Below are 53,915 nucleotides of genomic sequence, written 5' to 3' on the forward strand. Positions count from 1 at the left end.
TTTCATTATTAATGTCAAGAGGGGGGAGCGTCGTCATCCTCATATATTTCATTTGATGCTGCAGTTTCATCCAGCGTCAAGTCGTCGGTTAAATTAAGTTCTTCATATTCTGCTCTTTGTTTGTTTAGTAATTGTTTATACAGAATAAAAAATTGATTTTGAAAATCGAAAGTAATACTGTTTTGCAAATCTTTATTGAGAACTTTTTTATTCTCAATTAAACCATCTTTTGATTCTTCATATTCACCTGAATTTAATATTTTTGCTTCAAATCTTACGGGTCTTGATTTGAATTCTATAGAGAAATCAATATATTCTGATGTTTTTTTATTATCAAATCGCATACTTGCCATGGTAAAATGAAAATCTTTTTTAGTAATTGTTTTAATAAATTCGTTTTCGATTAAATTTTCGCCATCTAATAAAGCTGAATTTATACCTTGAAGTAAATCATCTAACTTTTTCTTCTGATCTTTAGAATGTCTATTTACTTTCAACTTGTTTATCTTTTTGAGTTCCCAATCAGAGTGTAGCATTTCGAAGAAATTTTTAAATAAGGAAATTTTATTATTCTCGTCGAGTTTTTCTAAGTCTATATCTGATAGGGCGAATGATACTTCTGGATTTTCTTTTTGTATATGAGTCAAAATTTCCGTAACTTTTTTATGATCACTTGCGCTTTCCAGATTAAAATCGAGACTTGTGAAAGATTTATGAGTGTTAACTTTAACAGGTATTCTTCTTTCAGTTGAATCTAATAAATCTATCATCCCTGGCTTTGATTCTGTATAGGTAATTTCAAATTCCCATGTATCGTCATTATTATCAAATAAAACCACTGATGTGTCATCATTTCCTAAATTTTTTCCTACGATTGCTGATATACTATTTTTCAAATCATCTACCTTTTCACTATCAATATAATATCTGCTAGATTTAATGAAATTAATTTCACCATCTAATCTCTGTTTCAAGTCTAAATATGTTTCTTTTGAAAAATAGAAATTCACCCCTACACGTGCATAGTCATCTTTAGAAAAGCCACTTACTAAAACACCTCTATTTCTTAAGTATTCAAATATATCTTTCCAATGCATATAGTTTTTCATTGCTTTGAATAGATTGGTTTTTTCCGGATATCTATTTAATTGCATGGATTTTACTCCTTATAAATTAGATTTTCAGGTGGTTTCTTTAAATCAATCATATAGTCGAATTCAATTTTTATTTTAGAATTGCTATTTTGCTCTTTTTCATTTTTAAATTGCTGTAATTGTGTACGATATTCTCTCTGCTCACCATAAATATGAATAACAAGCCGTTGAGTATCGTCTTCAATTTGATAAGGCGTTATACATTTATCCATAAATCTCAGTTCTTCAATAGTAGGTTCAGCAAAGAAAAATACATGACTCGAATTAACCGTGAATTGATGATCTAAAAGTGTTATCGAACTTTTCCCTTTGGCAAAAATATAATCCGAGAACATGTGGGTAATGTTTAGTTGTTGTTGCCTCTTAACTGTTGTGAGACCGTTACTAAAATAATCCCCTGGGAAAAAGAATTCTATTTTCTCACCTTTAGTACGAATATCTTTAATTTTTAATAATATAGAGCACCATCTCAGTATTTCTTTATTAGAAGCAACGTATATGGTCAGTGGTCTCCTTCTTTTTGCTATCTTTAATTCGCTTAAGTATTTTTGAAATTCATTTTCGTCAAACTTTTCAGGTTCATTACACCATATCATCAGTAATCCCTCATTGAGGTTTTTACATCCAAAATCATTAATTATGGATGGGGCTGTTCTTGCACATTCTAATGTGTTTGATAATTGTGTAACAAAACTTTGCAATGTAGTTTTAGAGATGCCATCCCATTTTCTTTCTTTCGATTCTACTAATACATCACTAGTACTGCTTTTATAGGGATCAAAATAAGAAAGCAGCAAATCTATGCCATGTGGATTTTTTCTGTTTTTGTCGTTAGTTCCATGTTTAGGTTTATTGGAGCAGGCAATATCAAAATTAGCATCAGCTTTTTGCTCCCAACCAAATTGTTTTAAAATATTTAGAGTTTGTGTAGTCCAACGATCTCCTTGAACTTGTTGTTCTTCTGACATTTTATTCACCTTCAATTAGATTCAATATTTTTTCCTCTAAATTTTCTAAAGCAACTCTTGAAAAACTTTCGTATTTCAATTCTATCTGCCCCGAAATAAAATTAATTCCTAGTTCGCACATTTCTTTCTGATAAAAAACTTTGAAATTCATACTTATAGGATTTTTTTTAAATTTATTAATAATTTTAAGAGCATCAAAGTTATTGTGAAATTCTAGAGTTATAGCATTTAGAGAAGTATCAAGTAAATTGATATTTGAAAATGTTACTTCACTAATAGTCATCTCCAGTTCTGAAAAGTGGTTGTATATTTGATTAAAAGTGAACTCCCAATTAATTAAAGTATTAGATGAAATTTCAAAGATATGCTTTTCAGCACTTAAACAAACTTTTTTTTCGCCAAAAATAATAATGCAATTAAACTTTATTAAAATTAATATTTGTGCAGAATACATTCTTGAGAATTTCTTTGTTTCAAGATTTTGAGTATTTTCGTCATAGAATAGTTCATATGAGTCAAAAAATTTAACAAAGGTGTATCTGATAAAATCCGAAAAATGTTCTACATCCTTTACTTCATATTTATTTTTTGGCATAGAGTTGAAATCCTCAAAAAAACTTTGAATTTTTTTTATTGAGGTATTATCTATTTTTTTAAATATATAAAGCATTATCCCCATTTCCTTCCTCAGAAAACTGTTAATGGGTTAAATTCTCTAAATGCACAAGTATATAATAACCCAAAAATCCATATTATGTTTATTTTCGACAAAAGTAGACAAATTTATGATTTATTAGATGCGGTAAAAGTCACAAAACGTTCGGTAGCGAATTTATATGTAACATTGAAAAGAGATGCTATTTCATTTGTGAAATGATTATACGGTTGAATAGCTTTTATTTTTCTAAGCATAAATGTCGGAATACAAAACTTATATGCAAAACGCTTCGCCTGCATTTCCTGCAGCTCTCTAAACAGTGGGGGCATAATCAGTTGATTCCCTTCATGTCTTAGCGCATGACAAAGTTCATGACCAAAATCTTGCCACTGTTCCTGAGGGCTGAGGCGATTATCAATGATAATAGTTCCAGCATAGTACCGGCTGCTGATGTTTAAGAATTCGACTTTTAAATTGGAGCGGTAGGCGATGTCTAATAGATCAAGTTCTGATGGATTTTTAATGTTGATTTGATGATAGAATGCTTCGATCCAGTCATCTAAGTGTGTTGTGTTTTTTGGCAAAATACGTTCCAACTTAAGCAACTCCTTATAAAATCATTAGAACAAATGTTCTGTTTTGAGTTAATAAAAAAAGCCTTTTTGTAGGCTTCTATAAAAGTGTTTAATGTATTATTTTTTGTTTTTAATGAACTCCCAAAACTGAATTAATTCCTCAATCTTATCATCGGGTGCATCTTTAAGATCTTTAAAGAAAAGTTGTGTTTTCGGATTTAAGAGCTCTTTCCACATCTCCTCATCTGATGCCTCAAATTCTCTCCCTGTTATTAAGAAATCTATACTCACATTGTAGAACTGAGCTATTTTTTCTAATGTATCATAATCAGGCTCATTATCTCCCGTTTCATATCTTGCATAAGTTGCTCTATTGATACCTAATCTTTCCGAAAGAGCTTGTTGAGAGAGCTTAGGTCTATGATTATTTCTTAGTTTTTTTAACCGCTCACTTAATCCAGTCATATTAAAACCCCTGACATAAAAATCTTAGTTTATATGTAATTTGTTGTTTAGTTCATTATAAGTGATAATAGGTCACAATTAAATTTTTGTGATAAAAAAACACAAAAAGGGTTGATTGTGATGATATAACACATTATAATTGTGATGAAAGATCACAATGCGGAGGTGATTTAGTGAAGTCCAATCAATGGTTAAAAGATTTCAGAGCGAGTAAAAGTCTCAAACAGTATGAAGTGGCAAGGGAAGCAGGTATTGATAGGTCTTATTATACCAAGATTGAGAATGGTCAAACCCCAAGTGTTAGAGTTGCCAAGGTTTTAGGCAATATTCTAGATTTTGAATGGACAAAATTTTTTAATCATAATTGTGATGATACATCACAAAATGAATAGGAGATGTAGCCAATTGAAAATAACCGTCACAAAAGGCCCTCTATTTCATCAAGCAGAAGCCAGGGCTTATAAGTACCTAAGCGGCATCTTAATTAAACGAATGAAAGAGCATCAAGAAAAAGTTGAAAGAGAAAAGAAAGAATTAGTTGCTTCTTCATCATGATACCCATTTAAAAATTTTCTAGCTGTTCTAACTTGGAAAAAGTTCTTAACCAGAACAAAGGGGGTGAGGAAGTTGAGGTTGGGGGTAGTGCTCCGACAAGCAAGGAAAAGAGCTGGGATGTCCCAAGAGAAGTTGGCTGAATTGTTAAGTCGCTCAAGGAGCTGCATATCAAAATTTGAGAACGATCAAAAGATGCTTGATGTTCCTACATATGTGCGGTGGATGGAGGCGACAAATGCAAAAGAAGCCATGATCGCAACCTTATGTGGTGTCGATCCACTTGCGGTCACGCAGCAAATTACAGCAATTATGGCTTTGTTTGGAGGATGAAGATGCGAAAAGCGATTTTCAAGAGTATTGATCATGAAGGGATAACAGCTGAAATGATCTGTATTGAACAACTACAAAAAAGATTAATGAAAGCATTAGAGAGTGCTGATATCGATACGGCATTAGCAAGTCACAAAGATATTGCTAAATCTTTAAACCAAATTCAGCGTTACGAAAGCCAAGCTAAGGTTCATTTATTAAAACAGGCTACGAGGATTACAAAAATCAAATATCCAAAATCACTAAAAAATAGATTGAGAGGATTGATCTAGGTGAAGTATTTGTTCACAGCAAGTCGCTTAATGAAGGCGAAAGATATCGTGAAACAATGTCAAATGCGTCATACAGAGGAAGGGCTCATTTTATTAGCAGCTCTGGAATTACAGATCAGAACGGAAATAGAAAACAGAAAAAAGCAGCAAGCTCCGACACTTACTGCTTAAATCATTTCAAACCATGAATAACAAAATGATCGATCTCATTATAGCGTTATTTAGAGATCACGACAAGGCTTATTCTTGTCGTCCGGCTTGCGGGTGAGACAGTGCACACCTACCCCCTCAAATCATGCTCCATCCGCGGTCGGACGATGCGAATAAGCATCAAATAATGTGTTAGGGAGGAAAGAAGTCTTGAGAACTAAACCAATTATTAAACCTTTCAGTGAGAGACAGTCTGATCAGTTCTATTTATCACAAGTGAATGGATCAATTGTGATGACTAACAAGGGTAAGCCAATGTTCCAATTTCCTGATAAACAAGCCTTTGAGAAATTTCAACAACTAAAGGCAGATGCGATCCGCTCAAAATTAGAGATTTCTTGATGCTCACACCAAACAGAAAAGGAGGGAAGAAGATGAATATTGAGCATCCGATCATCACAGAGATTAATAGATACGGCTATCCAAAAGATGTGGTGAGGCAAGAAGAGCACTTTGGAATTGATTTTTATGGTTCAAAAATTTTGCTAGAAGATGACTATGTTGAGGATAAAAATTCGGGTGAATTGATCTTGCGAGAAAATCTAGAACGATATCTTGCAGAGGAACTTGATTTTGAATTTAAAACAGCAAAATAAAAGAGTTCACTCCCAACAAGTGAACTCATCTAAATAACCAGACACAGAATATGGTGTCAACCACTATTATAAGCAGGTTGGCACCTAAATTCAATGGGGGTTTCTTATATGAATGGATTGTCAAATGTTGATTACTCAAACTATATGGCAGCTTCACAGCCATCAGCAGGAACTTCAGTAACAACTGAAGCTATGGTTAGTCGGCAGGCACAGGAAGTACAAGCAGCTATGGTCATAGCAAAGAGGTTTCCGCGAGACGTTTATGCTGCCTTTGAACGAATTAAGAAAGCATGTGAGCGTAGGCTATTAGCTGAGAATGCTGTCTATGAATATCCGCGAGGTGGCACAAAGGTATCAGGTCCTTCAATTCGACTCGCTGAAGCTTTGGCACAGAATTGGGGGAACATTGATTACGGAATCATGGAACTTGAACAAAAAGCAGGAGAATCTTCTGTTATGGCTTATGCATGGGATCTTGAAACCAATACTCGTCAGACCAAAATATTTACGGTGAAGCATGAACGAAAAGCAAAAGGAGCCATTACAAAGCTCAACGATCCAAGAGATATTTATGAACTGGTTGCAAACCAAGGTGCACGTCGCGTTCGTGCGTGCATTCTCGGAGTGATACCAGGAGACATTGTTGATGCAGCAGTTGATATGTGTCAAAGAACGCTGATTAGTGGTCATAAAGAGCCTTTAGAAGACCGTTTAAGAAAAGCATTAACAACATTTAAATCTGATTTTGGTGTTACGAAGGAAATGGTCGAGGAATATGTGGGTAGCAAATTAGATGCCTTTACTGAGCAAGATTATCTCAAAATAGGACGCATCTACACTTCTCTTCGTGATGGTATGGCAAAGAAAGAGGATTATTTCAACGTCAAAGTTTCAGGTGCTACAAAATCCAAAATCGAAGAAGAGTTTCTAAAGCAGCAGGAACAAAAAGAGAGTGATGTAAAGGCTGGTGAGCCAGCAAATGATGATTCCGACAATCAACAATGATAATTATTATTCTAACGAGATAGACCGAGTTTATATGTCAAATTCTCAATATAAGAGTTTCTTAGAGTGTGAGGCGGCTACAATGGCAAAACTCAACAGGGAATGGCAGCCGCCGTCCTCTGAGGCTCTGCTATTTGGTCAATATGTTCATGCTTGGCTTGAAGGAGAACAGGCCTTTGATGAATTTAAGATGAACACACCTGCTCTATTTACACAAAAGGGCCAATTGTATAAACAGTATCAATTGGCTGATCTCATGATTGAAGCTATACAAAATGATGATTTGTGCATGTTTGTTCTTCAAGGAGATAAAGAAGTGATTATCACAGGTGAACTGTTCGGAGTGCCTTGGAAAGGAAAACTAGATGTGTACAACCCTGCAGGTGGCCGCTTTGCTGATCTTAAAACGACTCGTTCTCTCAGGGAAAGAATTTGGGACCAAGAGCTTGGCTATTGTTCATTTGTAGAAGCCTATGGATATATTGCTCAAATGGCACTCTATGCGGAAATAGAAAGACAGGAAGCGGGACGTAGTGAATGGTTAGAGCCTTTGATTGTGGCCATATCAAAAGAAGATCCACCAGATAAAGCTGTTATCAATATTGATGAGTCAAGGATGGAAATTGAGTTAGAAGATATAGAAAAAAACATGGAGCGGATCGTTCAGGTTAAGCATGGCGGAGAAAGACCGAGAAGATGTGAAAAGTGTAAGTATTGTCGATCTACAAATCGTCTTAACCGCATCATCCATTTTTCCGAACTGGTGAACAGCTAGTGAGGGAGAAGCTAATCATTAAAGTTCCTATTCCGTTTGTGTACCTGTCTTTATCTAAATCAAGTCGTAATCAAGCTGCGTTATTTAGAGCGTATGTGAAGGGTTATATACAAAGAAATGAGCCAGGCCTTACTTTTATTAGGATCAGTGGAATGTACGCTCTATGTGAGGTTAAAAGACCTTAATAGACGATGTTGGAGAGGAGGAAGTTATTTGTCTACTGGATGGATAAAACTGCACCGAAAAATATTAGAACACGAATTATGGAATGACGTGACTACTTTTAGACTGTTCACTTTATTAGTTATGAGAGCAAGTCATCAAGATGGCTTCAAAATGAATGGAGTTGTATTAAATAAGGGCCAGTACATAAGATCGTACTCAAAACTATGTGAGGACCTCGCTTATAAAGAAGGAAGAGGGTTAAAAAAGCTGTCTAAAAGTACAATTATGCGTTCAATTAAGAAACTCGTTACGAACAACATCATCACTGTTAGCGAAACGGAACTAGGAACACTATTCACCATTGTGAAATACGAGTCATATCAAGAGTTTTCGAGTAATCATGAAACAGAAGCCAGAACGGAAGAAGGACCTATCGCAGAACGAAGACGGAACGAAAGCGGTACGAAGTCGGAACTATATCAAGAATTAAAGAATTTAAGAATTAAAGAAGAAGAGGAAGAAGAAAAGAGAGCCTCAGTAGAAAATGAACTAACTCCTTTCCAGCAGATCGAAGAAAAGTACTTATCACGAAAAGGTGGGTTGATGTTAACACCAAAAGATTCAGCTGCCATTGAAAGGATTCTCAAGGAGCGAATCCCACTTGAAGACATATTGGTGTGGATCGACGAGGTATTTGATCAATATCAACCAAAGCATAGAGCAGACAGTATTAAATCATTTGCATACATGGAATCAGCGATTCTTGATCGTTGGCATACACAGCAACACCAACATCAGCCTCTTAAAAACAATGTTTCTGAATTTAAACCAAAGCAGCATAGACAAAGTAATTTAGACGCTCTAGCTCAATACGCAAAAGAAAATGGGATTAAATTTGGAGGAGGTTGATGAACATGAATCAAGAGCAAGCAATGTCTATTCTAACAAGAATTGCAGCTGCCTATCCAAGGTTTGAACTCACTACAGACGCGATCGGAAAAGAAAGAATTAAACTTTGGCTTGATCACCTAAAGGATCAACCCTATGAACAGGTTTTGAAAAAGATTGACCAGCACATTGCTGAAAAAAGATTCCCACCTGCTATCGCAGAAATCAAAATCAAACAACCAGAGCAAAATGAATTCTTAGCGAAACAGAAAGTGTGGGAACAAAATGCAAAATTTGCGAAACGTAGAAGCTGAACAGTTTTTATTAGGTTGTATCATCCTTGAAGGTGATCTGATTAAAGAAACAGCACTAGAGCCCAGACATTTTGCTGAAGAACGGCATAAACGCATTTTCGAAGCGATGAGGGAAGTGGACAAGCTAGGTAAGCCTGTTGAATTGGCCAATATCGCTGCATCTATGGGAGACCTTTTAAATTCAATTGGAGGCTTTGAATACTTAACCAATCTTGCAAGTACTGTTCCCTCAAAACATGCTTTCGAGACCTATGAAACATTAATTTACGAGGCTTTTAGACTCAGAGATTTACAAAGTGCCGCTTTAGCTTTTGCTAATGCCCCATGCGATGAGGGGATCACTGAGCTTTATCAAAAGACCATTGAAGTGCAAGAAGTTGGAGTTAAAGCTAATCGGACGAAAATGGATGTTCTGACGGAGATATTCATGAGCATGGAAGAAGATCAAGGGGATCTTACAGGAGTCGACACTGGTCTTGCGGATCTGAACGCCATGACAGGTGGTTGGCAAAAAAGTGATTTGATTATCGTGGCTGCTCGTCCATCTATGGGAAAGACTGCTTTCGCTCTTAATCTAGGTTGTAATAACGCGCTAAAGGGTGGAGTAACAGATATTTTTTCGCTAGAAATGTCAGATACACAGTTAACTCATCGAATGTTAAGCAGCCTTGGGAGAATTGAAGGCACGAAGTGGAGGAATCCAAAAAAGTACTTTAGCGATCAAGATTATGACAGAGCCAACAAAGCTATGGGTGAATACGAAAAATTAGATATCTATATCCATGATCAGCCAACTCAAACAGTCGCAGACATCAGGTCCCAGATCCGTAAAACGAAAAAGGACCATCCTGATCAAGATCATTTAATCATCATTGACTATTTGCAGCTTATTACCCCAATCGGTAAGTTTGAGAGCAAAAACTATGAGGTTGGAGCTATCACAAAAGAGCTGAAGAATATGGCGAGAAGCTTCAATGTCCCAATCATTTTGCTATCACAGCTCTCACGTGGAGTTGAACAGAGGCAAGATAAACGTCCAATGATGTCTGATTTGCGTGATTCAGGAAGCATTGAACAAGACGCTGATATTGTTACGTTCCTCTATCGTGATGATTATTACAACAAAGATAGTGAACAGAAAAATATAGTCGAAATCATTTTTGCTAAACAGCGAAATGGTGAGGTTGGGACAATAAATACTGCTTTTATGAAAGAGTACGGAAGGTTTGTAAACTTATCGCGGCAAATGGAAGCCGCTTTATGATACGGAGGATGAACATGTCAAATATTAATAGCAAACAGCGTCGTGAGAACCTTTTAAGCGAATTAACTCGTATTGGATATTTAGCTAGTTTGGACAAGAACCCTGAAAATTTATCACTCTATGAACTTGAAATGCTTGTCATCTCTTTCAAGAGTCAACGTGGCAATAGGGTGATAACATATAACGCCAGGATGGAGGCATCTGAATGAAGATAGCATTCACCGTCTACGGAGAGCCAGTTGCACAGGGGCGTCCAAGAGCTACTCACATGAATGGAATGACGAGATTATACGATCCCAAGAAATCACGAGACTTTAAGCAATACGTGAAGTTGGCAGCAAGTGATCACCGTCCTGATCAACTTCTTACAGGCCCTCTGGAATTGAGGGTTAAAGTTTACAAATCCACATTAAAAAGCTTCAGCAAGAAAAAGGCCGCAGAAGCTGAAAGAGGCGAGCTGAGACCAGCTAAGAAGCCGGATGTTGATAACTACATCAAAGGGATAAAAGATGGCCTGAATAAAGTCATTTGGCAGGATGATAGCCAGATAGTCGATCTACATGTAAGCAAATTCTATAGCAGTTCACCGAGAATTGAAGTCGAAGTCTCAACTCTCAAACCAACCCATGAGGAGGAACAAATATGTCTTTTGTAAATTTTGATGGATCAGTCAAGAAAGTAAATCACAAGCCTAAGGGTGTTACAGAATTGGTCCTTGAAATCTCAACGAAGGATCTAGGAAACAGCATTCAAAACCTTGCTGAAATGATTGATAACGATGTGCGTGTTGAAATTGAGAGCGATGTTGTCAGCTATAACGTGCAGATCAACGCTCACACTGAGCGACCTATAGTAAATTATCAAGTAGATCAGAGCGGTGTTGTCCACATTGCTGAGCCAGAACCAGAACAGTTAGAGGCTGAATTGGGCTTACCTGCAGAAAAACCACAAATTGAAGAAAAGCCTATGGAGATTAAACGTGAAGTGGTGGATCAATTCATCCAAGAAGGTCTGGCACCAGAACATGAGGATTTCCCTGAGAATATGGCTGGCGTCGTTAAACGTCGCATTGAAGGTGAATCATACCGCAAGTTGGCTACTGAGCTTGAGATGTCATCCGGCGCCATCGTCGATCTGATCAATGACTACCGAGCTGCAGTGGCTCCGCTTGCTGAAAAATGGTGGGATTGGAAAGAGGATCAAGCCAACGAAGCTGAACCGATGCAAAAAGATGATGATTTAGAATCCTCTCAAAGTGTGAAAGACGATTCTGGCGGGAATGATCAAAAAGAAGAGGAAGACGGTGCTGCCTAAGATGGCACGCAAACGCTCAAAACGGTGGTTCTTGCTTTATCGCAAAGAGGATGGACAGCGCGTCCACCTCTATGAACCACTTAAACAATATGAACTAGTCAGTAGGATTAAGAAAGGATGGAGGATTATCAGATGAAAAACAAATTCTTAGAAGGAGACTGGATAAAAGCATCAAGGAAAGGCAAAAGAGAAACACTTAACAAAGAAGGTTATGTACTTAAAGTATCTGAAGATGACATTTTAGTAAGGTTCCTTAGTGGTAATACCTTGGTTGTTCCAAAGTCTTGGGCAGAAAATTTGGATAAGGCACTTACTGAAGCTGATTTAAAGGTGCTGATTGACCTGTCTTTAGATTTAAGGGACGAACACTTCTTTAGAATGTGTGTACGTGATTTGCAAGCTCTTCAGGGCAAATAAAAAGAACCGAGGCACAAGGCCCCAGTTCTATTGAATCTGCACAATTCATTATAACATGGGAGGCCTTGTGCATGAATAATCCTTACAAAATTACGCACTCAAATATCTCCATTGATAGCTTTATGACCAAAGGAGAAGTGAAAGTCATTATCCTAGATGGTTATTCCAACAATGTGGTGTTGGCTGAAACACCAATGTACGGTAAAACCGAGATCACTACACGAGATGGCCAGTTCACAAATTTAAATTATACAAGTTCTCACAGAATAGATATTTAGCAGATAGAGTTCCCAAATTACTTGAAAAAATCTAAAAAATGCCGATTCAATAAAGAAGAATATTGAAAAGGTGTGTAGTTATGGAATTTTATGAATTGCTTAAACCATTTGGGATACCAAGTTATATAGCTGCTTTAGCTGGTTTGTCATATTTGGTTTTTAAAAAAATTAGACCTATCTCCTTACTATCTTCTAATATCTTTGAGAAAAAATTATTTTCTAAGGATCAGTTATTTTCATTATTTATTTTAAGATATTTTGGAGAGACTGTTATGTGGATGTTCATTAATTTAGTAATTATTTATATTTTTGGTGCTCCAGATTGGACAGGGAATCCCAGTCAATCTCAATTCGTAGCGTCTATAGCTAGTTTAATAGGCTCTATAATTTTTGTAGTGATACTCATTGTTAATGAAGGAAAGGAAAAGTATCCACAATTTCTTGATTTAAATTGGGTAAGAGGAATTACATTTTGTTTATTTTTCTGTTGTGTACTAATATTTTACTTCTCCTTTAATGGCACTTTAATTCATGATATAGGAAGTGAAATTTCTATTGGCGCATTAGTTTTTATCTTGATTTTGGTGTTTGTTTTTTATTTGCCGATACCAATTATTATGAGAAGTTCGTTGAAATTTGTATATGATAGAAAAGAGCAAAATATTTATATATATGCAAATGAACTTAGAGAAACAGATAATCCTATTAACGGAAACGATGAAATTAATCAACAGAAGTGGTATATCCTTCATGCTGTTAATAAAGAGCTTATTTTACTAGGGAACCATCCTAAGGAAAAGTTATGTACAGTTACAAAAATTATCAAGTTAGAAGACTTGTGCAATATAAAAATGTCGATTGAAGAGATCGCTCAAGATTCTACAAACGATAACTCTACGAACGATAGTACTTCAAACAATAATTCAATTATATAATTAAATAGTCTGCTTATAAGGTTTTTTAGAGAGAGGGTATAAATTTGTTAACCAACCAATTATGCCTTATTCCTGAGGTCAATGAAAAGCAGGTACGTAAGACATTAATAAATGAATTGAAGCTTTATAAAGCATTAAAAGTTAAACAAGAGAACTTGGATGAGCAAAAAGCAAATGGCATCTTAACTTTGTTTCCAAGATTAAAAGATCAAAATGTTTGTTCAGAGCTGAAGGTGCGGCAAATAGAAAGAGCACTAGAGTACAGTTTGGATGAAATTGAACAAGACATTATTCGCATGAAGTACCTTACTTCACGAATGGTTAAAGACCTTGAGGTATGTGAAGAACTTGGATTAAAGAAAGATCGATATTACAAATTAAAAAAGCAAGCAACGTTTAAACTTTCGACAGCACTTGGAATCATCTGAGTGCTGGTAAGTAAAAAAATCTTCCCCTATTTTAAATTAATATCCATTTTTCAAGAAAGCATATATAATAGATTTAACAATTATGAGGGGAGTTGGCGAAAATTAGAGAGGGTGACTTGATTAAGCAGACTCTTGAAGGATTAAAAAAAATTCTTGACAGTCATGGGGCATTTCCATTGATACAGCCTGGTGGTTTTGTTTTAGAAGACCCCTATTTTCATTTTAATGATCCCGCAACTGAGAAGGAAATTGCAGATTTAGAAAATTTCTTTAAGGTTAAATTCCCTAATGATTACAAGGAATTTCTTAGATTACATAATGGAATCGACATAATTGACGGTATTGAAATACTTAGTACAAATGATGTCATTAAATATAATGAGGCTCAAGATCTTCCTGAAGAGTGTATATTAATTGGGTATCATTTTGATGGACGATATGTAATTGATACAAACAGATATAGTAATGGATTAGATTATATGTTCTTTTTAGATTCAATAGATTCATTTGAAGAAGCTGAGAATTTAGAATCGAATTTTGAAATATGGTTTGACCGTCTGCTAAGCTCAAATGGTGTTAAGTATTGGGAAATAAATCGAGATGTCAAAGGTTATTACGAAAATATTTAAAAAAGACTCCAAACGGAGTCTTTTTTAATATGAAGCCCACCAAGGATTAATTTCTTGTCGATGGAATGATTTTTCAACTGGAATTAAATTCTTTGTCATATTTCCTCCACCATATTCTCTAGGAAGTTGATGGTGAATTTCAAATTTTACCCATGTTTTTCCGCCATACTTCTTTTCATACCAATTTCTATAAGCTGTGCGCTCTTTATTCCCCCATTTAACTCTTTTCTCTTTTGGAACTTTTTTTATAAAAGCGTTCGGAGGAGCTTGCAAATTCAAACCAGACTGTTTGTCAGTATAGTTTGGAAAAAACATACCCTTCTTGTTTGTTAGATATAGGCCTTCATCCCACTTTAATGTTTTTATTGAAGGTGGCTTACCAGCCCATGTTGCAATTCCCCACCCTGAATATTTCCAAAACTTAGTTTTATCTACTTTAATAAACTGATGGACTTCTGCGCCTTTTTTAATTTGCAGCCCCAAAAAAGTTTTTTTAATTACATGCGGACAGGTGAATTGTTTGTTGTAGTATCCACTTTGACACAATGTTTGTTGTACTTCAAGTGTAGCTGGAGGAGTACCTACCACTTTTGTTACTTCAACACCATGCAAGACCTTATTCACTTTTCCCCCAAGAAAAGTATAGGCGAGATACACAATGTTTGCTGCTTTTTTCTCTAATGAATTTTTCTGACTTTTAGAAGTAATTATACCGGAAGAAGTTTGTTTACCATCTTCATCATAGGTTATGTAACTCTCGTAAGAAGCTTCAACCTCTAATCCGTTTTCCTTTGCGATTTTCTGCAATTTAGTTGGCCCGTCCGTACTAGAATCTTTTGCTTTTTGATTCTCTACTTTTTTACCATTAACAATAGAATTCTTGGTGGTTAAATCAATCCAATTAGAATCTTCATTGGTAGTGGCCAAAGACAAAGAAGGGGCGAACAGTAAAGAAAATAAAACGACTGATGAAACAAAAATAGTTAAACTTAATTTTCTAATCATGTAATCACTCCTATATTTTCCTTATATTCACAATAGTAATAGATTCTTAAATCTAAATCAAGATTTTTTCCAATTTTTCTAAAGTAAGGGTTCTTGCACTCATATAAAGCAGGCAATCAGTCTACTATCTTTCATTTTCCATCATAAAATATCTCTTTTCTCCAAAGCGTCTGATTCAGTAGTATATAACTCTTTCAACATCACTCTGAATCTTCTGAGTGATGTTTTGTATCTTTATTCCTATTTAATGACAAGTTGTGTGTTGGTAAAATTGACCTTGTCAATGAATAGGAGGGAGTGACTTCTTCTGGGGAAGATACTTGATGCAAAAGCACTTACAAGTGCTATCGACGCAAGGGCAAAACACTATCAGGAACTCCGAGAACAAATGGTTGATTTAAAAAAGGCTCTACAAGGCGTGGCAAACCTTGGTGATGATTTTACCGGAAAAGGTGCCGATAACATTAAAAGTTTCTACAAAGAGCTCGCCGGAAATGTGGACATGTTTATTAGCTTCATTGATAAACAAAAAGCGTTCCATGAAGGTGTTTCTGGGACACTTGATGATACCAATTTTGGTGGCGACACTTTTGTAGAAGAACACTTTTTAGACAACGCTGTACATATGGGAATCAAAAATTCCAAAAGCATTGTAAAGGATCAAAAAAAGGCACTCAAAACGATTTTCGAAGATATTGATGACCTCATATCTCTAGAGGTATTTGATAGTAAAACCTTTGATGAAAAGATTGCAGATGCGGAAGACGAACGAAAAAAGACGGTTAAAGATTTAATAGAGCTTGATCAAAATCTAAAAGATGAATATGCTTTGTCAGAGACTGAGGAGAAGGCTACAATGGCATTGTATGCAGAAATGATCAATGCTACGAATGACGGGAAATCCATTTCACCTATGAATTTTGACAAAAAAGCATTTCAAGATAGTGAAATCTACAAGGCAAAAAGCGATATTGAGAAGCAAACTGCTGAATATCTCAAAATCAAAAAAGAACAAGAAGAAGCCCGTGAGATCGCAAAGGAACAAGAGACCCTCGCCAACCGTTCTTGGTATGAAAAAGCGCTCGATTATGGTGGAAACATCGTGAATGAACTGACTGGCGTGAACGATGCAAAACGTGCTGCTACAGGCGTCGATCCAATTACAGGCGAAGAGCTTACCGCAGGACAGCGAGTTGCTGCAGGAGGCATGGCTGCAGCCGGCTACATTCCTATCGTTGGCTGGGCAGGCCGCATTTTCAAAGGCGGAAAGGCTGTCTATAAAACCACCCAAGCCACGTCAGCCGCAGTCAGAGCGGTCGACATTTATAAGACGTCACAAAAATCTTTTGATGCCCTAAAGACATCCCAAAAAGGTTTATACGGGCTCACCGCGACCAACGGCTTCAGCGAAGCGATTACAGGTCGAGACATGTTTGGAAACAAGGTCTCGAAAGAACAGCAGCAAGCGAGTATGAATGCGGCGCTAGGAATGCTTTTGCCGATTGGGGCGAAGGGGTTTCATGGGAAGATGGGGATTAAGGGTATAGATGATGCTTCTTTAACCAACAAAAGTAATTTATATAGAGGGGATAGTTTACTACACTCTCCAACTAGGCCAAATGGAATTGGTAAACCTCATATATCAAGTTCAGGTGATTTAGTACCAGCTAGTAAAGAAGGTTTATATAAAGGACGAGAAGTGACTGTTACAGAGCATATACTTGGAGGTTATAGAAAAGGAGCTAAATCTAATAGCCCTTATACTAGTTTTACAAATAACAAAAATGTTATTGGAGATTATGGAGAAAATGCAATTGAACTAAATATATCAGCTTTAAGGAAAGATATACAGTCTGGAAAGCTAAAAGATGTTGTTATACTTTCTCCAAAACAAATTCAAAAGTTGATTGAAAGAGATGTTATTTCTTCTGATTTTTGGAAGAAAAGAGCGATTAATTGGACTAAAAGGGATAATGAGTATTTGATTAAAGGGGAAGTTCCAAGCCAATATATTAAGGTTTCGCCTAAGGAGTGAGAATTGTGAAATTATACTTTCTAAACGAGTTTTTAGGAGATATACACGATATTAATGTTGATGGTATGTGGGTTAATGGTGAGATTACCCCTTCAAATAATATAGACAAATTTAATGATTTTTTCGCAGCACTTGTTGATGAGGAAAATGATTTTGTAGAAACAAATTATAACGAAGAATGGTTAGATGATAACAATTGGTACATTATTGATGATGAAAATAAAAGAAGGGGGATATATATACCTGCAGTTTATCCTGATAGGGAAATTAGCTGGCGGTGGAGATGATTTACAGAATTTATAGATTATAAAAAAACCTTGATGGGCCAATGCCTTTCAAGGTTTTTGGTGTTTATTGGACTCCTATCCGAGAAAAAACCGAGAAAAAGCCGACAAAAAGGGGACCTTTTTTCTTGTGCGGATCATCGTATGATAGAGACAAGCAAAACGAACGTGAATACTTTGTCCAGAAGGAAGAACCTGCGGACGCTGATCATTGAGCACTTTAAGTGCCTTGATTGGTGTCCGCTTTTTTTATTGGGAGACGCGTCTTTCCCTTATCAATGGCGTATCTGGATACGGAACAAAGGTGTTGAGGAATGTGGCCATACGAGAGGGACATTCTGAGCCTGGATAGCAGCTAGTCTGCGGCAGCCGTATCGAGGACAGTTTTTCATTTTTACTTGATGATTGACTGTACTTGGCATCCTCTCGGAGTGTAGTCATCATTTCAAAATCTATTTAAGCGAATAGCGTAAGGTGGTGCTTATTCGGCAAGGAGCGAGTGAAATGAAGATCAGGGATTCTGTTTCTAAAGAGACATTAAAGCAATTTAAAAGCATTGCTCCTGGTTCTAATAGTAAGAAGAGCGATGCTGATCCGATAACGACGCGAGATTGGGAAGAAATCATGGGAACGAGACGCGAAACGTACCAAAGACAAGGCGGCCGTATCCGGAGAAAACGATAAATTGATGGGAACAGTCGTCTTTTGGGTGTATGGCTGCAGGTGCTTTGGTGAGGGATAGGAGCGCAAAAATATAAAAAGGGAGATGATGAGCATGGCATCAAAGTTTGGTGTATCTGCTAATCCGAAAAAAGCGAATCATATTTTAGGAAAGGACAAGGTTGTGGTTGTTGCGATTCAGAATCACAATGATTACATTTGTGGACCAAACCTTATTCCTCAACGAAAAGTTGAAGGGAAATGGGTCACAATCAAAACGAATTCACCTAACCCGCTTAACCCAGGTGAAAAACTTTATGATCAATTTGACATCAAAGAGTCATTTGGTAACAAAAAAGGTACTTATCGCTTTAGAGTGGATGTAGAACGTTATGACAAACATGGCAACCATGTTGAAACAGTTGGTACATTCTACACAAATGAATTTTACGTTAAATAAAATCATTTCACTGAATACCTGAAAATTTCCAAATCACCTCCGATATATGTTTAGGAGGTGATTTCTTATGAATGAAATTAACGAAACTAACGAATTTACATCATTTGGTCAGATTAGAGACGTGCCAATGTATTTGCTGCGCTTTGGGAAGAATATGCATAAAGCAAATTTTGCTGAACAAACAGCATTTAAAGAAAAAATCAAAAAGCATCATGATAGTAAAAAAATTAAAATGCTTTTGGACAGGCTTGAAGAAGGGATCGATAATCATAAAGCTTCAAGTCATTTTACTACTGCTTTCTTTACGATTTTGGCTGTAATATTAGGTAGTACAATAAATTATGGTCTTAGTTTGGCAGACGTTGAAGGAGCAGCGCCATTGATTATATTAATGACCTTTTATACTGCTATTATAATCTGGGGTCATCAATCTATAACTCATTCACGAATGCTAAAAAAAACGAGCAGATATAAAACATTGCTACAAGAGTGCATAGATGAAATGTCTCAAAAGAAAAGCAAAAGACGTTTCTTAAAATTAACAAACAAGTATCGGACACCTTAGGAGATAAGGTGTTTTTTTAATTGGAGGAGATACATCATGAATATCAAAACAATCCCCGTACATAAAATTAACCCTGCACCATATAATCCCCGCATCGATCTGCAGCCAGGAGATCCTGAATACGATACTCTTAAAAATTCCATGAAGAAATTCGGATACGTCGATCCATTAGTTTGGAATGAAAGAACTGGCCACCTTGTTGGAGGCCATCAACGATTCAAAATATTAATGGAAGATACACCGTCTGAAATTCTAGTGTCAGTGGTTTCTTTAAATGACCAGGATGAAAAGGCTCTGAATGTAGCATTAAATAAAATCAGTGGCCATTGGGATGAAAATAAACTTGAAAAACTTCTAACAGAACTAAAGGATAACAATCTTGATCTAGAAATTATTGGATTTACTGAAGAAGAATATGAAGATCTATTAGACAGTGTTTCTATTGAAAATGAGATCGTAATTGTTGAGGAAGATAATTTTGATGTGCAAGAGGCACTAGACAATATAAAAGAACCTAAAACAAAGTATGGGGATGTTTGGCGGCTTGGCCGGCATACCCTAGTGTGTGGAGACGCGACAAAGATAGAGGATGTTGACCGATTGATGTCTGGCCATAAAGCAGATCTAGTCATAACTGATCCACCTTATAATGTAGCGGTTAAAAGTGATAGCAAAAAGTTAAATGATGTTGGCCATGCATCGATTTTAAACGATTCTATGGATAATGGTCAGTTTGATTTATTTTTAAGAGAAGTGTTCTTGAATTATTCAAGAATCATGAACGAAAAGGCAGCTATATATGTTTTTCATGCCGCTTCATATCAACGCGCTTTTGAGAATGAGATGCGTCATGCAGATATTGATATAAGATCGCAGTGTATTTGGGTGAAAAACTCACCAACATTCGGGTGGGCGCAATATAAATACATGCATGAACCGGTCTTCTATGCATTTAAAAAAGGCTGTTCACCTAATTGGTATGGAGATAGAAAGCAGGTCACTGTTTGGAGAGCTGATACCTCTGAAGAAGGAGAACCAGCGACAATTTGGGAAGTTTCCCGCGGTGATACTGCAAAATATGTTCATCCTACACAGAAGCCGCTTGATCTTATTAATATCCCATTAAGTAACAGCAGCAAAAAAGGTGATCGAGTAGTAGATTTCTTTGGAGGTAGCGGATCAACTCTGATGACGTGTGAACAAACTGACAGAGAGGCCCTTCTTTTGGAGCTCGATCCTTATTTTTGCGATGTAATTAAAAAGAGGTTCACTGAATTTACCGGAATTGAAGCTGAGTTGGTTTCATCTTTATAAAATAAAAAAAGAGGGTGCTGACAACACCCTCCCTTCAAAGACAGAAAGAACCTCCCTGCCTAAGAGCGTGATCAAGACGCGGCCGCGTTTGTGGGAAAATATCACGCTCTCATCCACTATTGTAATGGAGGTCAGGGAGAATGACAACAGAAAATACAAACACACGTTCCCTTTCTGGCGAAGAAAAGAAAGAAATGCTTATGATCCTTCAAGCTGAACAGGCTGAAGGTATTGATAAATCAAAAGAAAACTATCGTAAAATCGCTCAAGCTGGAATCTCTCAATGGGTCAGAGACTTTAAAGCAGGAAATATCAAATTGTCTACTGTGGAAGATCTGAAGAAGCTCATCGAACTGGACATTGAGCTTCAGAAAGATGAATAACCCTACTTATCATAAATAGTCGCTGTAAGAGTGGTACCAGCTAAACTATATGGGTATACTTCAGCGTGCAAACGATATTTTACTCCTTTACTAAGAAAAACATCACTTTCTTTTGATGATGGGTCACTTAAGAACCAATCAACAAGAGGTACTTCTGGTCGTAAAGTATCTTTTTCTAATTTACATGCTGTACCCAGCTTTTCACTTGAAGTTGGTGGTTTGTTGTGAGCACATTTAATTCTCATGTATTTGCCATTCCCTGTGAAGGTAACTGAATGGGATTGTCCATCACGCTTTGCAGTTAAACTAGCTAAAGTTGCAGCTTCAACTGAGGTAGAAAAGACACTAAACGATATTATCATAAGCAAAAAGAAAGAAAGAAACTTTTTCAATTAATGACAACTCCTTAAATTTGGTATTTTTTACTCATTTTAAATATTCGCTTTTAAACAAAAATATCCTTTCTTATTCGCAATTTTTGAAAAACAAACTCAAACTTAATTCAACAGCTCGGAGGTGGGTGATATGTAATGGCTAGACCGAGAAATCCTAAAAGAGATCAGGCATTCCAGTTGTGGAAGAAAAGCAATGGAACCCGCTTACTGAAAGACATTGCTGAAGAATTAGAGTGTTCTCAAACGCTCATCCGCAAATGGAAGAACCAAGACTCTTGGGATGAGGAATTGAATGGTAACGTTACTAAACCAAAAGAGAAAACCAATGGTAACGTTACTAAACGTCCTGGTGCTCCGAAAGGGAGTAAAAACGCCAGAGGTAATAAAGGAGGTAAAGCGCCACCTGGTAACCAAAATGCTAAAGGCAATAGGGGTGGCGCAGCTCCTAAAGGGAACAAGAATTCATTCAAAACTGGTGAATACGAAACAATCATGTTTGAGTACATGGATGAGAAGGAGCAGAAGCTTTTTACTGAGATCGAGACTGATCCTTTGTACCAAATTGATCTATCAATACGATTATTGAGCGTTCGTGAAACAAGAATGATGCGCTTGATAACTAAATACGAGAATGGATTGACTGATAAGCAGCGGACAGTCTTGCAGCAATTGCGGAAGATGAAAGACGTTGTACAGGCTCCAGATAAAAATGGTCTGATTAAAGCTGTTCCGATAACTAATGAACGTCTAGCAGTGGTCCAAATTGAGGAGACAGACTCACCGCTGCTGGAGAAGATATTGAGCATAGAAGATGCTCTGACACGTGTGACCGCACAACGCGATAAAGCCATTAGGCAGAAAGTCGACATAATGAAAACTATGTCTGAATACGAATTGAGGCTTCGTGGCCTTGATCTTGCAAACCGAACGAGAGAGGCAGAACTGAAGCGGATCACCGCTCGACCTGTCGATGATTCGGTTCAAATTACTATAAAGAGAGCAAAGAAAAAAGGTGATGGCTGATGCAACTGATGCAGAAGGAAGTCAATCCACACTTCGAAGATTTTCTCTTTGATTGGGATCAGAAGTTTCAGTTCCTAGTGGGTGGTTACGGTTCATCTAAGAGCTATCACATTGCCTTGAAACTCATCTTAAAGTTGCTTGATGAAAAGCGAACCGCTCTTGTGATTCGTGAAGTCTATGATACGCACAGAGATTCCACGTTTTCTTTATTCGAAGAGATCGTGAATGATCTTGGACTCGATCATGTTATTCAGTGCCGGACATCACCGCTAATGCTTAAATTTCACAACGGCAGCCGGATCATTTTCAAAGGTCTGGACAAGCCTGCCAAGCTGAAGTCGATCAACAACATCTCAATCATTTGGATTGAAGAGTGTTCTGAGGTTAAGTACGAGGGGTTCAAGGAACTGCTTGGTCGTTTGCGTCATCCAACGCTGCTGCTGCACATGATCTTATCAACAAACCCTGTCGGCCAGGATAACTGGACATACCGTCACTTCTTTAAGGACGATCAGAGAAATCGATTTATCCTGGATGACGAGACTTTATACAAAGAACGCACCATCGCTATCAATGATACGTACTATCATCATTCTACAGCTGAAGACAACTTGTTCCTTCCGGTCAGCTATATTAAGCAGCTGGACGAACTAAAGGAATACGATCCAGACCTTTATCGCATAGCCCGAAAAGGTCATTTTGGCATTAACGGAATTCGTGTTCTTCCTCAATTCGAGGTGCAGCCGCATGAAGATGTGATGCTGGCCATCTCAAATATCAATCGGCCTTTGCTTAGAGCGGGAATGGACTTTGGTTTCGTAGAGTCATATAACGCTTTGATTCGACTGGCCGTCGATCACGAGAAGAAATATCTATACATCTATTGGGAGTATTATCAAAAAGGCACAACCGATGATGAAACTGTACAAGAGCTCATCGAATTTGCCAAAACAAAAGAGCTAATCAAAGCGGATGCAGCTGAACCGAAAACCATCGCATACTTCAGGAAGATGGGATACAACATGGTGGCTGCACGTAAGTTTCAGGGATCACGCTTGCAGTACACCAAAAAGATCAAGCGGTTCAAAAAAATCATTTGTTCCGACTCATGTAAGAACACGATCTATGAGCTTCAGACGCTCTCATACAAGACAGACAAGAATGGCAATATCATAGAAGACGAATTTAAGATTGATCCCCACACCTTATCGGCCATCTGGTATGCGCTAGATGATTATGAGGTCACCGATCTGAAAGAGAAACCAAAAGAGCGGACACGCCCGAACAGAGAAAGGAGGTCACGCTGATGAATAAAGTGAAAGCGACTGTGATTAAATCAACTGTTTCTGAAACGACCAAACAAATTCATGAGGATGGCTTTAATTATGAGGCTGATGGCGTTATTGAGCCGCCATACAATATCAAGGAGCTCAAACAAATAGCCGAGTATTCTACCATTCTTCAACAATGTATAGATGCGTATAAAACGAATATTTTAGGTTTCGGCTTAGGAATTGAGTATACTTTCGACTTCAACGCTGAGAATGCACCAGAGGGAAAGAAAGAGACAGCTGAGAAAGAATGGACCCAACTTGAAGAGTTCACCAGCTATATGAACTATGATGAGTCAGCCGAAGTGGTTCTTGGTTATGTAATAGAAGACCGAGAGAAAACCGGTAATGGATTTGTCGAAGTGCTTCGTGAAGGTACAGGGAAGCCTGCAGGCATTGAATATCTTGATGCACAATATATTCGTGTTTGTAAGTTAGGCGATTCCGTTGAGATCGACTTTAAGTATACAGATCATGGTGAAGTTAAGACCATGAAAAGAATGAAACGGTTCAGAAAGTATGTGCAGCAAGTCAACACTAAAAAAGTATTCTTCAAAGAGTACGGCGATCCAAGAACATTGAACGCTGCTACGGGAGAATACAGCGAAGACACTCCTTCTAATCTTGTAGCAAGCGAAGTCATTCACTTCAAGATCGGCAGCGGTACATATGGTGTTCCTCGTTGGATTGGTAACATCGTCAATATGTATGGAGCGCGCAAAGCTGAAGAACTGAACTATCTGTACTTTAAACAAGGGCGGCATGTGCCGGCTGCAATTACTGTAGAGAATGGAATGCTTTCTGAATCTTCGTATGAGCAGCTACAGGAATACATGAACTGCATTGAGGGATCAGATAATGCACATAAATTCCTGTTACTCGAAGTGGAAGGGATTCCGAAAAAGGATGAGCTATCAAACGATGAAGAGCCGGCGAATGTAAAGGTGGATATAAAATCACTTGCCGAGATTCTTCAGGAGGATGCACTATTCCTTGAATACGATGAGAAAACGAGAAACAAGATACGATCTTCTTTCCGTCTGCCGCCGATCTACACAGGCGAATCACAGGATTATAACAAGGCGACAGCAGATACCGCTCGAAAAACGACAGAAGAACAGGTATTCCAGCCGGAAAGAATGATCATCACTGGCAAGCTCAATACACTCTTCCTTCCTGATCTCGATCTCTGGCATGTGCGACTCATATTAAATGGTCCTGACTTTCGTGATCCGCTCGAAATCGCAAAGGTTCTTACGCCGTTTATTCAAGCAGGAGCGGTTTCGCCAAACGACCTGCGTGATCTGGCTGGGCGTATTCTTGGTAAGACTCTTGAAGAATGGCCAGAGGAAGAATATCACCGACCAATTGAGGCTAAGCCAAAGGCATCAACTAGCTTGCTTGATACTGTTTTTCAAAAGTCAGCAGGTTCTCAGAATGAATTGGTATCGATCCTCAAAGACCTTAGGGATGAACTAGAGGAGATCCGCAAATGAGCAAGATTGATCAGCTGATAAAAAACATCAATACCTTTGTGCAAAAAGCGGAAGCAGATGAGGTTGAGGAACTCAAAGAGGCGGTGGCTGATTTCCCTGAACTACAAGACATTCCATCTTTAGTGGAGGAATACGAAAAAATCACCGCTAAATTGTTCAGATTGCAACGCAGGACATTTTTGAACGCTCTGAATGGTTTTATATCCAAGGATGATTCGGAGACGTTAGAATCAATTCTAGCGTTCTTCCAAAATGATTTGTTTGCAGCTGATGAATTTGCGGAGCTGTTTGGAAAAGAAACGGCCATTTTCTTGAAGCTGACCGTCACGCAGCTGGCCGAGAAGATTATGCATTCCATCGATGCAGATATTCCGTTCAAGGTGTTATCTGAAAGAACCGCTGAGTGGCTTGAATCATGGTCGCAGGAATTGGCGCAGCTGATGCAGTTGAATACTCATACAGCGATTGAACAAACGTTGAAAGAGGGCATCAAAGAAGGCCGCTCTATTCAAGAAATTGAACTAGAGCTAAAGGACCTTCCTGAATTCAGCCGAAAGCGTGCACGTGTGACAGCTGTAACTGAAGTGTTGACCGCTTCTTCCGTCGCTCAACATGAATCTTATGTCCAATCCCCGGCGGTAACGGGAAAGCGATGGAAGCACAGCGGCGGAAAAAAGAATCAGTCCAGAGAAAGTCATGTGCAGCTGGACGGCACGATTATTCCTCTCGATGAAGAATTTGAAATACCAGGAAGCGGAGAGCAGTGCATGTTTCCGAGAGATACCAAGCTTTCTTCCAAAGAGCGCGTGAACTGTCATTGTGCGGTTGGGCCTGTGGTTGATCCAGTCATTTTGGGTTTATCAGCTGTTGAAAAAGAAAAAATTAGAAAGAAGTTTACAATACATGGTTTTTTGTAGTAAATTCATATCATAACTTTTAGATTAGGAGATTTATGATATGACAAAATTTTTTGTGAGTCACTCTACTAATGATCCAGAAATCGTAGAATGTTTTAACGAACAGTTTCTAAGATTAGCTCTAGGAATCCCAAAAGAACAGATATACTGTACTTCCGTTCAAGGTACTCTTCATATAGGAGAGCATTTTAATGATGAAATTTTAGAGAACTTGCAAAATTCTGAAGTGGTTATTTTTTTAATAACAAAGAAGTTTCTTAAGAGCAACTACTGTCTTGCAGAGCTTGGTGCAGCATGGGCTTTAGGAAAAAAAGTGTATCCTTTATTGCTAGATCAGCTTGATTACCATGTCTTAAATAGTACGCCTTTCCATGGAAGGCAATCAATAAAAGTTAGCGAACTCTCAAGCATTAATCAATTGGCAGATGAATTTTTCAAAATGAACTGGATTAACCCTTTTCATTCTGCGCAGCTAAATTCTAAAGCTACTATGTTATTAAATGCAATAAAAGATAATGAAAACACAGAAGAAATGCCAAGTGTTGAGGAATTTACACAATTAAAAAACCAATTTGAAGAAGCCCAGAATTATATTAATGAGCAAGAAACTAAAGTTGTAATGTTAGAAAAAGCGATTGAAGATTTAAAACTAACTAAAGATTCAAAAGAAGTCTTAAAATATGAGTTGCAAGGAAATAGTGATAAACAAACATTTGAGAATCATATAAGCAAAATTAGATCTTATTTAAAGAAAATAGACCTAATTGTAATATCAGCTATATACCATGAAAATTTTAATAAAGATGAAGAGTTTTGGATAAGTAATCCTGATAAAATAAAGGAGCTAAGTGCAAGTCAATTGTTAAGTGTTGATTATGATGATTTTGAAATCAAATATAATTCAGAGCATCCTAAATTGAAAAAGTGTGTTGATCTATTGCTGAAATTAGATGACTTTTTAGCTAATTCAAATAAACTAATAGATTCTCTTGAAGATGAGTTTGAAGATGTTATTTCCCTTAGAAATATTAATTTTTGGAATAGGTTCTTCAATGTTAGAGTTATAATCTAAATTCTATGTTAGAGAGTAATTATGAAAGGAGGTGAATAAATTGCCACGCGAATTGATAAATGCAAAAATCACACATGTTTCGTACGTAGACAAGGCTGCTAATCAAAAGCAGTTCTTTTTTATGAAATCAGAAAAAGAAAGTGACTTTCAGAAAGAAATCAAGGTCATTTCGAAGGCTGATGATGCGCAGCGTCTTGTATATGGAATTGTATACGAACCAAACGTTGCGGATGCACATGGAGATTACATGACGCCGGAAGAGATTGAGAAAGCCGCTCATGGGTTCCTGAAGGATGCACGTGAGATCGACAAGCAGCACGACTTCCAAGGCGGTGTTGGGGAAGTCGTTGAATCGTACATTGCTCCGTCTGATTTTGAAATGGGCGATGAGGTTATCAAGAAAGGATCGTGGGTCCTTGTGACAAAGGCTTCCGATGAAATCTGGGAACAGATTCAAAAGGGCGAGATCACCGGATATTCAATGGCCGGTACAGCAGACATAGGAAAACAAGAGCGTGAGCCAGCTTCTGAAGAGAAGGGGCTTTTTTCTTTGCTCAAAAACTTCTTTTTATCAAAAGGAGAAGTAAAGAACAGATACGACAAAGGCCGCATGCGTCGTGAGTTTTGGGCGGCACAAGATGCCCTGAATTCTGTTTTGTATAAATGGGACTCTTACGACGATGGAGACTTGGAGACTGATCCTGAAAAGGTGAGGGCTGCACTGGGAGACTTTGTGGAAATCACACAAGAGATTCTGCTTACTGATGACTTGGCTGGGATCCAAACTGATCCACCTGAAGCTGTCGCAAAAGCAGGTAAAAAGTTTTCAGCTGCTAATCTGAATGAGCTAAAAAATGCAAGAGCCGCTATCGACAATCTGTTGAGTCAAGCGGAAAAGAAGGAGGAAGAAGAAGTGAACAAAGAAGAACTGCAAAAGATGCTAGATGAAACAATCGCACCAGTTGTAAAACGTCTGGATGACCTTGAGAAGGGAGAAGGCGAAGGTCAGCCTGATCCGCAAGAAAAACAAATTGATGAAGAGGTCGCAAAAGAAATGGCCGCAGCTGTAGAAAAGGCATTGGCTCCAGTTGTTGAAAGAGTCGAAGCGCTTGAAAAAGCACGTCCGCAAGGTAATGGAGTAGGGGATGCACAACAACAAGACTTACAAAAATCTGAAACGGTATGGGGCGGCTTGCTTTAAGCCGAGAAAAAGGAGGAACTAGAGTGAGAAATCAAGAGGTAATTAACAAAGCGGAAGTGACGCTTGGTACTTTAAAGACAGGCGGTCTCATGAATCCGACCCAATCTAGCACATTTATTCGTATGGTGCAAAATGCACCAACACTGCTGCAAGATGCACGTGTCATTCCAATGGATAGTGATGCGCAAAAAATTGAAAAAATCGGTTTTGGTCAGCGGATTCTTCGTCCTGGTCAAGAAGGTGTAGGTTTAACTAATGAACAAAAGACTGCGCCAACAACAAGCACTGTGGAGCTTAATGCAAAAGAAGTCATTGCTGAAGTAAACATCACATATGACACGCTTGAAAATAACATCGAGGGTGATAATTTACAAAATACCATCATGCAAATGCTGGCGGAACGAGCGGCAGTTGATATTGAAGAATTGATTTTGAATGGTGATACGAAATCTAGTGATGCATATCTAGCACAACTTGATGGTATTCGTAAACAGGCTGAATCTCATATCGTAGATGTTGCTGGTGAACCACTTACACGCCAAGTATTCAAACAAGGATACAAAGCGGTTCCGGCAAAATATCTGCGTATTCCGCAAGAATTCCGTTTCTATACGTCTCCTGGCCAAGAAGTCGAGTGGAAAGACAAAGTGGCAGATCGTCAAACGAATCTAGGGGATGCAGCTGTACAAGGTGGACTTTCTTCTGCATTCGGTGTGCCGGTAAAAGGTATTGCAAACATACAGCCGTATGGAATGGGAGAGGATGGCACAGATGTATCGGACATCTTATTGACTCATCCGAAAAACATTATTCTTGGCTTCTCTCGCAATATTCGTATTGAGGTTGATAAGGACATCCGTAGACGTAAATTCATCATTGTGTTGACTGCGAAGCTAGACAGCAAATTTGAGGAAGAGGATGCTGTTGCTAAGATCATCAAGGTCAAGGAGTGATCAATATGTATACAGCTGAATTGATCAAGGGAAAGACATACTCTGTTATGGGTCATGTCTTTCTTTTAAATCAGGAAAAAGAGATTGAGAAAAAGGTCTTTCAATATCTCAATGGCAATGAGTTTTTCAATTGTACAGAAGTGAAAGCTCCTACTGATGATCCTAAAACAGATGATCAACCAAAAGAAAAGCCGTCCGAAGAGGAAGAAGAGTCAAAAGAGGAAGAAGAACCGTCACAAGAAGCAAAAATCTACACTGAAACTGAATTGAAGGATATGAAGAAAGATGGACAAGAAGCCGTTATTGTTGATCTTGGCGGCGATCCGTCTGAGTTCAAGAATGAAAGTGAAAGAATTGCCTTCATCCTTGAAAATCAACAGCAGCAAGAAAAAGCAGGAGAGTAAGGCTGATGCTGATCTCTCCTGAAGATGTTAGGGCGTATACAGTATTCGAGAGCGTGCAAAACCGCTCTGACGAACTCTTAATCAGTGACATCATTGAGGCTGAAGCTGAGGTATTTAAGATCGTAGGTCATGATTTCACAAGTGAAAAATATCAGCCGCTTCCTGAAAAGGCGAAGATCGCATTGATTAAAATGGCGCAGTTCTTCGCGCTGATCAACGGGGATGAATCAATCATAAAGGGTTATAAATCTGAAAAGATTGGCGACTATTCATATACTTTGGCAGATGGTAACGCCATTTCAAAACCAGATGTGTATAACCTGTTGATAGATTTCATTGAGCCGGTAGTAGCGCCAGAAGATCCAGGCAGTGTCAAATTAAGGTTGAGATCGCTATGAGCTATCAATCATTATTAACGGATCGATGCGACATATATCACCTGCAGGAAGAACAAAAAACAGGCAATCTCTATGGAATACCTGTCCAAGATGCGCAGCCGGTCTTTTCATATCCTGATGAGCCTGATCAAGTTGCGCAGCCATGTTATTTTACGGAGAAAAACCAATCCATCACACAGCAGGAGCCAAACGCAACCATTCATCAATCGTACCTTGTTCATTTTCCTGGTAATACCGATGTCCGCCTGAACGATAAAGTGGTATGGGAAGGTGTGACATTGAAACTACAAAAGCCCAGACGGATCAAAAACCATCATATTGAGGTGGTAGCGATGAGGAGTGAAAGCCTATGAGGATTGATGGTCTTGATCAATTCATAGAGGACTTGAATGCAGCAGTGAATGGCGGCTTGCAAGCTGAATATGAAGAGTGGCTCGAAGGAATGGGCTATGAGTTCCTAGATATTGTTCAAGATGAAATTATCCGTACAAAAACGGTGGATGCTCGTCGTTTGCTCAACTCATTCCAAAAAGGCGACCAAGAAAACGTCTTTTCGATGAGCAGTGGCGGTCTGACGTTGGATGTTGGGACCAACTTAGAATACGCATCATACACAAACGATGGTCATTTTACCATTGATCCCTCCAAGAATCAGGATAGACGATGGGTTCCTGGCAGGTGGGTAGGCGACCGCTTTGAATATGATCCAAACGCTGAAACAGGTATGCTCTTGAAATTTCAATGGGTTGAGGGGAGCGGCTATTGGGACAATGCGTTGGCTATCTTTGAACAGATGTTTGAACAATCATTGGACCGCAAGCTGCAGCAATGGATTGATCAACAATTCGGGCGGTGATTAGATGAATCAAGAAGTCGGCGCCATCATGAATTATTGTTATAAGCGGTTTCCTGTGAAAGTCTACGAAAAGGAAATTCCTGAACAATTTCAAGTCCCATCGATGTACTTTCCTGCCGCATGGGTCAATACAAGAAACGATACTGTTTCAACGTTTCTTAAAACCTACACGCTGCATATTAAAGTGTTTCACAAGGAATCGGGGCAGGCTCATGATGCAGCTGAATCGATTGTAGATGCCTTGTCAGCTGATCGGAATATCATTCAGATGGTCAGTGAAGAAGGTGAACCGCTTGATGATTATGTTCGCATTAAGAGGGCAGAAACTAGGAATGGTGATCAAGGTGTGGCAACAATTGTCCTCACATGGGATAGCGCCTATTGGTACAAGCGAGATGAGCAACCAAGCCTAGACGACATAAATTTTTCAGATGGGGTGATAAAAAGTGGCAAAGAATAAAAGCGAGCCGGTGAAAGAAGAAAAAGTGACACTGGTTATTCCAAAGGAACCAGGGTTCGCATTTGAAGCCTTGAAAGAGCACAGCAAGGAATTGTTTGGCGTGAAGCCTGAAATCCTTGAGGGTGCTCTTTTTTATATCAAAGATCAACCAATTACAAAAACAGAAGCAAAGAAGCAGATTGATGCTTTTTTGTCTAAGGAGGTTTAAGCATGAATGGAGGTACTTTTACACCAGGTACAGAGAAAAAGCGCCCTGGTATCTATTTCAATTTCAAAACCACAGCACAGCAGCGTATCACGTTAGGTGATCGCGGCACCGTTGCACTCCCAATCACAATGAGTTGGGGAGAGCCTAAGACGTTTATCTCTATCTCAGGCATCGAGGACTTAAATAAAAAAGTCGGATTAAACATCGATGACAAGTCGCTTCTTCTTTTCCGAGAAGCGAAGAAAAAAGCACAAACGGTTCTTTTGTATCGCTTGAATGAGGGAGAACCTGCAAAGGCTCAGATCAGCGAGAATTTCAACGTTCTTGCCAATTATGGTGGACAGAAAGGTAATGAGGTGACAATCCAAGTCACTGAAAACGTATTGGATAGCTCCAAGCGTGATGTGGTGACTTACGTTGGTACAGACATTGTTGATAAGCAGGTTGTCACTGATGTCAAAGAGCTGAAGCAAAATAAATACGTTCAATTTTCAGGTGAAGGTGAAGTGACAATCACAGCTGGCGTAACACTAAGCGGTGGAAAAAACGGTGTGCCAAGCGTGGCAGATTACACAGCATTTCTTGAAGCAGCTGAGACAGAATACTTTGACGTGATTGCGCTGCCTAATAACACTAGTGAGCAGTTAAAAGCGACATTTGTGGCCTTCGTCAAGCGTTTGCGTGATGACCAAGGTCGTAAAGTGCAAGGTGTTTTACCGAACTACGCAGCTGATCATGAAGGAATTATCAATGTCACAAGCGGCGTTCTGCTAGAAGACGGCACAGAGATCACACCAGCCAAAGCAACGGCATGGGTGGCTGGTGCATCTGCAGGAGCAAACTTCAATCAGTCATTAACCTTTGTTGAATATGAAGGGGCTGTGGATACGTTAGAGCGTCTTGATAATGACCAAGTGGAATACCGCTTATCACAAGGCGAATTCTTGTTTACGTTTGATGCGCGTGATCGCACAGTAAGCGTTGAGAAAGATATCAACTCTCTGACAAGCTACACAACCGAGAAGAACAAGACATTCGGGAAAAATAAGATCATCCGAGTGCTTGATGCGATCAACAACGATCTCACACGTGAATTGAAGAATCTGATTAAGTTACGCAAAGCAAATGGCAATGACATTCCGGCATCTGATGATGGGCTGCAGCTGGTGAAAACACTAATCACGCAATATCTAACGCAGCTGCAAGATGGATCTGGAATCACTGGCTTTGACTCTGAAACAGACATCACGATCGCTTTAAATGAAGATCGTGACGGTTTCTTGATTGACCTAGCTGTTCAACCTGTTGATGCAGCTGAAAAATTCTATTTCAATGTAGAGGTGAAATAAGATGGCTTTTAAAGCGCAGAATACCATTTCAGGTAAGGAAGGGCGTCTTTTCCTCGATGGTGAGGAAATGGCGTTCATCAAAACGTTTGAAGCAAACGTGGAGAAAAATAAATCAGAGGTCAATGTCATGGGACGTCGTATGACCGGTCACAAGACAACCGGTGCGAATGGTACTGGCACAGCGACTTTTTATAAAGTCACATCACGTTTTGTTCAGTTGATGTTAAATTACGTGAAGAAGGGACAAGATCCGTACTTCACCATTCAAGCTGTACTGGATGACAAATCATCCGGCCGCGGCACAGAGCGTGTCACATTGTTTGATGTGAACTTTGATTCTGCAAAGATCGCGGGGCTTGATGTGGATTCAGAAGCACTGGAAGAAGAGGTTCCTTTCACGTTTGAGGACTTCGATCTTCCTGAGAAGTTAAAGGATTCTTTTTAATGGTATTGGCATATAGTGAGGAAAGATCCCCTAAGACAGTGTAACTAGCTGCTCTTTAATTGAGTAGCTGGTTATTGTGAATAAATTAGAATGTCACTGTATAGAATAGTATCGAACGATATTCTGTTTTAAATTTCTTTGTACAAATTTGTTATAATTAAAAGAGCTTGATATACTATAAACAAAGGTTGTGTGTTAGTGTATCACTAACACACAAAAAAGAAGCCAGGATGCTACAACATCCCGGCAATGTACAATGAGGCCCTCAAGGGGCTGGCTTATCGTATAGGTTCTTTAGGTAGACTTCCCTTTAACCTTCCACAGCTCAAGGGGAGTCTATTTTTTGTCTATATACGTCAACAAAGTAAAGATAAACATCCCGAATAAAAGCATTAGGGAAATCGCTTCAAATGTTGACATTGGCATCACCCCCTTCCTATGGGGGATGAGCCAGACACCCTTGAGCAAAGCCATTCAATTGTACGAGTTATATTATACATGAAAAGATTGGAAAGCACATTCAAAAAATGGATGTGCTTTTTTGCATTCAAAAAAACAAATCAAAGGGAGTTTTTAAACATGAGTGAAAAACAAACAAATAACGTATATGATCTTTCATTCTTTATGCCAGGACAAACAGCTGAAACAGAAGAAATCAAATCAATCATTTCAAAGCGCTTTGTTGATAAAAAGGGTGAAGTGATTCCATTCGTATTCAAAGCCATTACAACTGAACGTATTGATGAACTGGAGAAAGAAAACACAACTTACAAGAATGTCAAAGGTCGCGGACGTGTGAAAGACTTGGATTCCCAACGCTTCTATGCACGTATTGCGGTTGAATCAACCATTTACCCTGATTTCAAATCAAAGGAATTGCGTGAGGCATACAGCACACAAGATCCAGTCGAAGTGGCAAAGCGTGTCCTGTCTGTCGGCGGTGAATATGCGAACTGGTTAAACAAAGCAATTGAGGTCAATGGGTTTGAAGATGAAATTGAGGACCTTGAAACTGAAGCAAAAAACTAATAAAAGACGGGAACAAAGAGGCTGTGTATCTGTATTACTGCATGCATGAGCTTCATTACTCCCCGTCTGAACTCATAGAGGTCTATGAAGCGCCAAGGCCATTCAAGGCCTTTTTGTTTGGGTTGATAGCCCACAAACTCGAAGTATTAGAAAAAGAATCAAAGAAAGGGGGATAAGACATGGCTCATTTGACAGCTCGGTTTGATTTACAAGACCGGATCACGCGTAAATTGCGTTTGATTAGAGGAGATATGGAGAGGCTTGATAGATTGCGTCGCAGATCAGAGCGGCCAATCACTTTAAGGATCAGGGACAATGCCACGATTGCATTAAGACGTGTGCAGCGGTTTGTATTGCGTGATCTTGCTCGAACTTATCAGCTGACTCTTGATGTCAATGATCTGGCCACAAAAGCACTACGAAAGTTCAATGGTTTCTTACAACGCAAGATGCCGCGTACTCATAGTGTGCTGATGCGCATTAAAGATCAGGCAACACCAGGGCTTGTCAGGCTGCGTCGTTATATCAACCGTAACTTTGGCAAAGTAGAACGGTTTGCCATAACGGTCTATGATCGGGCAACGGCGGGAATCAAACGTATTGCATCCTATGCAGCACGTCAACTTGGTCGAGGCTACAGCTATACAATTAGAGCCGTTGATATGGTCCGGCGCACGGTAAGCCGTATAGCGTCGTATACTCGGAATACCCTCGGTACTGAATACAGGGTAGCAATCAATGCGATCGATCGTTTTACGGCTCCAGTACGTGGAGCTGTCTCATTTGCAAATACCCATTTGGGACGGACTTACACAACCACAATCAAGGTTCTTGATCTTATCACAAAGCCATTGAGAGGGATCGTGTCTGCTGTCACCAGTACACTTGGTTTGCTTGGAGTCGGAGCCGGTGCAACGGGCGGTATTGTCGTGCCGCTCAAAATGGTAGCGGATCGACAGAACATGACCACTGCGTTTGAAACTCTCTTAGGCAGCAGAGGGAAAGCAGATGCACGATTGGACGAGCTGACAGCCTTTGCTGGTCAAACGCCATTTACTCGTGATGAGATTTTCGAGTCATCTCGCGTCCTCCAAGTATTTACGGGCAATGCCCTTTCTACGACCGAAGGCATGAAGCTAGTCGGGGATGTTGCTGCAGGTGTTCAACGACCGTTTTCCGAAGTTGCGCTATGGATGGGGCGTTTATATGACGGCATTAAATCGGGGCGTCCTATCGGTGACGCAACGGCAGCGCTGCAAGAAATGGGGGCGATCTCTGGTGATGCCAGAGGTAAGCTCGAAAAACTTGCAAAGAGCGGCAAGGACATAAATAAAACTTGGCCGGAAGTAACAAAAGAGTTTGGCAAATACAACGACATGATGATCAAAATGTCGGACAACCTAGCCAACTTATTCTTAGGTGTCAAATCATTCATCAACAACTCTATTTTGATGCCTTGGGGTAAAGGACTTGCAGCTGCGTTCCAACCCGCTCTCGAAGCGTTCAGAACATGGCGTGGGGAATACTCCTTTGTACTGACCGATCTTTCCAATAAAGCTGAAAAGGCGGGCAAGAAATTTGCTAACAGCTTCCTTGATCCGACAAAGAGTGTTTTCGGATTCATTGGTGATCAATTTAAAATTCTGTTTCCTGGTGAGAAATTAACCAAAAAGCAGACACAAGAACTCAAAGTGAAATTTAAGGATAATCCCAAATTAAAAAAGCACTTTGAACAGCTAGAAAAATACAGGGAAATGGACTTTGAAACTCGGTGGAAGCTTGTCCTTGATAATACAAAAGACGTTTTTGGAGCGTGGTGGGAAAAGACTGGGAAACCAGGTCTTTTTAAGATGGCTGAAAATGTCGGTAAGACTTACGGTGGCATCATAAACGGTGTGATCAATGGTCTACTTGGTATTGATGACAAATCATCCGAGGACAGTTTCACTGATGCAGGAGCCAAAGCAGGAAAGATATTCATTGAATCCTTTTTAGAAGCTCTTGATCCTGTGCAATTGGGTATTCGAATCGCCAAGAAGATTGGCGAGATCAACTGGAATGCCCTAACTGGAGAAGGATCAATTGCTGGTGCTTTGATTGCCAATGCGTTTGCGCTTGCGTTCTTAGGAAAAGTGGCCACTTTATTAAAGCCGCTTAAATCCATTCTTTCTGGCGCTTTTGCTGCCTACAAATGGGGCAAAGGTTTAAGAGGAGGAATGGGAGCAGGAACGAGCGGTGGTGTAATCGGCGGAGCTGGAGGATCAGGGCGACCGCCGAGGAACCCACGAACTCCTGAATATCGTCAGCCTTGGATCAATAGAGGGGAGCCAGTACGACCAACAACGCCAAACCAAGGGCGCGGCGGTGGATTTTTAGGTAGCATCGGGAAAGGTGCAAAGAGCATCGGAAAACGTATCCCTATTCTCGGTACACTGATTGCAGCCACAGAACTTATTGGTATGAATAATGACAACAAAGGTGAAAAGATCGGTGGTTTTGCTGGGAATCTAGGCGGTGGTATCGGTGGTGCTGCACTAGGTACATTGATCGCCCCTGGAATCGGAACAGCGATCGGGGGAGTATTAGGCAGCATCTTTGGCGGTGATCTCGGTAACTGGATCGGTAAGATGTTTGATGACGGTACCATCAAGAAGAAATGGGATGAGCGTGTCAAAGGTGCAGAGAATGCAGTTCAGTGGATTAAAGACACATGGTCCACCGTTTCCGGTTGGTTCAATGATAATGTGCTAACACCCATCACAACGTTTTTCAATGACACATGGAACTGGATCACAGAGAAATGGAGTCAGCTTTCTTCATGGTTCAATAATAACGTGTGGCTGCCTATTTATAACTTTGCAGTACCAATCATCAACTTTGTAGTTGGTGTTTTTGTCGTTGCGTGGGAAGTGATTAGTACCGTATGGGGAGCTGCATCGACATGGTTCATGGACAACGTATGGACTCCTTACGGACAAATTGCGGTTGTGGCAATCACTCTTGTGTGGAACAAGATCACCGAATTATGGGAATGGATAAAAATCACCTGGTCCGTTTTCTCGGCATGGTTCATGACTTATGTATGGGAACCATTTGGATCAGTGGCGATTGAAGCTATTGTAGGGGTGTGGAATAAACTAACCGAGTTCTGGAATTGGGTTCAATTCGTATGGGGTACATTTGCGGTATGGTTTGATACCTTCGTATGGCAGCCTTTCATCAATGTTGGATTGCCAGCTATCATGTTTATTTGGAACCTGTTTAAAAGCACTTGGAACTGGATTAAAACATCATGGGTGGTGCTGGCTGGCTGGTTTGATGAGTATGTATGGCAGCCATATAAAAAGTATGCTGAGCCAGCGATTGTATTCGTGTCAACAAAATTTGATGAAGCATGGAAAACGATCAAGGGAATATGGAAAGGGGTAAGTGGATGGTTTGAAAAATATGTGTTTTCCCCGTTGCAAAATTTTGCAGCAACTTTAAAAGAGACATGGGATGGCATCTTTGGTGTTGTGGGTAATGTAGTCGGTAAAATTAAAGAAGTTAGTGGGAAGGCGTTTAAATTCTTTGAAAGTAAAGGTGAAGAAAAGACAGGTTGGAAACCTAAAGGGAAGAAAGAAGAAAGAAACGCCACCGGTGGTTATATCACAAAGCCAACACTCTCGTGGATAGGAGAAGCGGGAAAGGAGTTTGTTATTCCGACTGAAAATAACAAAGGGCGAGGGAAAATGTTACTTGCTCAGGCTGCTTCTCACCTTGGAATGTCTGTTATGCCAAACGGTGCATCACCAACTTCTCCAGCAAGCTCAACGTCTCCAATGAGACCGGCAGCAGCTTCAGCAGTTCCCGCTTCTGCAAGTGGATCGGTATCAATTGGGGACGCAGGCAACGCATCAAAATACGGGGAACAGTTTAGCACTGACTTTGAAAAAGGGTTAAACAGCAAAGTTGTTTCACTTGAACAGTGGAAGCAAGCCAATATCAAGCAACCATTTACTCAAATTCAAGCATCAACACCGCTTTATGGTGTGCAAACTGTCACTGGCTTTGCTGCAGGTCAAAACATGACACCAACTGGCACAGGTCAATTCTTAGATCAAAATGTTAGGCAGCCTTTCTTGAATGCTCGACAAGAGTCACCTACCTGGGGAGCTGGACTAATTGACGCATTTAACAGCGGCATGCGTTCCAAAGGAAGCGAAGTGACACAAGCAGCCAAGGACATGGCGAAGAAAGTAGAGCAGGCATTTAGAGAAGAACTAGACATTCATTCTCCTTCACGTGTCATGATGAGTCTTGGGAAATTTGCATCGATCGGTGTCGTCAAAGGTCTTGATTCAGTTGATGTGAAGAAATTCGCAGAGAATCAAGCCGGTTCTTTAATCGCTGCATTTAGCGGCATGGGTGCATCTAACCTAAGTGTTCAACAATGGCTCATGGCTGCTTTAATGGCAACAGGCACATCGATGAGCTGGCTACCTGGTTTGATGACGATCGCGCAGAATGAGTCACGTGGAAACCCGAAAGCGATCAACCTATGGGATTCAAACGCCAAGAGAGGAACGCCGTCTAAAGGATTGATGCAGACCATTGATCCGACCTTTAATTCTAATAAGGCAAGCGGCATGAACGACATCTGGAACCCAATCCATAATGCTGCAGCTGCTATCAACTACATCAAAGGCAGATATGGGAATGTGTACAATACGCCTGGATTGAGAAGTATCAGCAACGGTGGACCATATAAGGGTTATGCAAACGGTGGTCTAATCACGCAAGAGCAAATCGCCAGAGTAGGTGAGGGAAACAAGCGTGAATGGATTATTCCTGAAGAGCGTGGTATTCGTGGCCGTTACTTGTTGGCGCAAGCTGCACAGGCACTTGGAATGGATGTTTATGATCCGACCACCGCTGCATCATCTGAGCTTTCACAAGGTCAGGTGCAAACAGTAACAACTGGCACAATGAATGGACCGTCTGCTTCGGGTGGTTCAAAACCGATCACAATTAATATTAATGGTGATCAGCACTTCCATAATGGACAAGATGAAGATTCACTTGTTGAAAAGATCAAACAGATGTTGGTTGATGAATTAGAAAATGAAATCAACACAGGAACGAAGGGAGTCGTGATCGATGGCTAAATCAAAATATCAATTATGGATTTCGCAGGGGAAGGACAAACTGCGATTCCCTGTTCTTCCTGAAAAACTTGAACTGAACAACAACGTACAAAATGAATCTATCAAAGTATCAAAATTTGGCGAGCTCACATTCTTGGATGTACCAGGGGCTCGCCAAATTTCATTTACAGCCTTTTTTCCCAAGAAGTATACACCGATTGCTGAATATAAAAGCATTCCATCACCTGAGAATGCGATCGCCAAAATAGAGAGGTTCATGAAATCAAAAAAGCCTGTACGCTTTATTGTCACAGGGACCAAAATAAATATGCAATGCAGCATAGAAAGTTTCAATCACAATGAAGGTACGTATGACGTCGGCGATCGTGAATTCACGCTGCAGCTGAAAGAATACAAAACCGCATCACCTAAAAAAATTAAACGGAAAGCCAAAAAGATCAGCAAAAAACGCAGCTCAAAAGGCGCACCAAAAGTGTACACCGTTAAAAAGGGTGATACCTTGTGGGATATTTCTGGTCGCTTCTATGGTGATAGCACAAAATGGCGCCGCATTTGGAATGCGAATAAAGCCGCGATGATCAAGCGGAGTAGGCGCAATATCAGACAACCAGGGCATTGGATTTTCCCTGGTCAAAAATTAAAAATACCACAATAGGGGGGCTGACATTGATTGAGCTTTTTGCCATCAGAAGCGGCACCATGTACGAGCTTGTGACAGAAAGTGTGACACTTCGGGGGCAAAGGTATCAGGCCCCCCGCTCAATACAAGCAACGATCGTTACAAAACAAGGAAGTCAAAAGTATTACAGCATCAAAGAGGGTGACACTGTTCTTTTCAAATGGAAAGGAAAAGAACTCTTTCGAGGAACGGTGTTTGCAAGAACGCCCAAAGATGAAAAGCTCACTTTTACTGCTTATGACATGCTTCAGTATTTGGTGAAGAACCAGGATGTGTATGTATTTGCAAACAAGCGGGCTGATCAAATAATGAAGCGGCTTGGTCAAGATTTTCAGATCCCTATGACGTCGATCGCTAACACTGGCCATGTCATTAAATCACTTGTATTCAAAAACGATACAAGCCTGTATGACATCATCTTGCAGGCTCTCAGAGAAACAAAGAAGCAAACAGGGCGTAACTATCAAATCTATTCTGCTAAAGGCAAGATGGGGCTGAGAGCTTGGCCCGATCCAGAGGACGTGTGGGTCATTGAATCAGGTGTGAATCTCATTGATTATCAGTACAGCACCTCGATTGAGGAAACGGCCACGCGTGTGAAGATGAGAGCCACACGAGTAGAAAAAATTAAGGTGCTTAAGAAGGAAAAAAAGAAAGATAAGAAGACGACTATTACCACGAAGCCGAAAACTGTCACTCAAAAGAAAGAAATTGAAATGTTGGCTGTGGCGAATGATAGTTCTGGCAGAAGCAAATATGGAATTCTTCAGCACGTTGAAAGAGTGTCAGGAGAGATCAACAAAGCACAGCTGCAAAAGAGAGCGGATGTCCGACTGGCTCAAAAGAAAGGCGTGAAAAAAGAGCTGAAAAGCATCCAAGCTCTAGGTATTTCTGGATTACAAAGCGGCATGCCTGTCCGGATCATCATTCCGGATATTGGCATCAAAAAAACGTACTGGATCGACCAGGATAGCCATGAATTCAAAGGAACAAAACACACCATGACGATTGATGTTGTTGAAAAGAATACAATCCCAACGGGGAACCAGTCATGAAACTAAGCGAGGCAATTAAACGATTGGCCGTCAATGCTGTGGATGCACAATCGCCAACTGATTTGATACTTGGTGATGTGGTGTCTGTTTCCCCTCTTAGTGTTCGACTCAATGAGAATGACAAACTCATCATTCCAGAAGAACTTCTCATCTGGCCAGCCCGCTTAGACGAGGGAGAAGATGATGAGCTACAAGAAGGCGATAGTGTCATGGTCCTTGCGATGACAGGAGGACAGACGTTTTACATCTTAGATAAAGTAGTAGGAGGTGGTTCATGATGGCACTCTCTCCAGAAGAAGAAATTGAAGATTTTGAGGAAGATGAAGATGATATTGTTGAACCTTCGACTACCTACCGAATCGACTTTGAGTCTGGCCGTTTAACCAATGAAAAGATTAATGGTCTCGATGCCATTCGCCAATTTGTCTATATGGCTCTAAGAACTGAACGATATTCGCATGCTGTTTATAGCCATGACGTAGGATGTGAAGTTCAAGAAGCTGTGTCTGATGAAGAATCAACGGACGAATACAAGGAGATGGAGATTCCGCGTCTAATTGAAGAAGCACTTCTTGTTGATGAGAGAATTGAAAGTGTGCAAGATTTTGAGATCACTAAAGAGGGTGCAGCCTTTAAGGTGATATTTGACGTGGTGACAGATGAAGGAACCTTGGAGATCGAGGAGGTGATTGGCGAAGATGTTTGAGGAACAGTCTTATGAAGCCTTAATGGAAAGAATGCTGGAAAGAATACCTGATGACATAGATAAAAGAGAAAACAGCGTCATATGGAACGCATTGGCTCCTGCAGCTGCGGAACTTGCTCAATCTTATATATGGCTAGATCAGGTATTCGATCTTGTCTTTGCGGATACAGCACAGGGAGAATTCTTAGATAGACGAGCTGCTGAAGTGGGGATCACACGTAAAGCAGCCACAAGTGCTGTATGGTCCGTTGAAGTCTCGCCAGAAGGTATTAGAATACCAACGGGGTCAAGGTTCTATATCGACAATCTGTACTTTCAATATCAATCTGATAGCACGCTGAAATGTGAAACATCAGGTTCTATAGGAAACGGGAATTTTGCAGAACTGCCGCTTCTATCGCTTGATAACATACCAGGTTTAGAATCAGTCATTTTCGAGGAATTGAAGATACCAGGTCAAGAGGAAGAAGACGATGAAGCGCTGTATGAGCGGTACTTGATGAGGGCAAGGCGGGAGGCTGTCAGTGCCAATAAAGCACACTATAAAAAGTGGGCTGAAGAAGTAGAAGGAGTTGGCAGGGCGAAGGTGTTTCCGCTTTGGAATGGTGAAGGTACAGTGAAAGTGGTCATCACAGATGGTAATTTTGATGTTGCGACGGATCTGCTCGTCAATAAGGTTCAAGAATACATTGATCCGGTTCGAGGGGAAGGGGAAGGCCAAGCACCAATCGGGGCTACTGCCACCGTTGAAAGCGCCAAGTGGAAAGATGTTGAGGTGTCCGTCTCTGTGGAGCTTAAAATGGATTACTCCATTGAGGATGCACAAGAGGAAATTGAAGAGAAGGTCAAAGCGCTTCTAAAATCACTTGCCTTTGAAGAAAATGTGATTAGAATGTCAGCAATCAATGACATTTTATATCATGCGGATAGTGTCTCTGATTATGCGGATGTCTTGATAAACGGCGAAGCCAAAAACTTGCCCCTCCAAGACATTGAAATCCCGCGTCTAGGGCAGGTGAACGTCATTGAGCAAGCTTGATGAAATGAAGTCTTATCTCCCTGCCTATCTAACGGAGATCACTGAATTTGATGAATTAATGAAATCAGAGGCTCCAGAGATGGAAAGGCTAGATGATTCTATTTTTGATATAACTGATCAACTGTTTCCGCTCACTGCCACGTGGGGGCTGAATCGATGGGAAAGAATGTTGAAGGTGCAGCGTGAGTCAGGTGACTCGATTGAATTGCGAAGGGCACGTATATTGAATCTCATGTCAAACATCCCACCGATCACGTATGCATCACTAGAAAGAGCGGTGAACCGGTTCTTGAAGAATCCTAGTGCGGTGGTTCGTCTTACAACTGGCCGCTATCATTTCTCTTTACGGGTGAACCTGGATGATCTGCAAAACACAAGATACATCGTTGAAACTCTGGAAAACCTCAAACCGGCTCACTTGGCTTACAAATTTACAAGCATACATCATACAGATGTAAAGGAAATTAAAGACTATCATAACAGGCTCACACTGCGCAGCAGAGTGGGCTTTTTTGATCACATCCCGATCCTGCTTAATGGAGAGTTTTTACTTAATGGCACTTTTTATTTGAGTGGATCGCGTAACTCAACAGATATTCCAATACGCTTCAGACAATCTCTAAAGATGGCCATGAAGCTCAAAAAAGAAAAGAGAGTTCTTGGACGTACAAGATATGTCATGGTTGGAGCTCGTCATAAAACGGATCAACAAGCTGCTCTTACGCTTCGATCTCGCTTCAATCATGTTAGGAAAGAAAAAAAGAAAATGACATTCCGGATGGCTGCTCATGTATCAAATAACCAGAGTGGAAGTGTCATTATCAAACAGAAATATTGGACGCTTGATGGATCGGTACCGCTAGACGGTTCAAAATATCTAGCTGCCACGTCCAAGCAAATAGATTTATAAAGGAGGATCATAATGGCTGATCAATTAACCGTTACAACGCTTTATGCTCGCCAACAAATGGCGAAGGCTAGAGCAGAAGGAACGAAGCTCACAAAAGTGGTTAAGATGGCTTTTGGGAATGGTGGGACCAAGGATGGGAAACCAATTTCCCTGGATGGAACTGAGCAAGCATTGAAGAGTGAGCTTGTTCAAAAAGAAATTGATTCATATGAATTCATGGAACCAGCAAAAATCCGCTACACCTGCACGATCGCTGAAGGGGAGCTTGCTGGAGAAGTCATCAACGAATTGGCTCTTGTTGATGAAGATGGAAAGTTTACGGCCATCCGCACCATGACAGACAAGCAAAAAGATGGTGACATTGAATTCATCTTTGAGATTGATGATATTTACTAGGAAAGGAGTACTCATCGATGGATATTAAATCTCCTAAAGTGTTTGAAACAAGTGACAAGGCTCATGCGGATCTGTTCAATGAAATGGTCCAAACCTTGCTTGAAAACGACAATGGACTGTTAGATCAGATCATTGGCCATATTGATGACACCAAGCCTCATGCATCTGAAGAAGAGAAGAAGAAATGGAATGAATCGCAGCTATATAAAATCACAGCTGATGACGGAAAATACTTGATTTCTGTCCCAGCTGACAAAAATATTTATGATGCGATCAAAGACAAGGGAACCTGTACTTTCATTGCATCCCCAGGTGTAGAGGATTCCCCTGCACCTAGCAACGCCTATTTAAGAGGAATTCAAACTGTGGGACAAAACAACATCGGAACCGGATTTGCGGTAGATACATCAGGTAATGCATATTACTTCTACTATAATTCTAGTCATATATCAATCACTTGGACGCAGCTGCCGACAGTTGCCGAACGACTTAAATGGAACAACGGACAGCTTTATAAACTCACTCCAGACGATGGAAGAGTTGCAAGGGTTCCAAATGGTACTGATATATTCAAATTATCGACAGGGTTATACATGGGAGCGCAATTGTTGAATACTCCTGTACAAAATGATGGGAGTTTTTATTACGTCGAGGTTTTAGAAACCGCATATAGTCAAGATGGTGTAAATTACAAAAGAATCATTTTGACACGTTCGTTTGATAACATAACCTGGATAGGAACATTCCATGCTCAAGGTTTCAAAGGGTGGGAGAGGATCACAACCAGTGGAGACTCAAAACTCAATTGGAAGTTTCCCACAATCAGGAACGGGTGGAAAACTTATAAATCTGAGGTCAATAATGATTATCGGGTACGAGTAGCAAAAGATGCTTTAGGAATTGTGCATGTTACAGGAGCCATCGCAGGTGGCACATTGGGAGAAGTCCCTGCGTTTACGTTGCCAGAAGGATGTGAGCCGCCTTTTCCTCTCTATAATGTCGGCATAGCTTCAAGCACTGGTGGTTTTAAGGGGCCGCAGTTTAGTAGGCAGTATATCGCAACAGATGGCCGATTTTGTATACAAGATACCACGAGTAATAAAGACTTCATCGTGGTGAATTGCATGTTTAAAGCAAAGGAGTGATTTTATGAAGCCAATATACGCCTATGATGAAAATTTTAAGTATATACCTGATGGAGATTCAGAAATACCGGATGATGCTGAAATTCCAGAGGGTTTTACTGATCAGCAGCCGCAAGAAGGGTTGTATAAAGCAAAATACAATCCTAAAAGCAAGACATGGAGCGAGTCGGCAACCCAGGAATACATTGATAGCTTACAAATAGAGCAACCCCTGTATGATATAGATTTGTTAAAACAGCAAAATGCGGTCTTAACAAAACAGTTGAGTCAGCTTTCAAAGGAAGCAGCTGCAGCCAAACTGCGTGAAGCACAAATGGCGAAACAATTGGCTCAACTCATGACTGAGATTCAGGAGTTGAAGGGTGGTGAAAAATCATGATATATCCAACAGTTGCGGATATAAAGCAGTTTTGGGATTGGAAGTGTTACGGTCCTGAAGACATTGCCTTTTATGTAGAAATCGGTTGGATTAACAAAGAGGATTATCAAGAAATAACAGGAGAACAGTACAAAGCCTAGAGGGGCTTTTTATTTTGCCTTCTTTAAGGGGGTGGACAAAGTGAGGGAGTAGGTGAGTATGGTGGAAATGGATTTGGCTCAATATTTGATGACACAAGGACCCTTTGCGGTTCTTTTTTGTTGGGTGCTGTTTTACGTATTAAACACAACAAAGGAACGAGAAAACAAGCTAAACGAACAAATCGAGGCTCAAAATGATGTGTTAGCAAAGTTTAGTGAGAAGTACGACGTTGTCATTGATAAGCTCGATAAAATTGAACGGAATTTAAAATAGGAGGAATCATTTATGAAAACATTCGACAAAGGTACTGTGATTCGCACAGTGCTTCTTTTTATGGCATTGATCAACCAAACTTTAATTATTTTCGGTAAACCAGTTTTACCGATTGAAGAAGATCAAATCACATCATTAGCTGAAACATTGTATCTTGCTTTCTCAATGATCTTTACAATCGTAACAACCCTTTTAGCGTGGTTCAAAAATAACTATGTTACCGAAAAAGGAAAACAACAGAAAGAAATTCTGAAACAAAAAGGACTTTCAAAATAAACGGCTGCCATTAGGCGGCTTTTTTTTATTATCAAAATTAAAATTTAAGGAGACGATGAACGTGGTAAAGATCATTCAAGATTATATTTCAAAGAGCAACGGGAACCGCCCTGGCAACTATATGAAGCCGTTATACATCACTGTCCACAACACCGCAAATACATCCAAAGGAGCAGACGCAGCTAGTCACGCAGCTTTCGTAAAACGATCTAGTACAGCGGTGAGTTGGCATTTTACTGTGGATGATAGTGTCATCTATCAGCATTTGCCGCTAAACGAAAACGGGTGGCATGCGGGAGATGGCAGAGGAACCGGAAACATGAAGTCGATCGGCATTGAAATTTGTGAAAATGCAGACGGCAATTTTGAGAAGGCGGTCGAAAATGCTCAGTGGTTGATTCGCCAGCTGATGACAGAGCAAGGCATTCCATTGGCAAACGTTGTGCCACATAAAAGATGGAGTGGTAAACAATGTCCACGAAAGCTGCTTAATCGCTGGGACAGCTTCAAGGCAGGTATTGCCACCGCTCATACAGGTAAAAAGGCAACAGCAAAGCCGACGAAAGCGACACCTGTCAAAAATACGTCATCCAAGCCAAAGAAAAGCACGTCTAAAAAGTCGTTTAACTTACCATCTGGCATTATCAAAGTAACAAAACCTTTGACAAAGGGCGCGGGTGTAAAAGCATTGCAAGAAGCTCTAGCTGCTGTATATTACTACCCCGACAAAGGCGCAAAAAACAACGGGATTGATGGCTATTATGGACCAAAAACAGCAAATGCGGTCAAGCGATTCCAGTCGATGCATGGGCTTGCTGCCGATGGCATCTATGGTCCAAAAACAAAAGCAGCTCTTCAAAAAGCATTGAAATAAGCAAATCCCCTGTCCTTTGTTGGATGGGCATTTTTTGTGTTTTAATTAGGGGAAATTTGGTTATAAGGTTAAGTAAAACGTGATATGATTGTAAAAAGGAGGTAATATGATGACATTTAAAAAAGCGTTCAATATAGGTTATTTTGTTTTGCTTTTATCTTTTATTGTCGTATATTTCTTGCTTCCAGTCGATCAAATATTTACTGCAATCATCATCCTAACCATACTATTTGGAGTATATCAATTTGTGATTTTTAAAAAATTAAAAGAGCAAAAAACGCCCTAGTTAAATATAAGCTAGGGCATTTTTTTAGCTCATGACAGGACTTAGCATTGATAGAATTACGGATCCGCCACATGATCCTTGAAAGAAAAGTGTTAGAAGAGATCGGGGAAAATTCAGCGAAACTTTGGCAGTTGCTTATGTAAACGTAGGTATCCATCTTATATAACAATAACGTATAATGAAGCGGAGGGGAGGCGGAAGATATAAAAATACATAGAATTTCCGTGGGGTTTTTGATGTTAGTTGTGATTCTGACGACACTTTCCGGATGCGGAGGCGTAAAAGTAAGTGAATCTAAGGAAGAGATTGAGTACAATTACGAGGATAATGAGGCTCCGACTCTAAGTTTAGACAAACCCAAAGATTTGAAAACTGTGGACGTCGATTATAAAAGTAATATAGAAGATATAAATGTGAACATTGAAAAAATACATTTCTCAGATGGTGAGGTCGGATTGAGCATATCTTTTAAAAATACCTCAGAAGACGAGACTTATTTAGTTTCTCCTGCTACGTTTATACTACGTGTAAACTCAGCAAAAACTCTCGGATCGTCTGAGCTGGTTTTTGTCGATTATAACTCCGAAGATATAACTATGGACACTAAGGACTCTACTTTTAAATCCGTCTCCTATTGGTCTTTAGGTGACGTTGACTACGATAAGATAAAAGATATCGAATTACAAGTGCACCTAAGTAAAGGTACAGATCCCTCTAACAGATCCTTAGTCCGTTTTAATAGAACGATAACTTTTTGAATGAATAGCTCCACCCCTAACCGGATGGGGCTTTTTTTACGTTTAGTATTAGTATCCCCTCAGTTGTTACTTCATGATGTCTCCTCAATGAATTAAATACTGCTATTAAAAAGTTCTGAATCCAAATAATTCTATTATATTACAATAAAATCTTAAATTTACCTTAAATATCCTATAAAGTATTTATTTAAATTTGAAGAGACACTATACTAAAGTTTCTTCAAATTACATAAATAGGAGGATTATTAGGTGAAAATCACTAACAAGGTTTTAAGTTTACTATTAATTTTTTCATTGTTTGTAGGTGTTACAGGTTTTATTCCACAAGTGAAAGCTGTCAGTCAAGACGAAGATGAGGCTTATTTAGAAGATAGTAGCATGATTATTGAGGAAGATAATGATACTGATGCTGAGGAAGAACTTGAAGAAATTCAAGGAGTCGAAGAAAGTTCATACGAAGGTACTCTAAGCGAAGAAGAACTACAAAATATTAAAATAACTACTCAATCTTGGGATAGAGGTGGTTTTAATGGAGGCCGTATTGGAGGCGGTGGTGGAGGTGGTTCCATTGTACCAAAGCCAAAACCAACACCAAAATCTACACCAAAACCAACACTTCCAGCAAAAGGATTCAAAACCGGTGCAGAAGGTGAAAAATATCTAAATGCTCATGTTAATGGAAATGGCCATAAAACTTTTAAAAATGTAAAAGTTTACGATAGGAAAAAGAAAAAATATGTGTTTGAAAAAAGAATAATTGATGCTTATGTTTCAAAAAAAGGTGTTGCACACGAATCTAAAGTTGGCTATACAAGTTTATCAAACTTTGTGAGAAAACAAATTGATAAAGATGCCAGGTTAAGAAGTGAAGGCAGAGTTAAAGGCGTAAAGTGGCACTTTTTTAAAAGTGCCAAAACTGGTAAGATAGGTATCACTAAGAACTTGAAGGAATACTTAAAGAAAAAGAAAATTCCTTATCAAATTCATAAGTAACTATTTAAGCGGAGGTTAGTTCATGGAATACACTTTAATGGAACCACCGGTTACAGTGGAATCCTTTGAGAATTTATCGAAAAAAGAAGCTAAAATTCACTTCGAGTGGTTTATTAATCAGATTCCAGACCGGATTGAAGTTTTGAAAAAAGTTACTAATGGAGAAGTGGATTTTAATTTCACTCCCGAATCACTTATAGATATCTATAGTTGGTTTTTATCTCAAGTGGAGATTTATGAACTATCAGAAGAAGAGATTGGTAGAGAATTAGAACGATTGAGTCAATATCCTGATTATATTTATGAAGATGAAAAAGAGAGTTTATTGGCTAATCCAGTTGAATTAGCGAAAGTGGACTATGCAATAGCAATGGATATAGGGATTTATTATGCAGAAGTCATTAGAAGATACCATCCTCAAGTGCAATGGACGTACTTTACAAAGCCAAAATCTTATGCCTATTTAAATAAGCCTATTCTTCATTTCGAAGAAGGAGATTACATTTATTATGATCGTGAACCTATAGATTTAATGTTTATACTTAACCAAAGAATATTAAATGGAGAAGTAACAGAGAGTACACTTTATGAGATGTATTTTACTGATCAGAATTTGATATTGGGTGTAGACGAAGATCCTGAGGATGAAGATTAGAACAAGAGCAACTTCTATACAGAAGTTGCTCTTGTTAGTTTTGTATTCAGGCACTCGGATAAAGAAAATATAGTTAATATTTAAAACCGCCATTCTCTTTTCTTTTTATCCCATATCAATTCTTCTTTTGACAGAAGGTTTTGTACTGCTTGTCTTACAGCCCTTTCGTCTTTACCGGTTTTTCTTTTCAGATCATCAATTGTTGGATTCTTACGGAAGCGACTCATATTATAAATAATTCGATAAATCTTTCTCTCGAGATCAGACATACAATCACCACCAAAAATAGTTTATCAGAATATATGTTCTCATTGAAGGTTTGTTAAATGACACTAGGAGGAAATAAACTTTGAAATCTTTTTGGGAAATAGACGATGAAGGTTACTATACGTTAAAAAAGATCAGCGAAGCAGTAATATCTAAGGCAGAAAAGACACTTGGTGTCACTTTGCCAGATACATATAAAAAGCTCATATTAGAACAGAATGGTGGTTATACAGTTCATAATGCTTTTCCAACGACTCACTCTAATTCATGGGCTGAGGATCACATTCAATTTAATCACCTGCTGGGAATTGCTGAAGATGAAGGGATTATGGATAGTGCCTATTTGATAAAAGAGTGGGAGCTGCCAGAAGGGCTTGTTTTGATTAACGGGGATGGCCATACTTGGGTAGCTATGGATTATCGAAAAACGAAAGAGAATCCTGCAATTCATTATTTTGATGTTGAGATGGAAGAAGACTTTAAATTAGCAGATTCCTTTGATGAATTCATTGAGGGGCTTTATACAGCTGAGTACACTATTGATGAGGAAGTAGCAGAAGGTGAATATGAACTTTCTGAAGTTCATTTAAGTAAAGAAGAACTTGAAGCCATATTTGAATTGGACGTCCTTGATGAAGAGAATCTTTATAAAATTCAATATTACCCGATGGTTGATTTGAACGAAATTGAATGGTTTTTTAAAAAGATGCAATATCACATTGAAAAAACAAAAGATGAAGATACGCTTTATCAAGTAGGTGATACGATTCTCTGCATTTTCTTATTAAATCAAAATATGCCGATCAACGAAAAAATTAGTGAGATTCTGCATCAAATAGCTAAATTTTTAGAAAAGAATGATGACCCACTGTTAGTGAATCTAGGAGAAAATATTGCGATTGAAACAGAAATTCTATCTTAATAGAACGATCTTAAGGTGTCCTTTCTAGAAAAATTATTGGGGATTGCTAAAGAAGAAAAAGTGAACAAAGAGCGGATCAATTAAATTAAAGAGTGCTCTTTAAAGCAACTCTTTAATTTCTTCTTCTTTGTTATCCAGGAAGGGTGTAATATAATCAACATAGAAATATTCTCTGTGCTCTTTTCCGTAAATATCAATTAAGCTTACTCCGAATTTAACTCCTCTCTTTCCATTAAAAGGATTAAAGTACTTAACATCATTATTAAAAAGAAACTCACTATTCGAATCTCTTGTTATCAAAAGTGTTAATTTTAAAGGAACAATAGATCCTGCGAATAAATCAAACGCACTATGTTCTGCGGTTACTCCATTAATATTTATTTTAGTTATATCAAAATGACTAAAGTGATCAGATTCGTTGAAAATAAATACAGACTGGATAGCTGTAGGTGCTTTCCCTATATTGAAAACATTTATAGAAATAGTCGTTTCGATATGATCTGCATATGAGCGGTTCTCACATTGTTCTTTCCCCCACTTGTCTAGTTTGAAGTATACATGCAAATTAGGCTGGCTAACTCCTATTTTAATTTTTGCTTTATTTTGTACTGCTTCTTTGAACCAGGCTAGTAAAAACCCAAGTAAAACACCTAATATTGGAAGGAATATCTTTATATCTTCCATATGTAAAATCCCCCTTTATAAATATCCTTATATTTATCGGCAGCCATAAAGAATCTTTAAACACAGAGGGGCTGAGTTTTCGATGAGAACAAATGTTTGATTAGCTGTTTTGTTTTCGTTATAATAAGAATAAGATTGACCCCTTTCATGAACCTGGCTGACATTCAGTCAGGTCTTTTTTATATCTACTGGTAATTCTTTATGAAATAGGGACAATCCATGTCGGCATAACCTGTCATGAGGTGATTTAAGATGAAAGTCAAAATCATTGAGGGACAGAATGTTGACGCACGTATTAATGATTGTTATCACTATTTGATTAAGTGGTGGAGGAAGGAGATTAATTGTGAAAGCAATTTACGTGAGGGTATCGACCGAGGAGCAAGCGATAAAAGGGTCGAGCATAGACAGCCAGATTGAAGCGTGTGTGAAGAAAGCAGGGACCACAAATGTCCTGAAATATGCAGATGAAGGCTTCTCAGGTGAATTATTAGTAAGGCCAGCTTTAAACCGTCTGAGAGAGGATGCACGCAAAGGATTAATTACTGAATTGATTTGTTATGATCCTGATCGTTTGTCGCGGAAGCTAATGAATCAATTAATTATAGATGATGAATTACGAAAAAAAGGGATAGTCTTAACCTTCGTAAATGGGGATTATGCAGATTCACCTGAAGGGCAGCTGTTCTTTTCAATGAGAGGAGCCATTTCTGAATTTGAAAAGGCCAAAATTAAAGAGAGAACTTCTACAGGTAGACTTCAAAAAATTAAAAAAGGGGTAATAATTAAGGAGCCTGGTTTATTAGGATACAGAATGAATAAAGAAAGAATGCTTGAGATAATAGAAGAAGAAGCAAAAGTTGTGAGAATGATTTTTGATTTGTTTACGGATCATTCAAGTCACTTCTTCAACCGAGTAAATGGAATTGCCTTGCATTTAACAAAACTAGGCATCCCAACGAAAAGAGGAGCAAAAGTCTGGCATAGACAAGTAGTGCGGCAGATCCTTATGAATCCATCTTATAAAGGGAAGTATGAGCAATATAAGTATGATACAGAAGGCAGTTATGTATCAAAGCAGGCTGGTGGTCCCGCAATAATGAAAGTGAGGCCTGAAGAGGAACGCTATGTTACTGAAATTCCTTCGGTTGTTTCTGACGAACAATGGGAATATGCTCAAGAGCTACTTGGTAACAGTAGAAGGAAGCAATTGCAATACGGCGCTCATCAATATTTACTTTCTGGTCTAGTGCGCTGCGGAAACTGTGGAAATACGATGACTGGTAAAAAGAAAAAATCACATGGGAATGACTTCTATGTGTATGAATGTAGGAAGAATTATGCAGGAGCCAAAAATAGAGGTTGCGGGAAATCTATGTCAGAAAATAAACTGAACAGAATCGTATGGGATGAGATCTATAAATTCATCACCAATCCAGAGAAGTATAGAGTCTATAAAGAAGAGGAAAAAGCCACTCATAAAGCAGATGAGCTTGAGTTGATTCAAAAAGAAATTGAGAAGGCGAAAAAAGGCCGTCAGCGTTTAATCACTTTAATTAGTCTTAGTGAAGAAGACGACTTGGATATTGAAGAAGTGAAAACACAGATTGTTGAGCTCCAGAGGAAACAAAATCACCTGATGATCCAACATGATACAATTGAAAAAGAGATTAAAGAAGCTGAAGGATCCGCAGCAGGAGAAAATGCTATGAAAAGGGCACTTGATTATTTAAGTTCAGTCAATGCGGATAATTTGAATCTGGAAGATAAAAAAGCCATTATTAACTTTATTGTTGAAGAAGTATTGATTGTTGATTCAGAGACCATCCATATAAGAACTCATTAAATGGGGAGGTGCGTTTATACGCACCCCCCTTTTGTCATTAATATCT

General features: G+C 39.2%; 74 protein-coding genes. 64 read left to right on the forward strand and 10 right to left on the reverse strand.

The features are described 5' to 3' along the window. Positions 1 to 14: 14 nt before the first annotated feature. From ACSSTM_RS18670 to ACSSTM_RS18690, 5 genes are all read right to left on the reverse strand, one after another. Positions 15 to 1,154 (reverse strand): hypothetical protein, encoded by a 1,140-nt coding sequence (locus ACSSTM_RS18670; RefSeq protein ID WP_437404299.1) that lies wholly within the window; start codon positions 1,152 to 1,154, stop codon positions 15 to 17. Between the two features lie 5 nt (positions 1,155 to 1,159). Next, positions 1,160 to 2,122 (reverse strand): hypothetical protein, encoded by a 963-nt coding sequence (locus tag ACSSTM_RS18675; protein ID WP_437404300.1) that lies wholly within the window; start codon positions 2,120 to 2,122, stop codon positions 1,160 to 1,162. A 1-nt stretch (position 2,123) separates the two neighbouring features. Then, on the reverse strand, positions 2,124 to 2,801 hold the full coding sequence (locus ACSSTM_RS18680) for a hypothetical protein (RefSeq protein ID WP_437404301.1): 678 nt from the start codon (positions 2,799 to 2,801) through the stop codon (positions 2,124 to 2,126). Positions 2,802 to 2,905: 104 nt separating this feature from the next. Then, entirely contained in the window at positions 2,906 to 3,376 is a 471-nt protein-coding gene (locus ACSSTM_RS18685; RefSeq protein WP_437404302.1) for an ImmA/IrrE family metallo-endopeptidase, read from the reverse strand. A 96-nt stretch (positions 3,377 to 3,472) separates the two neighbouring features. Beyond that, complete coding sequence (locus tag ACSSTM_RS18690) at positions 3,473 to 3,820, reverse strand: helix-turn-helix domain-containing protein (protein WP_047947373.1); 348 nt, start codon at positions 3,818 to 3,820, stop codon at positions 3,473 to 3,475. 173 nt (positions 3,821 to 3,993) lie between these two features. On the opposite strand from ACSSTM_RS18690, the gene ACSSTM_RS18695 reads away from it, so the two are divergent. The 20 genes from ACSSTM_RS18695 (at position 3,994) to ACSSTM_RS18790 (ending at position 14,195) form a co-directional block, all read left to right on the forward strand. Beyond that, positions 3,994 to 4,212 (forward strand): helix-turn-helix transcriptional regulator, encoded by a 219-nt coding sequence (locus tag ACSSTM_RS18695; protein WP_047947372.1) that lies wholly within the window; start codon positions 3,994 to 3,996, stop codon positions 4,210 to 4,212. A gap of 13 nt (positions 4,213 to 4,225) precedes the next feature. Then, positions 4,226 to 4,375 carry a hypothetical protein gene (locus ACSSTM_RS18700; protein WP_181185473.1) on the forward strand — a complete coding sequence of 50 codons (150 nt, stop codon included), beginning with the start codon at positions 4,226 to 4,228 and terminating at the stop codon, positions 4,373 to 4,375. A gap of 87 nt (positions 4,376 to 4,462) precedes the next feature. Continuing rightward, complete coding sequence (locus ACSSTM_RS18705) at positions 4,463 to 4,705, forward strand: helix-turn-helix domain-containing protein (RefSeq protein WP_223251388.1); 243 nt, start codon at positions 4,463 to 4,465, stop codon at positions 4,703 to 4,705. 2 nt (positions 4,706 to 4,707) lie between these two features. Then, positions 4,708 to 4,977, forward strand: coding sequence for a hypothetical protein (locus ACSSTM_RS18710; protein WP_437404303.1), 270 nt, complete (start codon positions 4,708 to 4,710; stop codon positions 4,975 to 4,977). Beyond that, the gene (locus ACSSTM_RS18715; RefSeq protein WP_155267116.1) at positions 4,978 to 5,148 is read left to right on the forward strand and encodes a hypothetical protein; all 171 of its coding nucleotides are present in this window, start codon (positions 4,978 to 4,980) and stop codon (positions 5,146 to 5,148) included. Between the two features lie 189 nt (positions 5,149 to 5,337). After that, complete coding sequence (locus ACSSTM_RS18720) at positions 5,338 to 5,529, forward strand: hypothetical protein (protein WP_135009312.1); 192 nt, start codon at positions 5,338 to 5,340, stop codon at positions 5,527 to 5,529. A 32-nt stretch (positions 5,530 to 5,561) separates the two neighbouring features. Next, positions 5,562 to 5,783, forward strand: a complete 222-nt coding sequence (locus ACSSTM_RS18725; protein WP_437404304.1) for a YqaI family protein — start codon at positions 5,562 to 5,564, stop codon at positions 5,781 to 5,783. 108 nt (positions 5,784 to 5,891) lie between these two features. Continuing rightward, positions 5,892 to 6,788, forward strand: coding sequence for a hypothetical protein (locus tag ACSSTM_RS18730; RefSeq protein ID WP_437404305.1), 897 nt, complete (start codon positions 5,892 to 5,894; stop codon positions 6,786 to 6,788). After that, positions 6,763 to 7,563, forward strand: coding sequence for a PD-(D/E)XK nuclease-like domain-containing protein (locus ACSSTM_RS18735; RefSeq protein ID WP_437404306.1), 801 nt, complete (start codon positions 6,763 to 6,765; stop codon positions 7,561 to 7,563). The genes ACSSTM_RS18730 and ACSSTM_RS18735 overlap by 26 nt, the downstream gene beginning before the upstream one ends. A 213-nt stretch (positions 7,564 to 7,776) precedes the next feature. Then, a complete protein-coding gene (locus ACSSTM_RS18740) occupies positions 7,777 to 8,637 on the forward strand; it encodes a hypothetical protein (RefSeq protein WP_437404307.1) in 861 nt (286 codons plus the stop codon). Between the two features lie 5 nt (positions 8,638 to 8,642). Beyond that, positions 8,643 to 8,930: a replicative helicase loader/inhibitor gene (locus ACSSTM_RS18745; protein WP_075623713.1), complete on the forward strand. Its 288-nt coding sequence runs from the start codon at positions 8,643 to 8,645 to the stop codon at positions 8,928 to 8,930. After that, positions 8,902 to 10,194, forward strand: a complete 1,293-nt coding sequence (gene dnaB / locus ACSSTM_RS18750) for a replicative DNA helicase (protein ID WP_437404308.1) — start codon at positions 8,902 to 8,904, stop codon at positions 10,192 to 10,194. Before ACSSTM_RS18745 ends, dnaB begins: the two co-directional genes overlap by 29 nt. 14 nt (positions 10,195 to 10,208) lie before the next feature. After that, positions 10,209 to 10,403 carry a hypothetical protein gene (locus ACSSTM_RS18755; protein ID WP_106032763.1) on the forward strand — a complete coding sequence of 65 codons (195 nt, stop codon included), beginning with the start codon at positions 10,209 to 10,211 and terminating at the stop codon, positions 10,401 to 10,403. Then, positions 10,400 to 10,849 (forward strand): RusA family crossover junction endodeoxyribonuclease, encoded by a 450-nt coding sequence (locus ACSSTM_RS18760; protein WP_327821549.1) that lies wholly within the window; start codon positions 10,400 to 10,402, stop codon positions 10,847 to 10,849. Before ACSSTM_RS18755 ends, ACSSTM_RS18760 begins: the two co-directional genes overlap by 4 nt. Beyond that, a complete protein-coding gene (locus ACSSTM_RS18765; RefSeq protein ID WP_327821548.1) occupies positions 10,837 to 11,508 on the forward strand; it encodes a hypothetical protein in 672 nt (223 codons plus the stop codon). Before ACSSTM_RS18760 ends, ACSSTM_RS18765 begins: the two co-directional genes overlap by 13 nt. A gap of 132 nt (positions 11,509 to 11,640) precedes the next feature. Further along, on the forward strand, positions 11,641 to 11,925 hold the full coding sequence (locus ACSSTM_RS18770) for a hypothetical protein (protein ID WP_327821547.1): 285 nt from the start codon (positions 11,641 to 11,643) through the stop codon (positions 11,923 to 11,925). Between the two features lie 71 nt (positions 11,926 to 11,996). Next, complete coding sequence (locus ACSSTM_RS18775; protein ID WP_327821546.1) at positions 11,997 to 12,203, forward strand: XtrA/YqaO family protein; 207 nt, start codon at positions 11,997 to 11,999, stop codon at positions 12,201 to 12,203. Positions 12,204 to 12,283: 80 nt separating this feature from the next. Then, complete coding sequence (locus ACSSTM_RS18780; protein ID WP_327821545.1) at positions 12,284 to 13,138, forward strand: hypothetical protein; 855 nt, start codon at positions 12,284 to 12,286, stop codon at positions 13,136 to 13,138. A 44-nt stretch (positions 13,139 to 13,182) separates the two neighbouring features. Beyond that, the gene (locus tag ACSSTM_RS18785) at positions 13,183 to 13,566 is read left to right on the forward strand and encodes an ArpU family phage packaging/lysis transcriptional regulator (RefSeq protein WP_327821544.1); all 384 of its coding nucleotides are present in this window, start codon (positions 13,183 to 13,185) and stop codon (positions 13,564 to 13,566) included. 101 nt (positions 13,567 to 13,667) lie between these two features. Further along, on the forward strand, positions 13,668 to 14,195 hold the full coding sequence (locus tag ACSSTM_RS18790) for an SMI1/KNR4 family protein (protein ID WP_437404326.1): 528 nt from the start codon (positions 13,668 to 13,670) through the stop codon (positions 14,193 to 14,195). A 24-nt stretch (positions 14,196 to 14,219) separates the two neighbouring features. Here the strand turns inward: ACSSTM_RS18790 and ACSSTM_RS18795 are convergent, their stop codons facing one another. Beyond that, on the reverse strand, positions 14,220 to 15,200 hold the full coding sequence (locus tag ACSSTM_RS18795; RefSeq protein WP_327821543.1) for a hypothetical protein: 981 nt from the start codon (positions 15,198 to 15,200) through the stop codon (positions 14,220 to 14,222). Between the two features lie 346 nt (positions 15,201 to 15,546). On the opposite strand from ACSSTM_RS18795, the gene ACSSTM_RS18800 reads away from it, so the two are divergent. The 7 genes from ACSSTM_RS18800 (at position 15,547) to ACSSTM_RS18830 (ending at position 20,901) form a co-directional block, all read left to right on the forward strand. Next, on the forward strand, positions 15,547 to 17,235 hold the full coding sequence (locus tag ACSSTM_RS18800) for a ribonuclease YeeF family protein (RefSeq protein ID WP_437404327.1): 1,689 nt from the start codon (positions 15,547 to 15,549) through the stop codon (positions 17,233 to 17,235). 5 nt (positions 17,236 to 17,240) lie between these two features. Further along, positions 17,241 to 17,522, forward strand: coding sequence for a hypothetical protein (locus tag ACSSTM_RS18805; RefSeq protein WP_327821542.1), 282 nt, complete (start codon positions 17,241 to 17,243; stop codon positions 17,520 to 17,522). Between the two features lie 501 nt (positions 17,523 to 18,023). Continuing rightward, on the forward strand, positions 18,024 to 18,203 hold the full coding sequence (locus ACSSTM_RS18810) for a hypothetical protein (protein WP_058015612.1): 180 nt from the start codon (positions 18,024 to 18,026) through the stop codon (positions 18,201 to 18,203). Between the two features lie 91 nt (positions 18,204 to 18,294). Next, a complete protein-coding gene (locus ACSSTM_RS18815; protein ID WP_327821541.1) occupies positions 18,295 to 18,639 on the forward strand; it encodes a structural protein in 345 nt (114 codons plus the stop codon). Between the two features lie 67 nt (positions 18,640 to 18,706). Next, positions 18,707 to 19,204 (forward strand): hypothetical protein, encoded by a 498-nt coding sequence (locus ACSSTM_RS18820; RefSeq protein ID WP_257474530.1) that lies wholly within the window; start codon positions 18,707 to 18,709, stop codon positions 19,202 to 19,204. A 36-nt stretch (positions 19,205 to 19,240) separates the two neighbouring features. Beyond that, a complete protein-coding gene (locus ACSSTM_RS18825; RefSeq protein ID WP_437404309.1) occupies positions 19,241 to 20,518 on the forward strand; it encodes a site-specific DNA-methyltransferase in 1,278 nt (425 codons plus the stop codon). Between the two features lie 140 nt (positions 20,519 to 20,658). Then, a complete protein-coding gene (locus tag ACSSTM_RS18830) occupies positions 20,659 to 20,901 on the forward strand; it encodes a hypothetical protein (protein WP_327821539.1) in 243 nt (80 codons plus the stop codon). A 2-nt stretch (positions 20,902 to 20,903) separates the two neighbouring features. Here ACSSTM_RS18830 and ACSSTM_RS18835 read toward each other — a convergent pair whose 3' ends face one another. After that, a complete protein-coding gene (locus ACSSTM_RS18835) occupies positions 20,904 to 21,293 on the reverse strand; it encodes a hypothetical protein (RefSeq protein ID WP_306011588.1) in 390 nt (129 codons plus the stop codon). A gap of 138 nt (positions 21,294 to 21,431) precedes the next feature. On the opposite strand from ACSSTM_RS18835, the gene terS reads away from it, so the two are divergent. From terS to ACSSTM_RS18910, 15 genes are read left to right on the forward strand one after another with little or no spacing between them, the layout of a single operon-like run. Continuing rightward, complete coding sequence (gene terS / locus ACSSTM_RS18840; RefSeq protein WP_437404310.1) at positions 21,432 to 22,319, forward strand: phage terminase small subunit; 888 nt, start codon at positions 21,432 to 21,434, stop codon at positions 22,317 to 22,319. Between the two features lie 8 nt (positions 22,320 to 22,327). After that, entirely contained in the window at positions 22,328 to 23,626 is a 1,299-nt protein-coding gene (locus ACSSTM_RS18845; protein ID WP_437404328.1) for a PBSX family phage terminase large subunit, read from the forward strand. Beyond that, on the forward strand, positions 23,626 to 25,146 hold the full coding sequence (locus ACSSTM_RS18850) for a phage portal protein (protein ID WP_437404311.1): 1,521 nt from the start codon (positions 23,626 to 23,628) through the stop codon (positions 25,144 to 25,146). Before ACSSTM_RS18845 ends, ACSSTM_RS18850 begins: the two co-directional genes overlap by 1 nt. Continuing rightward, entirely contained in the window at positions 25,143 to 26,063 is a 921-nt protein-coding gene (locus tag ACSSTM_RS18855; RefSeq protein WP_437404312.1) for a phage minor head protein, read from the forward strand. Before ACSSTM_RS18850 ends, ACSSTM_RS18855 begins: the two co-directional genes overlap by 4 nt. A gap of 40 nt (positions 26,064 to 26,103) precedes the next feature. Beyond that, positions 26,104 to 27,135: a toll/interleukin-1 receptor domain-containing protein gene (locus ACSSTM_RS18860; protein WP_176966952.1), complete on the forward strand. Its 1,032-nt coding sequence runs from the start codon at positions 26,104 to 26,106 to the stop codon at positions 27,133 to 27,135. Between the two features lie 40 nt (positions 27,136 to 27,175). Further along, complete coding sequence (locus ACSSTM_RS18865) at positions 27,176 to 28,336, forward strand: XkdF-like putative serine protease domain-containing protein (protein WP_437404313.1); 1,161 nt, start codon at positions 27,176 to 27,178, stop codon at positions 28,334 to 28,336. Positions 28,337 to 28,359: 23 nt separating this feature from the next. Next, positions 28,360 to 29,289, forward strand: a complete 930-nt coding sequence (locus tag ACSSTM_RS18870) for a phage major capsid protein (protein WP_437404314.1) — start codon at positions 28,360 to 28,362, stop codon at positions 29,287 to 29,289. Positions 29,290 to 29,294: 5 nt separating this feature from the next. After that, the gene (locus ACSSTM_RS18875; protein ID WP_437404315.1) at positions 29,295 to 29,693 is read left to right on the forward strand and encodes a YqbF domain-containing protein; all 399 of its coding nucleotides are present in this window, start codon (positions 29,295 to 29,297) and stop codon (positions 29,691 to 29,693) included. A 5-nt stretch (positions 29,694 to 29,698) separates the two neighbouring features. Continuing rightward, positions 29,699 to 30,091 (forward strand): protein YqbG, encoded by a 393-nt coding sequence (gene yqbG / locus ACSSTM_RS18880; protein ID WP_268506991.1) that lies wholly within the window; start codon positions 29,699 to 29,701, stop codon positions 30,089 to 30,091. Beyond that, entirely contained in the window at positions 30,088 to 30,444 is a 357-nt protein-coding gene (locus ACSSTM_RS18885; protein WP_437404316.1) for a DUF3599 family protein, read from the forward strand. Before yqbG ends, ACSSTM_RS18885 begins: the two co-directional genes overlap by 4 nt. Continuing rightward, entirely contained in the window at positions 30,441 to 30,947 is a 507-nt protein-coding gene (locus ACSSTM_RS18890) for an HK97 gp10 family phage protein (protein ID WP_268506988.1), read from the forward strand. Before ACSSTM_RS18885 ends, ACSSTM_RS18890 begins: the two co-directional genes overlap by 4 nt. A gap of 4 nt (positions 30,948 to 30,951) precedes the next feature. Then, a complete protein-coding gene (locus ACSSTM_RS18895) occupies positions 30,952 to 31,407 on the forward strand; it encodes a DUF6838 family protein (RefSeq protein ID WP_268506986.1) in 456 nt (151 codons plus the stop codon). Between the two features lie 25 nt (positions 31,408 to 31,432). Further along, the gene (locus tag ACSSTM_RS18900; protein ID WP_437404329.1) at positions 31,433 to 31,615 is read left to right on the forward strand and encodes a hypothetical protein; all 183 of its coding nucleotides are present in this window, start codon (positions 31,433 to 31,435) and stop codon (positions 31,613 to 31,615) included. 2 nt (positions 31,616 to 31,617) lie between these two features. After that, the gene (locus tag ACSSTM_RS18905) at positions 31,618 to 32,964 is read left to right on the forward strand and encodes a phage tail sheath family protein (protein WP_437404317.1); all 1,347 of its coding nucleotides are present in this window, start codon (positions 31,618 to 31,620) and stop codon (positions 32,962 to 32,964) included. 1 nt (position 32,965) lies between these two features. Beyond that, complete coding sequence (locus ACSSTM_RS18910) at positions 32,966 to 33,409, forward strand: phage tail tube protein (protein WP_044139480.1); 444 nt, start codon at positions 32,966 to 32,968, stop codon at positions 33,407 to 33,409. A gap of 336 nt (positions 33,410 to 33,745) precedes the next feature. On the opposite strand, the gene ACSSTM_RS18915 is transcribed toward ACSSTM_RS18910, so the two are convergent. Beyond that, entirely contained in the window at positions 33,746 to 33,883 is a 138-nt protein-coding gene (locus ACSSTM_RS18915; protein WP_437404318.1) for a putative holin-like toxin, read from the reverse strand. A 105-nt stretch (positions 33,884 to 33,988) separates the two neighbouring features. Between ACSSTM_RS18915 and ACSSTM_RS18920 the strand changes: the two genes are divergently transcribed. From ACSSTM_RS18920 to ACSSTM_RS19015, 20 genes are all read left to right on the forward strand, one after another. Then, positions 33,989 to 34,438: a phage tail assembly chaperone gene (locus tag ACSSTM_RS18920; protein WP_095285430.1), complete on the forward strand. Its 450-nt coding sequence runs from the start codon at positions 33,989 to 33,991 to the stop codon at positions 34,436 to 34,438. A 23-nt stretch (positions 34,439 to 34,461) separates the two neighbouring features. After that, complete coding sequence (locus ACSSTM_RS18925; RefSeq protein WP_087977385.1) at positions 34,462 to 34,614, forward strand: hypothetical protein; 153 nt, start codon at positions 34,462 to 34,464, stop codon at positions 34,612 to 34,614. A 3-nt stretch (positions 34,615 to 34,617) separates the two neighbouring features. After that, positions 34,618 to 39,585 carry a transglycosylase SLT domain-containing protein gene (locus ACSSTM_RS18930; protein ID WP_437404320.1) on the forward strand — a complete coding sequence of 1,656 codons (4,968 nt, stop codon included), beginning with the start codon at positions 34,618 to 34,620 and terminating at the stop codon, positions 39,583 to 39,585. Next, entirely contained in the window at positions 39,578 to 40,240 is a 663-nt protein-coding gene (locus ACSSTM_RS18935; protein WP_437404321.1) for a LysM peptidoglycan-binding domain-containing protein, read from the forward strand. The genes ACSSTM_RS18930 and ACSSTM_RS18935 overlap by 8 nt, the downstream gene beginning before the upstream one ends. Positions 40,241 to 40,251: 11 nt before the next feature. Beyond that, positions 40,252 to 41,319, forward strand: coding sequence for an XkdQ/YqbQ family protein (locus ACSSTM_RS18940; protein WP_061419662.1), 1,068 nt, complete (start codon positions 40,252 to 40,254; stop codon positions 41,317 to 41,319). Beyond that, entirely contained in the window at positions 41,316 to 41,597 is a 282-nt protein-coding gene (locus ACSSTM_RS18945) for a DUF2577 family protein (protein ID WP_061419659.1), read from the forward strand. The genes ACSSTM_RS18940 and ACSSTM_RS18945 overlap by 4 nt, the downstream gene beginning before the upstream one ends. Continuing rightward, positions 41,597 to 42,025 (forward strand): DUF2634 domain-containing protein, encoded by a 429-nt coding sequence (locus ACSSTM_RS18950; protein ID WP_061419657.1) that lies wholly within the window; start codon positions 41,597 to 41,599, stop codon positions 42,023 to 42,025. Before ACSSTM_RS18945 ends, ACSSTM_RS18950 begins: the two co-directional genes overlap by 1 nt. Beyond that, the gene (locus ACSSTM_RS18955) at positions 42,018 to 43,064 is read left to right on the forward strand and encodes a baseplate J/gp47 family protein (protein ID WP_061419655.1); all 1,047 of its coding nucleotides are present in this window, start codon (positions 42,018 to 42,020) and stop codon (positions 43,062 to 43,064) included. The genes ACSSTM_RS18950 and ACSSTM_RS18955 overlap by 8 nt, the downstream gene beginning before the upstream one ends. After that, entirely contained in the window at positions 43,051 to 43,974 is a 924-nt protein-coding gene (locus tag ACSSTM_RS18960; RefSeq protein ID WP_061419653.1) for a YmfQ family protein, read from the forward strand. The genes ACSSTM_RS18955 and ACSSTM_RS18960 overlap by 14 nt, the downstream gene beginning before the upstream one ends. Before the next feature lie 12 nt (positions 43,975 to 43,986). Beyond that, entirely contained in the window at positions 43,987 to 44,370 is a 384-nt protein-coding gene (locus tag ACSSTM_RS18965) for a phage tail-collar fiber domain-containing protein (RefSeq protein WP_061419651.1), read from the forward strand. A gap of 17 nt (positions 44,371 to 44,387) precedes the next feature. Further along, on the forward strand, positions 44,388 to 45,515 hold the full coding sequence (locus ACSSTM_RS18970; RefSeq protein WP_437404322.1) for a hypothetical protein: 1,128 nt from the start codon (positions 44,388 to 44,390) through the stop codon (positions 45,513 to 45,515). Between the two features lie 4 nt (positions 45,516 to 45,519). Next, positions 45,520 to 45,894 (forward strand): hypothetical protein, encoded by a 375-nt coding sequence (locus ACSSTM_RS18975; protein WP_061419647.1) that lies wholly within the window; start codon positions 45,520 to 45,522, stop codon positions 45,892 to 45,894. Further along, the gene (locus ACSSTM_RS18980; protein WP_061419644.1) at positions 45,891 to 46,034 is read left to right on the forward strand and encodes an XkdX family protein; all 144 of its coding nucleotides are present in this window, start codon (positions 45,891 to 45,893) and stop codon (positions 46,032 to 46,034) included. Before ACSSTM_RS18975 ends, ACSSTM_RS18980 begins: the two co-directional genes overlap by 4 nt. 61 nt (positions 46,035 to 46,095) lie before the next feature. Next, a complete protein-coding gene (locus tag ACSSTM_RS18985; protein ID WP_034620157.1) occupies positions 46,096 to 46,308 on the forward strand; it encodes a BhlA/UviB family holin-like peptide in 213 nt (70 codons plus the stop codon). Positions 46,309 to 46,320: 12 nt separating this feature from the next. After that, positions 46,321 to 46,584 carry a phage holin gene (locus ACSSTM_RS18990; protein ID WP_061419642.1) on the forward strand — a complete coding sequence of 88 codons (264 nt, stop codon included), beginning with the start codon at positions 46,321 to 46,323 and terminating at the stop codon, positions 46,582 to 46,584. A gap of 61 nt (positions 46,585 to 46,645) precedes the next feature. Next, on the forward strand, positions 46,646 to 47,458 hold the full coding sequence (locus ACSSTM_RS18995) for a peptidoglycan recognition protein family protein (RefSeq protein WP_061419641.1): 813 nt from the start codon (positions 46,646 to 46,648) through the stop codon (positions 47,456 to 47,458). A 109-nt stretch (positions 47,459 to 47,567) separates the two neighbouring features. Next, a complete protein-coding gene (locus ACSSTM_RS19000) occupies positions 47,568 to 47,744 on the forward strand; it encodes a hypothetical protein (protein WP_231101337.1) in 177 nt (58 codons plus the stop codon). 236 nt (positions 47,745 to 47,980) lie between these two features. Continuing rightward, on the forward strand, positions 47,981 to 48,502 hold the full coding sequence (locus ACSSTM_RS19005) for a hypothetical protein (RefSeq protein ID WP_034282352.1): 522 nt from the start codon (positions 47,981 to 47,983) through the stop codon (positions 48,500 to 48,502). A gap of 249 nt (positions 48,503 to 48,751) precedes the next feature. After that, on the forward strand, positions 48,752 to 49,495 hold the full coding sequence (locus tag ACSSTM_RS19010; protein WP_061419636.1) for a hypothetical protein: 744 nt from the start codon (positions 48,752 to 48,754) through the stop codon (positions 49,493 to 49,495). Between the two features lie 22 nt (positions 49,496 to 49,517). Beyond that, entirely contained in the window at positions 49,518 to 50,150 is a 633-nt protein-coding gene (locus tag ACSSTM_RS19015; RefSeq protein ID WP_437404323.1) for a hypothetical protein, read from the forward strand. Between the two features lie 80 nt (positions 50,151 to 50,230). Here the strand turns inward: ACSSTM_RS19015 and ACSSTM_RS19020 are convergent, their stop codons facing one another. Further along, the gene (locus ACSSTM_RS19020; RefSeq protein ID WP_061419632.1) at positions 50,231 to 50,419 is read right to left on the reverse strand and encodes a hypothetical protein; all 189 of its coding nucleotides are present in this window, start codon (positions 50,417 to 50,419) and stop codon (positions 50,231 to 50,233) included. Positions 50,420 to 50,499: 80 nt separating this feature from the next. On the opposite strand from ACSSTM_RS19020, the gene ACSSTM_RS19025 reads away from it, so the two are divergent. Next, complete coding sequence (locus ACSSTM_RS19025) at positions 50,500 to 51,339, forward strand: SMI1/KNR4 family protein (protein ID WP_437404324.1); 840 nt, start codon at positions 50,500 to 50,502, stop codon at positions 51,337 to 51,339. 99 nt (positions 51,340 to 51,438) lie between these two features. On the opposite strand, the gene ACSSTM_RS19030 is transcribed toward ACSSTM_RS19025, so the two are convergent. Next, on the reverse strand, positions 51,439 to 52,023 hold the full coding sequence (locus tag ACSSTM_RS19030; RefSeq protein ID WP_106035370.1) for a hypothetical protein: 585 nt from the start codon (positions 52,021 to 52,023) through the stop codon (positions 51,439 to 51,441). A gap of 346 nt (positions 52,024 to 52,369) precedes the next feature. Here ACSSTM_RS19030 and ACSSTM_RS19035 point away from each other — a divergent pair, with 346 nt between their 5' ends. Next, entirely contained in the window at positions 52,370 to 53,869 is a 1,500-nt protein-coding gene (locus ACSSTM_RS19035) for a recombinase family protein (protein WP_437404325.1), read from the forward strand. The last annotated feature ends 46 nt before the right edge of the window (positions 53,870 to 53,915 follow it).

Origin of the sequence: Bacillus sp. RK1064, assembly GCF_051488405.1 — a bacterium.
In the GTDB taxonomy this organism is placed as follows: Bacteria; Bacillota; Bacilli; order Bacillales; family Bacillaceae; genus Bacillus.

Coding starts and splice junctions, on each gene's coding strand:
- ACSSTM_RS18770 (WP_327821547.1), top strand. CDS start 11,641: ATGAAAAACAAATTCTTAGAAGGAGACTGGATAAAAGCATCAAGGAAA.
- ACSSTM_RS18875 (WP_437404315.1), top strand. CDS start 29,295: ATGTATACAGCTGAATTGATCAAGGGAAAGACATACTCTGTTATGGGT.
- ACSSTM_RS18855 (WP_437404312.1), top strand. CDS start 25,143: ATGAGCAAGATTGATCAGCTGATAAAAAACATCAATACCTTTGTGCAA.
- ACSSTM_RS18950 (WP_061419657.1), top strand. CDS start 41,597: ATGGCACTCTCTCCAGAAGAAGAAATTGAAGATTTTGAGGAAGATGAA.
- ACSSTM_RS18990 (WP_061419642.1), top strand. CDS start 46,321: ATGAAAACATTCGACAAAGGTACTGTGATTCGCACAGTGCTTCTTTTT.
- ACSSTM_RS19005 (WP_034282352.1), top strand. CDS start 47,981: ATGTTAGTTGTGATTCTGACGACACTTTCCGGATGCGGAGGCGTAAAA.
- ACSSTM_RS19030 (WP_106035370.1), bottom strand. CDS start 52,023: ATGGAAGATATAAAGATATTCCTTCCAATATTAGGTGTTTTACTTGGG.
- ACSSTM_RS18680 (WP_437404301.1), bottom strand. CDS start 2,801: ATGGGGATAATGCTTTATATATTTAAAAAAATAGATAATACCTCAATA.
- ACSSTM_RS18930 (WP_437404320.1), top strand. CDS start 34,618: ATGGCTCATTTGACAGCTCGGTTTGATTTACAAGACCGGATCACGCGT.
- ACSSTM_RS19015 (WP_437404323.1), top strand. CDS start 49,518: ATGGAATACACTTTAATGGAACCACCGGTTACAGTGGAATCCTTTGAG.
- ACSSTM_RS18935 (WP_437404321.1), top strand. CDS start 39,578: ATGGCTAAATCAAAATATCAATTATGGATTTCGCAGGGGAAGGACAAA.
- ACSSTM_RS18765 (WP_327821548.1), top strand. CDS start 10,837: ATGTCTTTTGTAAATTTTGATGGATCAGTCAAGAAAGTAAATCACAAG.
- ACSSTM_RS18980 (WP_061419644.1), top strand. CDS start 45,891: ATGATATATCCAACAGTTGCGGATATAAAGCAGTTTTGGGATTGGAAG.
- dnaB (WP_437404308.1), top strand. CDS start 8,902: ATGCAAAATTTGCGAAACGTAGAAGCTGAACAGTTTTTATTAGGTTGT.
- ACSSTM_RS18670 (WP_437404299.1), bottom strand. CDS start 1,154: ATGCAATTAAATAGATATCCGGAAAAAACCAATCTATTCAAAGCAATG.
- terS (WP_437404310.1), top strand. CDS start 21,432: ATGGCTAGACCGAGAAATCCTAAAAGAGATCAGGCATTCCAGTTGTGG.
- ACSSTM_RS18725 (WP_437404304.1), top strand. CDS start 5,562: ATGAATATTGAGCATCCGATCATCACAGAGATTAATAGATACGGCTAT.
- ACSSTM_RS18885 (WP_437404316.1), top strand. CDS start 30,088: ATGAGCTATCAATCATTATTAACGGATCGATGCGACATATATCACCTG.
- ACSSTM_RS18690 (WP_047947373.1), bottom strand. CDS start 3,820: ATGACTGGATTAAGTGAGCGGTTAAAAAAACTAAGAAATAATCATAGA.
- ACSSTM_RS18955 (WP_061419655.1), top strand. CDS start 42,018: ATGTTTGAGGAACAGTCTTATGAAGCCTTAATGGAAAGAATGCTGGAA.
- ACSSTM_RS18775 (WP_327821546.1), top strand. CDS start 11,997: ATGAATAATCCTTACAAAATTACGCACTCAAATATCTCCATTGATAGC.
- ACSSTM_RS18915 (WP_437404318.1), bottom strand. CDS start 33,883: ATGGCTTTGCTCAAGGGTGTCTGGCTCATCCCCCATAGGAAGGGGGTG.
- ACSSTM_RS18820 (WP_257474530.1), top strand. CDS start 18,707: ATGAATGAAATTAACGAAACTAACGAATTTACATCATTTGGTCAGATT.
- ACSSTM_RS18760 (WP_327821549.1), top strand. CDS start 10,400: ATGAAGATAGCATTCACCGTCTACGGAGAGCCAGTTGCACAGGGGCGT.
- ACSSTM_RS18730 (WP_437404305.1), top strand. CDS start 5,892: ATGAATGGATTGTCAAATGTTGATTACTCAAACTATATGGCAGCTTCA.
- ACSSTM_RS18945 (WP_061419659.1), top strand. CDS start 41,316: ATGAAACTAAGCGAGGCAATTAAACGATTGGCCGTCAATGCTGTGGAT.
- ACSSTM_RS18830 (WP_327821539.1), top strand. CDS start 20,659: ATGACAACAGAAAATACAAACACACGTTCCCTTTCTGGCGAAGAAAAG.
- ACSSTM_RS18735 (WP_437404306.1), top strand. CDS start 6,763: ATGATGATTCCGACAATCAACAATGATAATTATTATTCTAACGAGATA.
- ACSSTM_RS18825 (WP_437404309.1), top strand. CDS start 19,241: ATGAATATCAAAACAATCCCCGTACATAAAATTAACCCTGCACCATAT.
- ACSSTM_RS18905 (WP_437404317.1), top strand. CDS start 31,618: ATGAATGGAGGTACTTTTACACCAGGTACAGAGAAAAAGCGCCCTGGT.
- ACSSTM_RS18970 (WP_437404322.1), top strand. CDS start 44,388: ATGGATATTAAATCTCCTAAAGTGTTTGAAACAAGTGACAAGGCTCAT.
- ACSSTM_RS18975 (WP_061419647.1), top strand. CDS start 45,520: ATGAAGCCAATATACGCCTATGATGAAAATTTTAAGTATATACCTGAT.
- ACSSTM_RS18810 (WP_058015612.1), top strand. CDS start 18,024: ATGAAGATCAGGGATTCTGTTTCTAAAGAGACATTAAAGCAATTTAAA.
- ACSSTM_RS18780 (WP_327821545.1), top strand. CDS start 12,284: ATGGAATTTTATGAATTGCTTAAACCATTTGGGATACCAAGTTATATA.
- ACSSTM_RS18965 (WP_061419651.1), top strand. CDS start 43,987: ATGGCTGATCAATTAACCGTTACAACGCTTTATGCTCGCCAACAAATG.
- ACSSTM_RS18795 (WP_327821543.1), bottom strand. CDS start 15,200: ATGATTAGAAAATTAAGTTTAACTATTTTTGTTTCATCAGTCGTTTTA.
- ACSSTM_RS18675 (WP_437404300.1), bottom strand. CDS start 2,122: ATGTCAGAAGAACAACAAGTTCAAGGAGATCGTTGGACTACACAAACT.
- yqbG (WP_268506991.1), top strand. CDS start 29,699: ATGCTGATCTCTCCTGAAGATGTTAGGGCGTATACAGTATTCGAGAGC.
- ACSSTM_RS18815 (WP_327821541.1), top strand. CDS start 18,295: ATGGCATCAAAGTTTGGTGTATCTGCTAATCCGAAAAAAGCGAATCAT.
- ACSSTM_RS18920 (WP_095285430.1), top strand. CDS start 33,989: ATGAGTGAAAAACAAACAAATAACGTATATGATCTTTCATTCTTTATG.
- ACSSTM_RS18895 (WP_268506986.1), top strand. CDS start 30,952: ATGAATCAAGAAGTCGGCGCCATCATGAATTATTGTTATAAGCGGTTT.
- ACSSTM_RS18890 (WP_268506988.1), top strand. CDS start 30,441: ATGAGGATTGATGGTCTTGATCAATTCATAGAGGACTTGAATGCAGCA.
- ACSSTM_RS18860 (WP_176966952.1), top strand. CDS start 26,104: ATGACAAAATTTTTTGTGAGTCACTCTACTAATGATCCAGAAATCGTA.
- ACSSTM_RS18710 (WP_437404303.1), top strand. CDS start 4,708: ATGCGAAAAGCGATTTTCAAGAGTATTGATCATGAAGGGATAACAGCT.
- ACSSTM_RS18850 (WP_437404311.1), top strand. CDS start 23,626: ATGAATAAAGTGAAAGCGACTGTGATTAAATCAACTGTTTCTGAAACG.
- ACSSTM_RS19020 (WP_061419632.1), bottom strand. CDS start 50,419: ATGTCTGATCTCGAGAGAAAGATTTATCGAATTATTTATAATATGAGT.
- ACSSTM_RS19000 (WP_231101337.1), top strand. CDS start 47,568: ATGACATTTAAAAAAGCGTTCAATATAGGTTATTTTGTTTTGCTTTTA.
- ACSSTM_RS18745 (WP_075623713.1), top strand. CDS start 8,643: ATGAATCAAGAGCAAGCAATGTCTATTCTAACAAGAATTGCAGCTGCC.
- ACSSTM_RS18755 (WP_106032763.1), top strand. CDS start 10,209: ATGTCAAATATTAATAGCAAACAGCGTCGTGAGAACCTTTTAAGCGAA.
- ACSSTM_RS18845 (WP_437404328.1), top strand. CDS start 22,328: ATGCAGAAGGAAGTCAATCCACACTTCGAAGATTTTCTCTTTGATTGG.
- ACSSTM_RS18910 (WP_044139480.1), top strand. CDS start 32,966: ATGGCTTTTAAAGCGCAGAATACCATTTCAGGTAAGGAAGGGCGTCTT.